Origin of the sequence: Arsenicitalea aurantiaca, from assembly GCF_003994485.1 — a bacterium.
Lineage (GTDB): Bacteria > Pseudomonadota > Alphaproteobacteria > Rhizobiales > Devosiaceae > Arsenicitalea > Arsenicitalea aurantiaca.
Window position 1 is genome coordinate 1 of the sequence record NZ_RZNJ01000005.1, and the last position, 54,678, is coordinate 54,678.

The window sequence follows — 54,678 nt, forward strand, 5'->3', positions numbered from 1 at the left end:
CGGTCGAGCAGGGCTGTAGTCATCTTTGCGTCGCCGAAGACGGCGGGCCATTCTCCGAATGCCAGGTTCGTAGTGACGATGATCGAGGTCCGTTCGTAGAGCCTGCTGATCAGGTGGAAGAGAAGCTGGCCGCCGGCCTGCGCGAAGGGCAGATAGCCGAGTTCATCGAGCACGACGAAGTCGAGCCGGGTCAGGTAGTCGGCGATACGGCCTTGCTTGCCACCGCGATGCTCGGTCTCGAGGCGGTTGACGAGATCTACGACGTTGAAGAAGCGGCCGCGCGTTCCGTTGCGGATCAGGGCCCGGGCAAGAGCGATTGCCAGATGCGACTTGCCGGTTCCGGTGCCGCCGATGAGCACGGCGTTGCGCTGGTCGGCGACGAAGGTGCCGTTGGCACCTGTACTCAGCAGCGACTGCAGAACGCAGGCTCCTCTTGGGATGATGGGAGCACAGAGCGGTCGGAACTCCGGCTACCGCCGGCATGGCTCAAGCCGTCGTGGTCTTGAGCCGATTTTCGGCCTGGAAGAATTTCCCAGAGCTGGAGCGTGAGGGCGGGAATGAACGGGCCGAGCCCCTGGGGCGGGAAGCCGCTTACGACTGGGCGTTCCCTGGTGGACATTGACCCGATCGGTGGGTCCGTGGCACTCAGACCGCGCTCTGCCAGCAGGGCGTCTCAGATCACTTGGAAAATTAGAATGACTGAAACACTGCTCGATCGCGCGCTTCTTCGGCTCGAAGAGGCCGCGCGTCACCTCACCATCGATCAGGATGTTATCGAGAAACTGAAATATCCCCGCGAGACGACGAAAGTGAGGTTGATGATCCGCATGGATGATGGAGCGCGCAAGTCATTCCTCGCCTGGCGCTGCCGCTACGACGACACACGAGGGCCGACCAAGGGCGGCATACGCTTCCATCCCGATTCCAATGAAGCTGAAGTGGAAACGCTGGCTTTCTGGATGACGTTCAAATGCGCCGTGATGAACCTGCCTTATGGCGGCGGCAAGGGCGCAGTTCAAGTTGATCCGCGCAAGCTGTCGCGCACGGAACTGGAGCGGTTGAGCCGGGCCTATGTCCAGGCCTTTGCGCGGGTGATTGGTCCGGACCGCGACATCCCGGCGCCCGATGTCTACACCAATTCCATGATCATGGGCTGGATGGCCGACGAGTACAACCAGATCGTGGGCGAGGTCGTACCGGCCGTCATCACGGGCAAGCCTATCGCTCTTGGTGGATCGCTGGGACGCAATGATGCGACAGCGCGCGGCGGCTATTATCTTGTGCGACACTTGGCGGGTGAACTGGCGCTACCGGTCTCTATGGACATCGTCATCCAGGGTTTCGGCAATGCCGGCCAGTTCTTCGCCAGCCTCGCCGCCGCCGATGGCCACAGGATCGTTGCGGCATCCGACTCGAGTGGAGCCATTCGGTCAAGCGATGGGCTCGACGCTGATGTCATGATTGCCGCCAAGAAGAAGGGCAGGACGCTGGTGTCGCTTGCCGCCGAGCTCGGGGCCGAGGTGATTGCGCCGGATGAACTCGTTGCCACCAGTTGCGACCTGCTTGTGCCGGCAGCGCTCGAGGACATGATCCATGAAGAAAACGCAGCCGGGGTGAGGGCCCGCGTTGTGCTGGAACTGGCCAACGGTCCGGTGAAACCGGCCGCGGACGTCGTACTCGAGGGCAAGGGCGTGGTCGTTCTTCCTGACATTCTCGCCAACGCCGGCGGTGTCACGGTATCCTATCTGGAATGGGTTCAGAACCGACAGGGATATTACTGGGAGGTCGAGGAGATCCACGCTCGTCTTCTGAAAATCATTGAACGCGAGGGGCGGGCTGTCTGGGACTTGTCTAAACACCGCCAGATCAGCATGCGAAGCGCTGCCTATGTGCACGCGCTTGAACGTCTTGCGACTGCAATCGAAGCGCACGGCACCCAGCCATTTTTCACCAGTTGAGGACAACAAGAGACCTGCTGTCCTTTCCTGGTCCAGACTGCGGCATGCCGTTGACCAGCGTCGTCGCGATTGCCGCCGACCCTGCACCCTCAAGAACAGTCCTCTAGGGGCAGCCTTGATCGTTGCGGCTGATGGTCGCCGCAGGTCGGTTTAGGCCGCCCCTCTCGCCTTCGAAGGTTGCAAACAGATGCTCGGGCCGTGAACCAGGGCTTTGATAGTTTCTGAGGCACCACGGGCATCGGATAGCCGAGCGTGGGCGAGGTCCTGAACAGGAGCGGCAATATCTCAGGGCAGTCATGGCGAACTCCAGCGCTCCCAGGTCAAATTGCCTGAGAGACATATTGATCTGATGGCATGTGGAACTGGCTGCGGGCTCGAAGCCTATGCGGCGGGCGAACCGGGGTCGGACGCTGTTGGGAAGACCCGTTGAACCGTCAGCAGCCGTTTGCGGCCCGTATGGTCGAGCCAGGTAATGGATTGGCCCTGCCGCAACCCGATCAGCGCTGCGCCCAAGGCGCTAAGCACCGACACCCGATTGAGCGCATCATTGGCATCGGCTGGCAGCACCACCTTCACGATGCGCTCTATGCCACCAGTATTGCGATATTGAACCATCGAGCCGATGCGGACGACGTCAGCCGGGATCTTGTCATCGGGGACGAGCTCGGCTCGGTCGAGCTCATGGTGCAGGAAGTCGGCCTCTTCGGCGCGATGATCAAGGTCGGTCAGCGCGAGCACCAGCAGTGTTCGGCGCTCCTCGATTCCTAGGATGATGGAGGGCGACAGGTTGAAATCTTCGAGCGAAAGTGTGGTCATGATAGCCTCAACCCCCAACTCTGGAGAGTGGGGGACAACAGCATTGCGGGGCGGAAGTGAAGCGCCTTGGCTCAATCAGCCGTCATACCCTAAGTCCGGGGTGGCGCCCGCCAGACTTAGGGCAGCGTTCTGGCTGCAGTGCGTGTCCGCAAAACTGTCGCGATCATGTCGAGGATCGTGTTCATACTCCCGAAGATAGGCCTTGCGGCGCAGAAGTCAATCGTCAGCCCCGATACAGTATTCCGCAGGGTTTTGACTTAATTGGGCGGGATAAAAATTGCAGGCGTCAAGTTCAGGGAGAATCTGCTTCTGCATTCATCGGGCCTAAAGCTCGATCTTTGCCGCACGAGAAACCAGACATGACCTTGAGCATCAAGTAGCTCGCCTTTGAGGAGAAGATGTGCGCATGGGGAACTCCGCTGTCGGAGTTAGGGCTTCGAACGCAGAGAACAGAAATTGCCATTGTGGAGGGTGCGTCTGCTGATTTGACAAAGCAGAAAATATGGCCATGATCGCGCTCATGAGCCCGAACATCTTCACCAATCGCCCTAAAAATACCGGTCATCGTCCGGCAGGCTGATTGCCTGGTGCTGCTACCTGCCAAAGGTAAGAGCGGCACCAGGGTGCTCTAACTCATCCCCAAGTTCTCGACGTTCAAGTCACCTGTTCAGCATGTGTCGACGGCGTCTGTCTCGATGAGGCAAACGATGACCTTCAAGTATTCCGTTACCCTTCCCGTCAACGGCGGCAACAAGCTGCGTCGGTTCCGCGCCTGGGCAGAAGCCCACCTTCCTGCCTTGAACTACAGCCTGCCGCAGCAGACTCCCATCAAGACCGAAACGATGACGATCAGATTCTTGTCTGTCGACGACCGTCAGCAGCTTCTGGAAGCCTTCGCCAAGTCGTCTCGCTTGTAGGAGAGTGCAGTGAAGGTATTTCATTTCTGCCGGTCCTGCTCAGGGCCGCGCCCTATTTCTGCTCGTCGATGCCCATGGTGCCACAGGGACTACAACGGCCCTAAGGCAGCACCAGATCATCTGTTCAGTGTTTTCGACCGAGCCAGTAGAACCAGATCAAACTCTGAGACCTTAAGGGTGGTGCGATGACGACCATAGCCTTGGCCGATTGGCTGCAGTCTCCCGAAATCCTCATAGGAGCAGGCGAGCAAAGACTCCTAACCACCGCAGCGCTGACGGACGTTACACATCAAGCAGATGAAGTCGACTTCCTGCTTTATGAGCTGGATCGGGCCACCTTGGTCGAAGACGCCGCATTGCCTGCGGATGTCGTGCGTCTGAACAGCATCGTTCGATACAAGGCAAAAAACGGAATTGCACGCACGGTGAAAATTGTTTTGGCGGAAGGCCCTCGGCGCGAAGCCAGCTTGAGGCTGGCCGCAACATCGATGCACGGGGCCGCGCTTCTTGGGCTGCGGCCCGGGCAGGTCCTTTCATGGATAGGGCCGGACAGTGCAGCAGATCAAGTTGAGGTAGTCCAGGTGGCGAACGCGCTAAGCTCAAGCCTGAGATGACGCCCTGTCACTTGCCGATCTCGGTCAAAGAGAAATTCCCGCCTTCATCTTAAGAGGTATTGCATGCTCCAAGTTCAAAGCATGATTACCACCCTTTCGACCTGCGATTACGTCCGGCTTGAAGTGCTGATGAGCACGCTGACGGGTTCGCGGCACGCGACTGCCAATCTTGCCCGCCGAAAACTGGCCTCGGCTATCGTCATACTGCCCAGTGAGCTGCCGTGCAGCACCGTTTCGGTGGGCAAGCGCGTTCGCTATCGTCTAGATGCTGAAGCTGCGAGAGAGCAGCAGCTGATTTGGCAGGCGGGCGAGAGCAGCGAAACCGTTTCCTGCCTCGAGCCGATTGGGCTCGCCCTCCTGGGCCTTAAACCGTCGCAGACGGTCGTTTACCCTGACGAAAGCGGCCAGATGCGCAAGATTACGGTCGAACGTGTGACGTGCGATGGACGAGATACAGCCAAGGATACGCCTGGAGTTGCGCTAAGCAGGACCGTTATCGCAGTTTTTCCAGAACGCATGTGGCGAGAGCTACAGCGCCGCTTATTGAGGTGGCTCCAAAGCCGCGCACGCACGACACTGGAAACTCTTAACGATAACCAGTTGGCTGATATTGGAGTGAAGAGGCACGAGCTCGATACGGTGGCTGCCCTAATCGTGGCATCAGACCCGACAGCCGACTTGCAGAAACTGGCCCAAAGTTGAAGAAGGCGTCATTACAGCCGCCTTCCCCCCGTCGCAATCAGCAAGAGGGGATACAGGCTGTGCGCCTCGATCGTCGTGCAGCGGCGGTAAAGGGTATTGCGTAGGCCGCAGGGCGGATCGACACGTTAGGATTGTTCTTGACCCAAATCGCGGTCTTCTCCCGCGCTCCAGGTTCTTGACGCCATGAGACAGGATCGCCTTCAGCCTCAAATCGGACCTACCATAGAGAGGAAGGGCGACGATGGTGCAAATGCAGGTATGCTCTCATGCAAGCCAGGTCCATTGCTGCGATCGTCGCAGACGAGCCCTGTTCTGGCGATCCGTAGACGATATGACCGCTGACCTTCCATGCTTGACTTTAGTTTTTTGCGATCTACCTTGTTGACATGAACCCAATCCTCTCCATTTTCGCCGCAGTTGCGCGCCGGATCATTCCGATCGAGGGATAGTTGCCCTAAACCGTTGCCTTTGGCTCGGTTTAGGGATGGGTACTTCTTCATACTTCCATCTAGCTCATCGGTCCCTAGGCCGAACGCTGCTTTCGCGCGGAGGAAAAATGCGCAATCACCACCTGCGACCGCAAATCGTCGTCGCACAGTCCGAGCACCGCCAGCTTCTGGCGATGGCTGCTGCTGGAACTTCCACCGCAGCTGACACCCTGCTGGATGAGATGGAGCGTGCCCGGGTCGTCGCCGATGCCAGCCTGAACCCGAACGTTGTTCGCATGGGTTCCCGTGTACAGTATCGCACCGACGAGGATGACCTGAAGAACGTTACGCTTGTTTATCCCATCGACGCCGACATTTCCGAAAGCAAGGTTTCCGTCCTTACGCCAGTGGGAGCAGCCCTTATCGGTCTTCGTCCAGGACAATCCATCACATGGCAGGCCCGCGATGGGCGAAAGAACGTTCTGACGGTGCTGTCGGTTATCCAATCAACGGACGCAACAACAGAAGCCTGAATCTTCAGCAGGTCGATGCAGCTATTCGGACGCAGATGTCTCGAGTTGCACCCACTTGAATGGCAGCATAAGAAACGTTTCGCCAATATTTCATGTACTGCGTCTAAGTTAGTTCTACTTGTACAAGATAGGCGACGTATTGCAGAAAGGGATTAATTCCGTGAACAATCTTCCTATTCCTCCGCCGGGAGCTACTCCTGCGGCACCAAGAACGCGCCAGATCATCCTGAACTACATCAGCACAAACCATCCTAAGGCGCAGCCAGGTCATTTGGTAGGACAGTCTAAGCATATGCAAATCCAAATTGAAAGGATGGGCGTATCGGCTACGGAGTTCGAGGACGCCGTTACTTACATGATTGACGCCGGTGAACTCAGTTTAACGCAAAATGCCACATATTTCGTACTCACTCATACCGGCTTTAGTGTCCTTTAGTGCATCTGACGCACTCCTGCTGCCAATCAGGCCTCGTAAGACCGCTTTGCCGTTTCCACTCGGGTTGAGCGGGTTGCCGCTAAAGCACATTCTGAAGAACTTTGCCCGGACCACATTTAGCCATGACCACATTTAGCCATGACACCCATGGCGCCAAGGTGGTACACAGGATGATCATGGAGCGGTTTTAAGTCACTGAAATCGTTGAGATTGACGTCGGATTTGGTCAGTCCGCTTCTTCTCCACCGTGGAACAATCAATGCGCTCGCTCGTAGAGAAAGCATTGCGGTTGCGGTCGTCGCCGCAAGCCATTGCGTCAACCATGAGACATTTAACCCTCAGCCAAGTCATGAACGACCGTATCATCGCCCTGTCGAAGCTGGCGTTGGCATGTCGGCGGCACTGGTGAGGATCTAGGCAGTCGTTGGCTTCCACTGAAGTTGGTATATTCTCAACAAGGTCACAATGGCTTGCCCTAGCAGGCGACCCCTAGGCAGGTGAGCGGGCGGGGACACGCCTGCTAGGGCAGAGCGCCCGGCACATGGGGCCAAAAGCCGGTCTCCATGTTCGGCGGGAAGGAATATAGAGCCCCCGCACCTACCAGACTTTGCGTAGGCCAACCCCGACGCTGGAGGTCGTCACGTCCCTCGAGAACGCGACGCCGCCATTCAAAGAGCCCGACCAGCCAGAGTTGCTGCTGACGAGATCCAGTGAGCCGGCCACCTCGCCAAGGGCGCCACTGGCATCATAGTCAAGCAAGACTGTCGGTCCCGAGTTGGCGACGCTCACGTGGTTAGCGCCCCCGAATTCGTTCCCGATGTGGCCGGCAACAGAAGCTTCCAATGTGTAATCGTCCGACTTCATGATCTCGGTGCTCTTGCGGTAGCCTCGGGCATGGCAGCGATCACTTATGCAATCCAGACGATTGCGGGGGCGGGCGATAACATCGTGTCGGTGAGCCAGCTTTATGGCGGCACCTACAATCTGTTCATGCACGCCCTGCCGCGCCAGGGCATCGAAGTGCGTATGGCTCCAGGTGATGATCTTGATGCATTCGAAGCGTTGATCGATGAAAACACCAAGGCGGTCTTTTGCGAATCGATCGGCAACCCGGCTGGCAATGTCGTGGACATCGAAAAGCTCGCCGAAATCGCCCATCGCCACGGCGTGCCCCTGATCGTGGACAATACGGTCGCAACGCCGTTTTTTTGCCGTCCGTTCGAGTTCGGCGCCGATATCGTCGTGCACTCGCTGACCGAATATATCGGCGGCCATGGCAATGCCATTGGCGGTGTGATTGTGGATTCGGGCAAGTTCGATTGGGCGGCGCACAAGGAGCGCTTCAAGATCCTCAACGAACCCGATCCGTCATACCATGGCGTTGTCTATACAGAGGCGCTGGGTGCCGCAGCTTACATCGGTCGCTGCCGGGTCGCGCCATTGCGCAACACCGGCGCTGCGCTGTCCCCGCACAACGCATTCCTGATCATGCTGGGGCTCGAGACCCTGGGTCTGCGCATGGAGCGCCATTGCGAGAATGCGCTCAAGCTCGCTCAATATTTGCAGTCCCACCCAAAGTGAATTGGGTGAACTATGCAGCGCTCGAGACCAGCCGGTACAAACCGGTTTAAGACAAGATTGCGGGCGGCAAGGCTTCGGGGATCGTCAGCTTCGGGGTCGTCGGCGGACGCGACGCCGGTGGGAAATTCATCGACGCACTCCAGATGATCTACCGGCTGGTCAATATCGGGGATGCCAAATCCCTGGCGTGCCATCCAGCCACAACCACGCATCGCCAACTCGATGCCGATGAACTGAGATTGGCAGGCGTGTCGGAGGATCTTGTGCGCATTTCGGTCGGCATTGAGAATATCGAGGACATCATCGCGGACGTCGCTCAGGCGCTTGCGGGTCTTTAGGAGGGTGCCTGAGCGTGTGGGCCGCGATGTATCGGTCGACGAAAACGAGAGTGGCATGCTGGGCAACGGGCTGCGGCCCGCTCTGGCGTGCCACGTCGCTTTTTTGATCGCCTTGTACCGATGTACGTTAGGCTAGGGGAGTGCAAACGACCGAATTGTTGTCCATACTGTCGGCCCAGCATACGCAAACTCTCCAGCAAAACTGACTTGAAATTGAATGGCTGATGGCGTCGGCGCCTTCTCTCTACAAAGGCAATCGAACGATTGGCTGACCAAGCATACGCTGAGATGACGACATGTTCCGGGGTTGTACTGCCCTACGTGTTTGTAGGAATTTGTCCTCGATCGTAGGTAGCTGCGATGGGTCGCCGACACGTCCCCGATCTCGGGCCGGAGGTAATCGATAATGGGTCGATTTAACTCGTCAATTGTCTGACCTCCGGTTTCCAAAAGCAGAGAAGCCGAGGTGTCTCCCAGATCGTCGGTTTCCGGAATATGCGTACCTGCCAGGTAGTGGACTTCCGCATCCAGTGCGGCACCCAGATGGCCACAGCTTCGGCGCAACCGATGAGCCCCTTGCGTGGTGCAGGACGGGCCCGCCAGAGCAGTTTCTGTGGGGTGTGGATCTTTTCAACTATTGCTACTATTGGGAGGCGCATGAGGCTTGGGAGCCATTCTGGCAATACGTTGGCCGCACTTCTGAAGATTGGGCTTTCTTGAAGTCCTTCATCTTGCTGGCAGCGGCCGGCGTGAAAGTGCGGGAGGGCAAACATGGGCCGATGCGGCGCCATCTTGAACGCGCAGCATCGCTCCTGGATGAACTGAACGCAGACATATTCACGTCGGCCATTGGGATGTCTCCCCAGGTGCTGGCGAGCTTGGCGCGAGCCGAATGCGCAGACTTGCTGGGCCCTTCCGCCACCGAAGTGGCCTCGCCATTTTCTCCAGCCGACACTGTCCAACCTGAGTACTATGGCGCAATAGTCGTCTATTGACAGAATGCCATTTATTCCTGGAGACTCAGAACGAGCAGCGTTGTCGCATCTTGGGTTTCTTGGCAATGCTAAACGGCAGGCAGTTGATTGTAGAACTCAACCAGCATGCGCATTCGTCCGATAGGCTCTACACGATGAGGCTGCTCAGGCAGGATCAGCCCAATGATGCCGGGTTCAAGCGCGGTATCTGAAGCAGGTGCGAGGACCTGATAGCGCAACTGACCCTCTAGCACCCTGATCACGCCCCAGACGCCGGCTTTCGTCTTGTGCTCCTTGCGAAAACCCGCCGGAAGCGTGTTCTCATCGAAGACTATTGTGGTTTTGTAGGGAACGGGAGATGGGGTCATCGACTTGAAACGCTCTGCCGATCCATAAGGTCGGACGTATGCTCTGCGGCTTTGATGGCAAACAATTGTCTCGTTCCGGTATTGTCTTCGCCCATACGTTCTCTCCTAAGCATGCTTGGTGGTCGAGTCAGCGATATCCGACGCCCCGATGCCTGCTATCTCTCTGTTGCGGCCCTCCGTGTTCTGATCGTGTTGACCAGGAAACATGAAGTCGAACAAGCCCGAGCCATGATCCAGATCGGCAAGTGAGCAGCTATCGAGGACGGCCAAAAACGCGCCTGTCGCTTTACCCAAAAGTCCCCGGAGACCGCAGCCGCGTGCCACTACGCAGACGCTGCAGTCGACCAAGTCGAAGCCATCTTCCATTTGACGAACGACGACACCCACAGAGATGTCCTGGGCTGGACGCGCAAGACGCAGTCCGCCGTTTCGGCCGCGCACGCTCGCCACGAACTCAGCCTTGACCAGAGCATGGGCCACTTTCATGAGGTGGTTTTGCGAGATGCTATAGGCCCGCGCAATCTCCGATATTGAACAGAGCCGATCGGGGTGCTGAGTCAGAAAGATCATAACCCTGAGGGCATAGTCGGTGTGCAGGGTCAGCCGCATAACGCTCTCCAAAATGTCGCAGGCTATACATGCATTTATCTTGCATGTTTTGCAATCCTGATACATGTATCATAATAGCATGTTTAAGTCTGGAGTGTGTCCGATGCCGCTGAGTGAACTGACATTGCGCAGGCAAGTGGAGCAGTTCTACGACCGCATACGGGCTGACGAGCTTCTGGCACCGATTTTCGCTGAGCATGTCAAGGATTGGGACACCCATCTGGATCGGCTGGGCGATTTCTGGTCCTCGATCGTGTTGACCTCTGGCCGATACAAGGGGAATCCCTATCGCGCGCATTCCCCGTTCGCTCATCAGCTTACGCCCGATCACTTTGCGCGCTGGTTGGACCTTTGGAGCCAGACGGCCAGAGACAATTTTTCCGACGACATTGCCGCTCAACTGGAATTCAAGGCTCAACGGATTGCCCGGAGCCTGATGGCGGGACTGCTATCTCAGCCCGACCCTGGCGCGCCGCTCGGCGCGTCTCTGCCTGATCACCCTGGACAACACTAGAGGCGATTATGACTGCCCAATCTGCCCACGCCGATCAAAACTTCCGTCACCGTCACGATACCTACTGGCGATTGCCTATGGCTGTGGGCGGCGCACTTACCCTGGGAGCGTGGTCCACGACTGCCCAGGCGCATGTAAAATGGTTCGCGCCCTATATCGTCGAAGCATCTCCGGCGCCTCTAATGGACACCATCACCAATGGATGGTTTTGGCTCGCGATTGGACTGGTGCTTGTATTTTTTGTCGCCACCAGGGTCTTTGAAACCCGCCCGGCCGGCGAAGCCACGCTATCGGCGATTGACCGTGTCTCTGATCCGCTATGGTTTCGACTTGATGACTTTATTCGCGCCGTCATTGGGGCTTTTTTTGTTGCGATTTTTGCCGTGGGCGGCGTTTACCTCACGCCCGATCTTCAAACCCCAGCGGAATGGGTCTCCTGGTTGCAATTGCTGATTGCTTTCGGGGTCTTCTCGAAGCGCACAATGCCGTTCTCGGCAGCGGGCATCATCATTCTCTGGGTGTTGGCGCTACGCGATTACGATCTGTTCCATTTGCTGGACTATCTTGCGCTTGGCGTTGCGATTGCGGCCTATCTTGTCCTGGCAGCATCGCGCAATGAAGAGTGGCGCAAGCACCGCTTCGAGGTCTTGCGTTGGGGTGTAGCCATCGCATTGATGTGGTCGAGCCTTGAAAAGTTCGCCTATCCTGAATGGTTCTATCCGCTTGTGGCCGAAAAACCGTTCCTCACGTTCGGCATGCCGCGAGACGTGTTTATCCCGATGGCGGGCGTGGCTGAGTTTACCATGGGCTTTGGTCTGCTGTGGACGCCTCTGGTGCGCCGTCTCTCGGCGGTTGCGTTGTTCATTATTTTCAATGCCGCCGTCTATCCCTTCGGGCGGATCGATCTTGTCGGACACGCCCTGATCATGGCGATCATCGTTGCAATTGCCGCAGATCACACACGCGAGCTTCATTTTCTCCCTGCCGTACGACGCGCCGTCGCCGGTGTTCCTGTGGCGCTCGGTGCCGTCATCGTCATTTTCGTAACGGGCTATTGGGGTCTGCACTTGACACTGTACGGCGCAGACAGTGGGCCGAGGAGCCAAATTACAGACATGGCCACGCACACCCCAAATGCAGAACATCCCCATGGGCAGACAGGAGAGCCGTTCGTTGAAAACCCCGAGGCTATGGCGGCATTCATGGCAACGATGGACACCATGCATGGGCCCATGATGGAGGGAATGCAGCATCCCGATCCCGATGTTGCGTTCATGCAGGGCATGATCCCCCACCATCAGGGTGCCATCGACATGGCCGAGGTGGTACTTGAATACGGCAGTGATCGCGAGGTGCGCGCGCTGGCCCAGCATGTGATTGATGAGCAGCAGATCGAAATCGAACAGATGCGCCGATGGTTGGCGATCCGCGCGGGCGGGCAATTGTGATGGCAAAAACACCCGATCGAATTAACGAACCGCCCTCACGCACGGCGCTTGGCATCTCGCCAGACAGTTATCGCTCAACAGCTTCGGTTGCCCAAAGCCAGATCAGCATAGAGAAGTGAACGCCATGAACAATGACATGCCGAGTTGGAAAACTGGCCTTTTGGGGAAGTGTCCCCATTTTGGAGAGGGCCATCTGTTTAATGGCTTCCTCACTTTGCGCAAACAATGCGAGGTCTGCGGGCTTGTTTACGGCTTTGCCGATCCCGCTGACGGGCCTGCGTTTTTTGTCATGATGATCGGATGCGTGCCGGTCGTCGTCTTCGGTCTCTGGCTCGAAGTTGCCTTCCGGGCGCCCGTTTGAGTGCATTTGGTGACGACACTGCCTCTGTTGTCGCTCACGTGTATTCCTCCGCTCCGTCCGATCAAAGGCTGGCTCGTCGCGCTGCAGTATCGCAGCAATGCCGAAGAAATCTGGGCGGACCAGCGGATCGGCTAGTTTGTCTTGCAGGGCGTTTGGATAAAATCGCCGCGATCTCGCGGCATCACTTCCAGGTTGACCGCCTCACTGTGACAGACTTTCTGAGCATTCTATCCTGGCTTATTTCATGCATTTGATGAGCGAAATACGCGCCTGCCGACTATGCGCGAACGAGCTGCCGCTTGGGCCGCGTCCGGTGGTCCAGGCGGATCGCGCGGCCAGACTGCTGATCATCGGGCAGGCGCCGGGCCGAAAGGTGCATGAGAGCGGCATACCCTGGAATGACGCGAGTGGCGATCGCTTGCGTTCATGGCTCGATATCAGTCCCGCGGTGTTTTACGATCCGTCCCGGATCGCCATCGTGCCTATGGGGTTCTGTTATCCCGGCGTGAGCAAAAGCGGCAGTGGTGATGCCCCGCCAATGAAGCAATGTGCACCGACTTGGCATCACCGTCTGCTTGCCAGCTTGCCTGAAATACGTCTGATACTGCTGGTGGGTAGCCATGCGCAAAGGGGCTATCTGCACGGAGGCAAACAATCGATGACCGACACTGTGAAAGCGTTCGACCGGGCCAGCGCCGTTTGGGCGCTCCCGCATCCGAGCTGGCGGGTTGTGACATGGATGCGCAAAAATCCCTGGTTTGTATCCGATGTGCTGCCAACCCTGCGTAGGGCTGTGGCCAGCACGCTCGACGACTAGGATTTTGTTTGAGGATAAGTGACACAGTTATCGCTGCCCAAATTGGCGCCCGGCGTCAATTTCGCTTCCGAGATCTTGCCCTCGCCCATGATGTGGAGCACCTCGATATCGCGGGCGATGAGGTGGTCGGTAATGATGCGGCGATGGCAGCGCCACCATACAGCTTCCGAGCACATGAGAGCGGGGCGCTGGTGGGATGCGAACGCGATCAGACGGTCAAGATCGGCCTGGAACTGAGGTGTGAGCGCATAATCGGCGTAGTTTTGAAAGCTGCGATTGTTCCAAAAGGCATTGGTGTCGGCGGGTACGTCGTCTTGCTTGTTGCGCCGGCCGCCGAGATCGGGCCAATGGCTGTAGCCAATCTGGTATTGGGAAAGAGCGTGCGGCAGCGTGTCGATATTGAACTGGGGATTGGTTCGGGACCGAGGAAACGTGCGAACGTCCACGATGGCATCAATCCTTGTCGCACCGAGCATGGCGATAAATGTCTCAAGACTCTGGTTGGAGTGGCCGACAGTGAAGATAGTGGGACGCGATTTGCTCATGCCTTTGTGAGCGCATCTTCCTTGTGCGCAGCCACGTGATCGGTTCGGTCGCTGCCGATCTCATATTGAGGCTCGTCCGGTGAGGCGCGCCGTGTGTGGCCCTTATAACTGAAGTCCTTCATATGAACCTTTGTGATGGTGCCACTGACCCATCCCGCCTCCGAGTTCCATTTCACATGATCGCCAACTTTGAATTTGCTCATGGCACACCTCCGTGTCGAACGAACTCTTGAGCGTGCGAGCCGTTCCAAGAAACGGCGCGGCAGAGGTGCAATTTTTCAATTTCCGGAAGGAGTCTGGGTTTCGCTTCGTTGTGGAGGATGGCGCTGGCGTCTAGGTCCGCCCCCTATTCGTCAGGACCCTTTACAGTGTCATTTCCCCTTGTTGAATCCCTTCGCCCGCGCTGATGGGAGAAGAGAGAGCCTTGCGCCCATGCTGATCGCCCCCATGGGTGCCTCTGTAGTGCTCTTGTTTGCTGCGCCCTCGAGCCCCCTGGCTCAGCTCTTGTCGATATTGGCAGGAAATTGCATTGCAGCAGCGATCGGTGTGACCATTGCCGGACTTGTCGGCGACCCAATTCTCGCCGCGGCATTGGCGCTGAGCCTTGCAATCGGTGCGATGCTGGCCACCCAGAGCCTCCATCCTCCGAGTGGGGCGGTGGCGGAGTCCCCGAAGCAGCCGCAATCAATAGGTGATGCCAGCTTGTGTCCCGGTCTGTAGAGTCGCTCCCTGACGGATGAATGCTAACGAAGGGATTGGCCTTGGATTCCGAAAGTCGGCTTTCTCCGATTCCATTCCAGAACCGGTCGGTCCGGTAACGGCCCCATAGCCGACTTATGGCCCAATGGCTCAAGTCGCTCTCGACGGGTGTCACATCAGCCTTTAGGGCACTGGCAAAGCTGTACATCGCGCACCTTTAATTCCGATGTTTCAGGCCCTCGAGCTACAGCTGTTACCTCACCACGCGGTATATCTGCTGCGCCGAATTGCTCGCCACGAACACAATGCGTCGTCCGACATGGTGTTCGCCGACATTTAAGGTCTGCCACATCAACGTGACGCACGCTGCATACGGTGCGGCGGTGCAGGGCCATCCCGGTTGTCGCTCGTCACTGATCGAGGGCGCGTTCGGGCCGCGCGACAGCCGGCTCGTCGTGGTGCCGTGTGGAAAGAAGGGAGCATGTGTGCGAGGCGGCCGAGCCGATCGCCTCGCTCTCGAGGCAATCAGAACCTCACGGCCAGTCTGGCCTTGACCGTGTGGGACTGGCTGCTGTCCCCGAACTGACCTGCGTAGCTGAGGTTGAGATCGGTCGTGGCGCTGACATCCACTGACTGACCTGTTTCGAGAAGGAACACATCCTGGGCGATCGGCGTGCCGGCAGCAGTAAAAGCGTCCCCGCCGGAAAGGGCATGGGTGATTTCGGGGACGATGTCTCCGAATGCATGGCGCCAGCCGATCATACCGCTGAGATCTGCCCACATGGCTTCACCCAAGGCAAAGCCAGTGGAAACACGCAAGCCCAGAGTGGCGAAAGTCGAATGAAGCGTGCCCCCCGAGCCGGAAAGGGCCGCGTCTCCGCCCGTCTCGGCATATGAATCCGGCGCGTTTTGCCAATTTGGCGATGCCAAATGGATGGGCAGACCCACCAGGTGTCTCCTGATCCCGCATCTCGTAAGTAGAGGAAGGGCTGGGACGGAGCGGAGATCGCGCAAATTATTGCTCGATGTCAGCCACAATAGTTGGCTTTGGCGATACTGCCGGTCTGACAGCGTAGTGCAAGGCGATGCCGAGCATCATCGCCGCCAAGCGGGATCATTGAATGTCCCTTCTGCCGTGAAGCGACCATCAAAAAGTGGCTGGATTCAGAGACACCCCGGTGGTACACAACGTCAGCAAGTGATCGCCATAAGCCTCTGAAAACGTTGTGAGTATTGGCTGATTAGGGCAGTCCCTCCCTCTCCGCCATTCTCATCAACTAACTTGTTGATAGGTATGTGTTTGAGCGCTCGCCTTTGCTTCCGACCGTAAAATGCACTCCAAGTGCGTGCGGTGGACGGGGTGTGCTCTATCTTTGTGATGGAGGGGCGTGCCCCTTGGCCTGGCCTCGGGTTGCCCACAGGGAGCGTCTACGTGTTTGGCGTCATTGAATTGGACAAGCTGGTGTCGCCAGGTGTCCAAACCGGTTCGCGCGCCTGGGTGTCGGCAGAAACTAGATCGACTTCGGCAATTGGGAGAGCGTCGTGATCTCGAGGTCGGGCGTAACGCCGGCTTCGGGGGGAAGTGGGGCGCGCAGGCGGTTGCACCAGATGCCTTTCATGCCGAGGCGTTTAGGTGCGAGGACGTCCCATACCAGATCGTCCCCGATCATCATGGCATCCTCCGGCGCGATCTGCAGCGCGGCGAGGGTATCCACATAGGCCCGCCCATCGGGCTTGCCGAAGCCGGCCTCCTCCTCGACCTGGATGTGATCGAACCGGTGCCGAAGCCCGAACCGGTCGATCTTGGCGTACTGCACTTCCGCCGCGCCGTTGGTTACGAGGCACAGTTTTATGCCGCGCCCGCGGAAATGATCGATGACATCAATCGCGTCGGGATAAAGATACATGTTCGCCTCCCGATAGGCGGCGTAGTGGTCGGCGATGTCGTCGGCGACGTGTTCGAGGCCATGGAAGTCAGCGGCGGTCAGGGCGTCGCGTACCGCCGCGCGGCGTGTGCTGGCAGCCTGCAGACGCCATCGGCGGATTGCGGGCAAGTGGTGGAACCTGCTCGCGCATGACGGATTGGCCTCCTGTCGAACTCTTGGAGGATGCATGTCCAGAAGCGGGAACAATCGCAGGATACTGATCGCGGTAATCGGCGCGTTTGTTGCTGCGCTGATCGTCGGATATCTGACGCTCTTTGCAGAAACGAGCGGCATCATGCCCGGTGATGATGGTGTTCCCGATGACGGCGCGGCGATGGAAGCCGGGCCCGGAGGTTCGGAGCAGGGAGCGCCGTGACCTGATGAACTGGACAGACATGCTGTTTCAAGGCTGGGAGGGCATTTTCAGAACCCTCCTGGTCGGGGTTCTCGCCTATGTGTCGCTCATCGCGTTCCTGCGCATCTCGGGCAAGCGCACTCTCGCCAAGCTGAACGCCTTCGATCTGGTCGTAACGGTGGCGCTGGGCTCCACACTCTCGGCCATTCTCGTGCAGGAAAGCATTGCGCTGGCCGAGGGGACGACGGCGCGGGTTCTGCTCATTTCCCTGCAATACGCGGTTACGGCCTTCTCGGTGCGCTCGGCGCGTTTCGCCAAGGCCGTCCGTTCGGAGCCGGCACTGCTGGCGCGCCATGGCGCGTTCATCCCCGGCGCCATGCGTCGGCAGCGGGTGACCGAGGACGAGGCGCTGAGCGCAGTCCGGGCGGGCGGCGGGGAGAGTATCGATGCGGTGGAAAGCCTTGTGCTCGAAAGCGATGGCTCGATCAGCGTGCAGCTTCGATAGGCTCTCGGTCCGCTAGAAACGCTTCGCATACGGCCCGCGAGGGCATTCCGTCCCAGCCGCGGGGGTCGGCGCACTTCAGAGCCGCGACCGCCGAGGCGAAGCGCGCTGCCGAAAGGTGCGATCCCCCTTCGGCAATGGCCAGCGCGTATGCGCCATGGAAAACGTCTCCGACGCCATTGGTGTTAATGGCGGCGACCGAAAAGGCGGGCATTTCTGCCATTGTGCCCTTGTGGAGCCAGAGCGAGCCGCTTTCCCCGCAAGTGACCCCGAGGACAGCATCTTCGGGGGCGATCTCTGCGGCAGCCCGGAGGCCCCGGGCAGCGGAGTGCTCCTTGGTGAGTTCCCTCAAACCCTGCTGGGAAAAAATCGTGTGCGCAGCGCGGGCAACTAGCTGCGGCAGGGCCTCGACGCTGCCGGCATCAGCGTCAAGGATCGTGGGTATCCCGACGCTTCGGGCACGCTCGAACGCCCAGAGGCTGCCTTCGGGCCACCGGACGTCTCCAAGGATCGCGTCGGCTCTTCCCAGACGATCGGGGTCGAGATGCTGGGTGTCGGCAGGCATGTGGCCGCGGAAGTTCGTGAGTGCGCGGTCTCCGGCAGCGTCGATGTGTACCGTGGAGGTTGCCGTGCGGCCCCTGGTGCAGATGCGCAGTCCCGACACATCGATCCCGGCTCGCTCGAGCTCGGCAAGCGTCGTCCGACCTGTAGGGTCATCTCCGATGCGCGCCCAGAGTGTGGCTCTGGCTCCAAGCGCTGCAATTGCAGCGGCGGCCGTCGCGGCCATGCCGCCGCCCCGTTCGCGATAGTCGGAAGCGACGCTTTTGCCCGCGCCGTGCGGCAGTGCGTCGACGTAGAAGATGCGGTCGAGAACGACGCCGCCCACGCAGATGATCGAAAGTGTTCTGGTCATCCTTGCCGGATCCTGCCGTTCGGTGGAGCGGGACCGCCAGCGGCGGCCCCTTCAGCCTATTGGATGGCCGCGATTTCCTCGGCGGTCGTCACCGACCAATCCTCGGCAAAGAGCCGATCGATCGCGGGCCGCACCTTTTCCATGAAGCCCGCATAGTCGGGCTCAGTAATCTGCATGCCGGCCTCGACAAGCACGCCGCGCAGCCGTTCCTCGCTCGCCAAAGCCAGTTCGTCGCCATAGGCAAGAGCCTCGCTCGCTGCCGTGTCGATAATTTCGCGATGGGCGTCCGACAGTCCAGCGTAAAAATCTTCGTTCATCATCCAGAGCGAAGTCGCATAGAGGTGGCCGGTCAGTGCCAGGTGCGACTGCGCCTCATGCAGGTTGAACGTGTAGATCTGATCGAAGGGGCCATCGGAAGCCGAGACGGTGCCGAGCCGCAGCGAGGTGAAAAGCTCCGGCAACGCGATCGGAACGACGACGGCCCCGGTCTCGGTGAAGGCCTCGATGAAGGGCTTGGACTGGCCCATGCGGATGCGCATGCCTTCCATATCCTCGACCGAATTGATCGGATCGTTGGACGTGAGATGCCGATAGCCGCGTCCCATCATGCCCAGGGCGCGCACGCCGTGCTCGGCCTCGAAGATCTCGCGCACCTCATCACCCAGCTCGCTCTGCCAGGTGGCATAGACGTGGTCGCGATCGCGGAAGACGAAGGGCGCATCGAAGAAGGAATAGGCCGGGGCCAGGGACACGATCGGATAGGTGCCGAAGACGGCCATCTCGATCTCGCCGATCTTGAGGGCCTCTAGATTGTCGCGCTCGCCGCCCATCTGGCCACCCGGGAAGTAACGCACCGCGATCTCCCCGCCGGAGCGCTCGCTGACGAGTTCGCCGAAACGTTCGGCGGCCTGCATCATGTCGGTGTCCGCATTGAAGGCGCTGGCCAGCTGTATCGTCACCGATTGCGCCAGAGCAGGGCCGGCCAGCGTGCCGCCGACGCAGGCGGCGACGACGAGTTTCGTCCAGAATTTCATCTTCTCTCTCCCTTTTCGGCCCACATCCCGGACAGGGACGCGTCGCCAGATACACCCAGCCAACATAAATCCGCATGATCTGTCAACTCTCCACTTATTTGCGTGGAGATATGTGGTCTTATGTGAAATTCTGCATTTACTCAGGGTGCGCCGGGCGCTAGAAGCGAAAGGCATGAGGGAGAGGAGGCTCAGATGCACAGATGGGGTCACGACGTGACAGGACGAGCGCGATGAAGGCGATCGATGCCATTGCCCGTTTCTATGTCCGGGTGGTCGATGGGTTGGCGCGGCTCATAAGCCCGGTGCTCGGTGCACTCTTTATCCTGCTCGCAGGTCTCGTCGTCCTGCAGATCCTTGGCCGAATGGCACGGGTTTCCCTGCCCTGGACCGAGGAATTGGGGCGGATGGTCTTCATCTACATCATCTATCTGGGCGCCTCCTCGGCCTATTACGACAAGCTGATGATCACCATCGACACGGTGCCCGAGATATTTCCGCGGCTCGGTCGCATTCTGCAGCCGCTGGTGGCGGTCACTTCCTTCCTCATCGTCTCCTTCCTGTTCGTCGCCAGCTTTTCCATCATGCGCTCGAGCTGGAACACATCGCTTGCGACACTTGGCTGGGTCTCCAATGGCTGGTTCTACGTCGCCTTCGCGCTCGGGTTCGGGCTCATGATCGTCTATTCGGTCGCCCACCTCGCCAAATGGCACCTTAAGCTCGATCGCGAGCCGGGAGCGCCGGCATGACCTACGCTTATGTCGGAGTGCTCTTTCTTCTCTTCGCCCTCGCGGTCCCGGTAGCGTTCGCGCTCGCGGGCACCTCGATCATCCTCACGATCATGGAGCGGGGGTTCGACTTCAACGCCGGGTTCCTCGTGCAGCGGGCCGTGTCGGGGCTCGACAATTTCCTGCTGCTCTCGGTGCCGTTCTTTCTCTACACCGGCCGGGTGATGAACGCGGGCGGGATCACCGAGCGCATCTTCCGCTTCGCGCGCGCGCTGGTGGGCTCGATGCGGGGCGGCCTCGCCCAGGTCAACATCATGGCGAGCATCATTTTCGCCGGCATGAGCGGCACTGCAGTTTCGGACGCCGCAGGGCTCGGCACCATCGTCATCAAGGCGATGCGCGAGGCCGGCTACAAGGATGACTTCTCGGTCGCGGTCACTGCGGCGTCTTCCACCATTGGCCCGCTCATCCCGCCGTCCGTACCCCTCGTCATATACGCGCTGATGACCGGCGTCTCAGTCGGGGGCATCCTGCTCGCAGGCCTGATCCCCGGGCTGATCATGGGCGTCGCCCTCATGATCTACGTTGCCATCTATGCGCGGGTCAAAGGCCTCCCCGCCGGCGAAGCCTTCAGCGGCCGCGAACTGGTGACCAGCTTCAGGTCGGGCCTGCCCGCGCTGCTTACGCCCGTCATCATCGTCGGCGGCATCGTCACCGGCATCGCGACCCCCACCGAAGCCTCGGCCGTCGCGGCGGTCTATGCGACGATCCTTGCGCTCTTTGTCTACCGGGCGACCAGCTTGCGGGAGATCTTCTCGATCGCCAAGGCGACCGTCATCGATACCGGCACGATCATGCTCATCGTCTCGATGGCGATGATCTATGGCTATCTCGTCACGCGCGCCGGCATCACCTCGGCCATGGCTTCGGGCATCGCCTCGATCTCCACCGATCCGATTGTCGTCATGCTGTTGCTCGTCGGCTTCCTCATGATCGTGGGCTGTTTCCTCGAGGGCACTGCGGCAATCATCATCCTCTCCCCCGTGCTGCTGCCGGTCATGATCGCGACTGGGATCGACCCCATGCATTTCGGCGTGGTGATGGTGCTGACGCTGATGCTGGGCCTGCTGACGCCGCCCTTCGGCATGGTGCTCTTCGTGCTGGCGCGCATATCCGGAGTGCCGTTGCACGTGATCGTCCGGGCGGTGCTGCCTTTCCTGCTGCCCCTGCTGCTGGTCGTGCTGCTGCTCATCCTCTTTCCACCCATCGTCACCTTCCTCCCCAGTATCGCTTTCTAGCCAGAGAGACCCAGATGTCCGAAACGAACACGATTTCCGCGCAGGCCCGCCCGCTGGCCGACGTCCTTGCAGTCGCGACGCGCCACCGGTTCGCGGTCGGATCGTTCTCTCCGCGCTACACGGCGATGATCGATCCGATCCTGCGGGCGGCCGAACAGCTGCGGTCCCCGCTGATCGTGCAGATCTCCCAGCGCGAGATGCAGCGCTACGGCATAGCGCCGGACGAATTCGGGGCCGCCTTCCGCGCGGCTCTCGACCGGGTCGGCACGACTGTGCCAGTGGTGCTCCATCTCGACCATTCCTTCGAGCTCGAGGTTCTTCAGGCAGCGATCGCGGCGGGCTTCACCTCCGTGATGATGGATGGATCGGCCAAGCCGTTCGAAGAGAATGTCGAGATTTCGGCCCAGGCGGCCGAACTTGCCCACAGCCATGGCGTCTCGGTCGAATGCGAGCTCGGCAAGATCGGTACCACCGATTTCGTCGAGACCGACAAGGACGAGGAACACTATACCGTGCCCGAGGAGGCCGCCGAATTCGTCCGACGCACGGGCGTCGATGCGCTTGCCGTTTCGGTCGGCACGGCGCACGGGCTCTACATCGTCAAGGCGCCCAAGATCGATTTCGACAGGCTTCGCGCCATACGGGCGTTGAGCGATGTGCATCTGGTCTTGCATGGCGGTTCGGGCGTGCCTGCCGAGATGATCCAGGAAGCGGTGCAGCTCGAGGGCGGCGGCATCTCGAAGGTCAACATCGCCACCGACCTCGAGGAAGCGCTGCTCGCCTCCCTCGGCCGCACGGTGCGCATGACCAACGCCGAGTGTTCGGCTCTCCCGCCCGAAGAGCTTCGCCGGGCTGAAGCTGCAGTTGAGGAAACCGTCGCGGCAAAGATCACCTCTTTTCTCTGCAGCGCAGACAAGGCGTCGCTCTTCAACTAGACCTCCGTCCAGCATTGCATTGATACTGCTGCCCGATCCTTGGATGGATGCCCGATGAGCAAGACCCGACCCGAGCCCGATCCCCGCAGCTTCCTGCCTGCCGAACGGCTGACCGCCATCGCCGATCGGCTGGCGGCGCGGGGCGTCGTGCGGGTCGACGACATCGCAACCGAACTGGCCGTGTCGACCGAAACGGTGCGGCGGGACCTGAAGGCGCTCGCACAGCGGGGGCAGGCAGAAATCGTTCGCGGTGGCGCAAGGCTGCTGGGCGGAAAGCCGGATGCAGCGCGGGCGCCGCTCCCTCCGGTCGATCAGCGCAGCTTCGTGCACCGCACCGAAAAGGAGGCGATCGGGCGAGAGGCCGCGGGACTGGTCGCCGATGGGCAGGTGGTGTTGCTCGATGGCGGATCGACCACGGCGGCAGTGGCACGAAGCCTCGCGGTCAGGCGCGAATTGACGGTGATCACGAACAACCTCGTCATCGCCCAGGAGATGGCCGGGCATAACCATTGGCGGATTCATGTCGTCGGCGGGGAGCTTTCACCCTCCTCGATGAGCCTTGTGGGCCTGCACGCCATAAGGGAGCTGCGCGATGCCGCCGTCGACATCGCCTTTCTGGGGGCCGCCGGCGTGACGCCACGCCAGGAGTTCACGAGCGCCGATCCGGTCGAATCCGAACTCAAGCGCGCCATGATGGCTATCGCGCGCAAGGTCGTGATCGTTGCGGACGCCACCAAGCTGCATACAAGCGGATTTTCGACCTTCGCCAGCGCGCAGGACGTAGATCTGTTCATCACCACCCGGCCCGAAGAGGGGCGCCCGGATGCCGAAGCCCTTTCGGGCATCGAAATCATCTATGCGGAGTAGATCATGAACACGCATCGCCTCGCCGTGCTGCACACTGTCGGAGGGCTGGTCGAGCGCTTCAAGCCGATGATCGCAGGGCGCTACCCCGAGCTCGACACCTTCCACATGCTCGATGAAAGTCTGCTGCAGGACCTCATGCGGCATGGTCCTTCGGAGGGGATTACCGAAAGGGTGAAGCTTCATGTCGAGGCGGCGGAGCGTGCCGGAGCGACGCTTCTTCTTTTTACATGCTCTTCGACCTCGCCGGCGGTCGACGCCATCCGGCCGAAGACGACGCTCCCCATCGTCAAGATCGACGATGCAATGGCTGCACGGGCGGTCACAAGCGGCAGCCGCATCGGCATCATGTGCACCACCAACAGCACGGTCAGCGCCAGCCGAGCCCTGATCGAACAACATGCCCAATGGGCAGGCCGGTCGGTGGCTGTCGAGACCGATCTGGCAGGCGATGCCTTCAAGGCGCTCAGCGCAGGCGACCGGGGGACCCATGACGCCATTGTTTCGGAGCGCGCTCAGGCACTGGCCGCGCGCTCCGATGTTCTGGTCCTTGCTCAGGCCTCGATGGCTCATTTGAGGGACGCACTCGCCGAGCAGTGCGAGGTTCCGGTTCTCGCGAGCCCAGAACTCTGCGTCGATGATCTCGGCAATCATCTCCGCTAGGGCGCTGGATCATTTTGGCGGATCTTCTAAGTCCGGCCCAGACCGATCATGAAAAGGGCTGCCAGCATGACAAGCGCCGCCATGCCGAAGTAGAGCAGGGTCGGATCGATATGGGCCGACCGTCGCACCTGCGGCGCTGCGATCTCCGCTCCGGCCGCCATGCGCCGTTCTTCGCGGCTCGGCGATTTCCCAGCTGCTTCGTCATCGGTGCCGAGTGGCGCAGCGGCGGGATCGGGATAAGCGACCTTGTCGGATGAACCGCCTTTGTCGATGTGGTCGCGAAGCTGGTCGCTGGTGGGGACGGTATCGGGCATCCGGCACTCCTTGTGTCGCCACAGGAACGGCCAGCGGTCCCCGCTGTTCCCGCAGGGGACCTCCTGCCAACTTGGAGCGGGGCGGATTATCCGATCGCTGCGCGAGACGGCCCTCGCCGTGCGCAAGGGCGGTCGGCTCTCGAGTCCCGGCGCAAAGTGCGGCTAGCGGTCCAATGAGATCGCCACCGCCCATCTTCAGGTTTCCTGCCGGCCTGCGGGAAGCAATAAGCCTTTGGTCAGAACACCATCCGCGCCTGCCGACGACGCAAGATCGACAGCAGTGAGGCCGCCGTGTGGTCGGGGCGGTCGGGCTCTGTGCCGTAAGGGCCGATGGCAAGGCGGATCGGGGCGCCGCCGCTCTCGATCTCGATCTCGTAGCGCCGATTGGCGATGGCGGGATCGCCGATGAGCTCGATTTCGGTGCGGTCGAGGCCAAGGCCGGCCAGCGCGACACCGATCGCGGCATTGAGGTTGCGCGGAAAGCGGCGGGCCGCCTCCCGGGCGGAGGCTGAGAGGAAGGTGCCGACATAGGCACGCGCGTCGGACAGACCTTCGAGCCGGGCCCAGAGTGCCGGCGGATAAGTCTGGCGAAAGACGACTCGATCGAGCCCGGCGCACCGAGCGACGTCGAGAAGCGGCAGGGCGCAGGCGGCGCCGGACGGGATGAAGAGGCGTCCGGGTCCCTTTTCGAGGGCCGCAACAAGAGCCGGACCGCCGGTTCCGGCGAAGGCCGACAGCGAGATCGGCACGAGGTCGCGACCTTCGGCAAGAATCCTTGGGCCATGGCCGGCAAGAACGTCTGGCGAAGCGCACTCGATGACGATCTCGGCGTCGCCGAGGGCCCTGTCGAGATCCTGATAACAGCTGACGTCGGGAAAGAGTGCTTTCGCCCGGTCCGGCGTTCTCGTGACGATGGCAGAAAGGGCGGGGCCGTCGGACGATGCGGTCAGGGCGCGGGCAACCGCCTCCCCGATGCGCCCGAGGCCGATGAGGACGCAGGCGGGCCGCGCCGCACCGCTAGCGGGCATCGCGGGCCAGCACCTTTTCCTTGATGGCCTGGGCGGCGTAGGGCTTGCCGAAATAGCGCTCGATGCGTTTCTGCACGAGGTCCCAGGCGCTCGTCATCGTGAGATAGAGGATGGCGATGACGATGAAGACTTCGAGGACCTCGAAGCGCTGCTGCATGAGGATCTGCCCGCGCCGCAGCAGTTCCTCCATCGAGATGACCGATGCGATCGACGTCGTCTTGAGGAGCCCGTTCACCGAATTGCCGAGCGCCGGCAGGCACACGCGCAAGGCCTGCGGCATGACGATGAGCAGGAAGGTCTTGGTGCGATTGAGCCCGAGCGCATGGGAGGCGTCGCGCTGGCCCTGACCGATCGAGAGAATGCCACCGCGCAGGATTTCGGAGAGATACGCGGCCTCGTTGAGCGCAAGACCGAGAAGGGCGGACTCGACCACCGACAGGCGAACGAAGCCGAGCTGGGGAAGCCCGGTGTAGATGATGATGAGCTGCACCAGCAGCGGCGTGCCGCGAAAAAGCCAGACATAGCCCGCCGCGAAGCCCGAAAGAATGCGGATGCCCGAGAGACGGCAGAGCACGAGCCCCATCGCGAGCGCAAAGCCGATGACGAGCGTTGCTGCAGTCAGCCCCAGCGTGACGACCACGCCGCCGAGGAGGTAGCCATTGGTGAAGTAGCTGAAAAAGCCTTCCCAGTTCCAGATGCTCATCGTGTACCGGATTTCTCAAAAGGGCGGCTCCCGGCCCGGGCCGGGAGCGCTGAAGATGGATCGGAGCGGCGCGCGGCCTATTGCGGGCCGGGGCCCACGATGGCGAAGCTCTCTTCCTCGATCTTGAGCACGCCGTAGCGGTCGAAGAGTTCGTCGTAGAAGCCTTCGGCCTTGAGCTCGTCGAGCGCCACGACCACCGCATCGGCCAAGGCCTTATCGGCGAAGGCAAAGGTCGCTGTCTGCGGGAAGAGGCCGGAAACGGCGCGCGTGAAGTCGCCCCGCTCCTGCCAGTACATGGCGGTCGCATCGATCGCGGTTGCCGCTTCGACCTGGCCGGCGCGCAGGGCCTGGAAAGCTTCGGCAAAATTGTTGAAGGTGCGCACGGTGATGCCGTCGAGCCCCTCGGCGATCAGCATGTCGTTGACCTCGCGGGTGCGGTTCTCCTCGATGCCGCCGAGCTCGACGCCGACGGAATACCCCGCAAGCTGCTGCCACTCGGTGATGCCGAGCGGGTTGTCGCGCGCCGTCAGAAAGCTGATCGCGGCGCGCTCATAGGGCACCATATACATCAGCTGCGAGCGTTCCTCGGTCCAGAAGATGCCGGTGTTGATCATGTCCCATCGGCCGGCAGCGAGGCCGGGCACCATGGCCGCGAACTCAATGCGCACATATTCGGGCTCGAGCCCGAGCTTTTCGGCGATCGCATTGCCGAGTTCTACCCGCATGCCCTGCAGCTGGCCCTGATCGTCGACATATTGCAGCGGCGGCAGGGTCGGGTTGATCGACATGGTCAACTTGCCCGGATTGATCGTCGTGGGCTGGGCAAGGCTGGGCTGGGCGCCCATCAGCAGCGCCGCGCCAATAAGAGCTGCGCCGGCGAGAAGCCTGCGGCGATTGGAAAAAAGCGTCATCCCGGTTCACTCCTGCATAGGAAACTGGTGACCGGAGCCGCCTCGGCATCCGGCATACGCTTTGTATACCATCGGTACGCAGAAGAGTGAAGCCTGTTTCTGGTGCAGCGCTCTCACGTGCAGATATTTTATGCACTTGCTCCTTCTCGTCCACCAACAAAATAAGCGGCCGCGCATGTCCAATGCGCGACCGCGACAGGTCTGGAGAAAATGGGCTTATTCAGAAAGCGAGAACTGTAGCCGGTATAGGCCGCTGTCGACCGGACCGATCGCATCGGCATGATCGGCCATGGCGGTGGCGAACGTTTCCCCGGCCGCATCCACGGGATCTGTGGAACCGCCCTCGATCAGGACGATCCAGTTGGGCACCCCCACCGCGCGGCCCTTGCGTTCTGCGGTCTCGATCCCGCTTGCGCCCTGATCGGCGATGCAGAGGTGAACCCCGCTAATGCCCGGCATGGCTTCGATTTCGCGCAGCGCGGCGCGGATCGCGTTGCGCAGCGTGCCCTGCTGGTCCGGCCCGGCGTCGAAACGCAGGGTGAGGAGAAGTCCGCCATCCCCGCATCCGGACGAATGTACCGTCTCGCAGACGCCTCTCGAGGTATCGGTAAAGTCCTTCGTCGATCTGCGGGTCCACTCGGTGGGTGCGTTCAGCCGGTCGAGATAGGGCTGGCCCTGAAGGACGGCCGTGTCCGTCGCCTCGTAGAGCGTGAAATAGGCCGGGCTGCCATGGATCGCCTCATAGCGCCGGCCGCGGAGGAAGCCGGGGATCGCGACGCGTTCGGGGATATGCTCGCGATTGTGCCACTCGATGAAATTGTCCACCCCGCCCGGCGCGATGCCGTTCCAGATGGCGACGATGGCAGTACCCAGAAGCGTCATGACCCGACCTTCAATAGCTGGCGCGCCCGCCCGAAAGATCGAAGACGGCGCCGGTTGAAAAACTGCAATCCTCCGAGGCGAGCCAGAGCGTCATCGCAGCCACCTCGTCGGGTTCGAGAAAGCGCCCCATGGGAATGCGCGAAAGAATGTCGTCGAGCCGGGCCTTGGGGGCGCCGCTGCTCATGGGTGTGAGGGACGCGGCCGGAGTGATCGCATTGCAGAGCACGCCAGTGCCGGCAAGTTCCTTGCCCATGCTTTTGGTCAACGCGAGGAGGCCGGCCTTGGCGGCGCTATAGCCTGCGGCAAGCGCCATGCCTTCCTTGGCCTGGATCGAGGCGATGTTGACGATCCGGCCGGCATTGCCGCGGGCCGCCGTATCGATCATGAGCGGCATCAGGGCCCGGCAGACGAGGACGGCGCCGACGAGATTGACCTCGAGGAGCCTGCGAAACTCGGCTACCGGCGTCTCCCAGGCGGTGGCGAGGGTGCCGACGATGCCGGCATTGTTGACCAGAATGTCGAGCCGGCCGTGGGCCGAAATCAGCGCGGCGGCGGCCGCATCCACGCTCTCTTCTGAGGTGACGTCGACCGGAGGCGCCTCGGGCGTGCCGGCGAGATCCCATCCGATCACAGTTGCGCCCGCTTCCCGAAGCCGCGCCGTGATGGCGCCGCCAAAGCCCCCGGCGGCGCCCGTGACGAGGGCGACCCGCCCGGTAAAGTCGTAGCTTGCGCGCTGGCTCATGTCGGGATCCGTTGGGAGAGGGGGCGGGCGAGGTGCCCGCCCCGTCGCTTCATCACTGTGCGATGAACTGGTTGGTGTAGAAGCTGTCGGCCGGCAGATCGGTCTGCACGTCCTGATAGGCGGTGACGAGTTCGAGCGTGCGCTCCCAATCCGCCGCCGACATCTGCCCGAGTGGCAGGTCCGGCTCGACCGGCGAGGGCATCAGCGTGATGGAGACCTCGAGCTGCTCGGCCAGCAATGCGCGCTCGGCCTCGGGCTTGGCCGCCATGGCCGCGTCGATCGCGGCTTCAGGATCGGCGATGGTCGCCTCCATGGCGCGGCGCGTTGCCCGCACGAAGCGCTCGACGAGATCCGGATTGTCCGAAATCATGTTGTCATTGGCGACGATGGTCAGTCCCTCGGTGTTGACGCCCAGCTCCGCAAAGGAAAAGACCGTCTGGTCGAGACCGCGCTGGTTGAGGATCACCACCTGGCCCTCCAGACCCGCGAGCAGCCCCTGGGTGCGTCCCTCGAGCACGGCGACGAGCTTGCCGGGCCCATCCACATTGAGGATCGAGACCTGGCTTTCGTCGATGTCATTGGCCTGCCAGATCGCCGGCAAGAGCGCCATCGAGGCTTCGCCCGCGGTGGCGGCAATGGTCTTGCCCTCGATGTCCTTGATCGTCTCGACGCCCGCATCGGCGCGGAAGGAGATGCCGAAGGGCGAGGTGTTGAGCACGCCCAGCACGGCCTTGAGCGGTGCGCCGCGGCTCACCCCGGCAATCACCGAACCGCCATCGGCCAGCCCGAACGTATCGCCACCCGTCGCCACCACCTGCACGGTGCGCGCCGAACCCTGCCCCTCGCCGATGGTCAGGTTGATGCCTTCCTCTTCATAAAAGCCCTGCTCGACGCCGAGATAGAAGATCGAGTGCACCCCGCTCATCAGCCAGTTGAGGCGCAGGGACACATCGTCCTGCGCGCTGGCCGGGGCGAGCGCTGCGCCCGACATGAGGAGCGCCGCAAAAGCGCCCGCCAGTCCCTTGCCGATCATAGTCATAACCAGAACCTCCCTTGTGATGCCGGCATTGTCGGGCCCGGCATGCCCGGTTGCGTCATGCCGGCGATTTGCCGACGACCAGATCGTCGCGCCTTTGCGAGACGTGCCACGGAATGGCCCAGCGCTCGACGAGCTCCACCACTCCGTAGAGCAGGAGCCCCAGAACGCTGAGCACGAGGATGACCGCGAAAGTCATCGAGGTGTTCATGTTGCCGTTATAGTTGAGCAGCAGATAGCCGAGCCCGCTGTCGGACGCGACGAACTCGGCGACGACGGCCGCCGTCGCGGATAGCGCGGCAGCAACCTTGAACCCGGCAAACAGCGAGGGCAGGGCGCTCGGTAGCTCCACGCGCCAGAAGATCTTGAACCGCGAAGCACGATAGCTCCGCGCCAGATCGTAGACGTCCGACTCGATCGATTTGAACGCGACGATCGAGTTGACGACGATGGGGAAGAACGAGAGCAGGAAGACGAGCAGGACCTTCGAGGTCAGGCCGTACCCGACCCAGATGATGAAAAGCGGCGCCACGGCGATTTTGGGGATGATCTGGAGGACGACGAGCAGCGGATAGAAGATCGCCTCGAAGGCCCGCGAATAGACGACGAGCAGCGCCAGCAGCACCCCGAGCGCCGCGGCCAGAAGAAAGCCGAGCACCATGGGCTGCAGCGTCGCGTAGGACGCGGGGATCAGCACGTGGATGTTGCGCCAGAGGTCGGCAAGCACCTTGGAGGGCGCGGGAAGGATGTATTCGGGTGTGCCGATGGTCCTGACGGCAATCTCCCAGACGAGCAACGCCCCCAGAAGGCTGATGACCGTGTTGAGGCGCTTCATCAGCGCCTCCGCGACCTTGCCCATCCCGATCTCCAACTCGCTTGACGACAATCTGGAACGATGTTCTATCTGGAACAGTGTTCCGTCAAGTGCCAATCGACAGGTTTGTTCAGGGAGGCGTCAGCCGCCATGTCAGTTGAAAGCGGGAAGTCTCCCGGGGTCGCCATCAGCGGGGTGACCAAGACGTTCGGGACGGCCGAAGCGCCGATCGTGGCGCTCGAGCGCGTCGATCTCGACATCAAGGACGGCGAGTTCGTCGCCGTGGTGGGCCCGTCCGGCTGCGGAAAATCGACGCTTCTGCGGCTCATCTCGCGCCTGACGCCGCCATCGAGCGGCACGATCTCGGTGTTCGGCGACGTTTCGAACAAGCCGCCCGAAGGCATGAGCATCGTCTTCCAGAACCATGTGCTGCTTGCCTGGCGGTCGATCCTCGAGAACGTGCTCTTTCCGGCCGACATGACCGGAGCCAACCGTCGGGCGCTCAAGGGGAAGGCGCTCGAGTTGCTCGAGAATGTCGGGCTCAAGGATTTTGCGGACAATTATCCGCACGAACTTTCGGGCGGCATGCGCCAGCGCGCCTCGATCGCGCGGGCATTGCTGCTCGAGCCGAGGCTTTTGCTGATGGACGAGCCTTTCGGCGCCCTCGATGCGTTGACGCGCGAGCAGATGCGGGTCGACCTCGAAGCGCTCTGGCTGCGCAACCGCATGACCATCCTTTTCATCACCCATTCCATCGACGAGGCCGTCCTCCTGGCCGACCGGGTGATCGTGATGACGCCGCGTCCGGGACGGATCGAGCGCGTGCTCGAGATCGACATGCCCCGGCCGCGCGGGCTCGCCGCACGGCGCGATCCGGAATTTCTCGCGAAATCGGAGGAAATCACGGAGATCTTCCTTTCGCGCGGCGTGTTGCACCGCCAACAGTGAGGGACAAAGGAGCCGGCATGACGAGGGCAGTGATCGAACCTAGCGAGGCGCGCCCACAAAGCGCAATCGAACGCACGCTGGCGGCGATCGAGGTTCTTGCGCTCGCCGACGAGCCGATCAAGCTCAGCGACCTCGCCGCACGGCTCGGCATGCCCAAGAGCGCCGCGCATCGGATCCTCACCGGTCTCGTGGAGGCGGGCTGGGCCGAGCAGAGCGTCCAGAGCGACTGCTATGGCCTCACGCTCCACATGGCGCTGATCGGCCAGCGTCAACTCGCGCGTCTCGATATCGCCGATCTGCGCCAGCCGATCCTCGATGATCTGGCGCGCCGGACGCGGGAACTGGTGCGGTTGACGGCGGTGCAGGGGGAGACGCTCAACTGGGTCGGATCGGCCCGTGGGCGTCGTTCGGGTCTCGTCTACGAGCCGGACATGAGCGAAAGAATCATCCCCTTCGCGACCGCCAACGGCAAGGTGTGGCTTGCGAGCCTGCCGCTCGAGGAGGCGGTGCGGATCGCGCTCGCCGCCGGGCTCGGCACGGGCGGGGCCGGTGGTCCGCGACAGCTGACGAGCCTCGAAGCCTTTACCGCCGAACTCGAGACGACCCGCGAGCGCGGCTATGGCCTTGCCCGCGAAGAGGCAGAGGCGGGGGTCGGCGCGGTCGCCGTGGCGATCAGCCTCAAGGGTCGCGTCGTGGGCACGATGAGCGTCGCAGCGCCGATCGCACGGCTTGGGGCGGATCGGATCGAGGACCTCGTGCCTCAGCTCAAAGCTGCAGCAGTGGACATGGCTCTGGCCTGGACCGCCCGCTAGCGTCTCCGCATTGAGGGGCTTTCACCCCCGAATGCATCACGCGGCAAAAGTGCGGTGGGTGGAGGCGCGGAAATGCGCTTCGAGATTTCCCACCGCTGCTTCGATGTCACCCGCTTCGAGGCTCGCAATGATGCGCATGTGCTCGGCGACCGTTTCGAGAAGCTGGTTCTTGAAGGGGCCGCGCGCGTGAGTCAGGCGTGCCATGCCGATATTGGCCTGAAGCCTCTGGTGGGTGCGCGAAATCCAGCTGTTGTTGAGAACGGCGACGATGTCGGCGTGAAATGCACGGTCGGTCGCAACGAACCGATCGATGGCGAGATCGAGATTGCCCAATTGGGCGAGCTCCACCTGGCTCTGCTCGTGCCGTTCGCGCATGTCGGCCAGCCATCCCAGATTATCGGTCTGAGCAAAGAGCCGGAGCGCATGGGTCTCGATCATGATCCGGAACTGAAAGTTCTCCCGGATGAACGCAACCTCGGGATAGACGATCTGAATTCCGGTGCGTGGGCGCACCTCGACGAGGCCGTATTCCTCGAGCAGGACGAGCGTCTCGCGCAGCGGAGTCAGTGAGAGCCCGAGGATCTTGCAGAGCGCGTTCTGGGTCAGCACCATGCCGGGGCGCAGCCGTCCCTTGTCCATCGCTTCGCGAAACCGGCGATATCCCTCATTGTCGCTGCGCAGTTCCATTCGACCTCCCCTCTGATATATCAGCCTTGCTACGTGTTGAACCGCCGAGGGTCCAGAAAATCTTGGCTCTAGGCCGCGTGATTGTGCCGTCGTAGTCGAACGTCCGGCATCAGCCACGATATATCACTTGCAAAGGGCCTTTTGATATCGAAAAATCCAAATAGGAAATATCAAAGGGGCCGATGATGAAGATCACGGGCTTCACCGCTTGGCTGCTCGAAGCCGACGCAGGGCCGAACTTCCTGTGGCGCGCCGGCCTTCCTGGCTCGCATGGCGATATCCCGCCCGGTCAGAGGCAGCGCAAGGCGGTGGTGCGGATGGAGACCGATTCCGGGCTCGTGGGCGGCATCGAACTCGTGCGCGGGGACATGACGCTCGACCTCGTGCGGCGCCGTTTCCATCACTTCATCGGCGAAAACCCGCTGCTCACCGAGCGCATGTGGCACCTGATCTGGGAGGTCGACCGGGTCGAGGAGATCAACATGCGCCATATGGGCGTGCTCGACATGCTCTGCTGGGATATCAAATCCCAGCGCGCCGGCATGCCGATCTACCAGATGCTGGGCGGCAATGAGCGGGTGGTGCCCGCCTATGCCTCGACCGTCACCTGGGACACGCTCGAGGAATACGAGCGCCACATCAAGCTCTGCCGCGACATCGGTTTTACCGCCTTCAAGCTCCACGCCTGGGGCGACGTGAAGCGCGACATCGATCTGTCGCGCGCACTGCGGCGCTGGGTCGGGCCCGATGCCGATCTGATGTTCGATGGTTCGGCGGGCTGGGACTATGTCGATAGTCTTGAGGTTGGCCTCGCTCTCCAGGACGAGGGCTTCCTCTGGTACGAGGAGCCGATGCGCGAATTCTACATCGGCGCCTACACCAAGCTCTGCGACAAGCTCACCATTCCGGTACTGGCCGCCGAAACCTCGGATGGCATCCACTTCAACATGGCCAGCTGGATCGAGGCCCGGGCGCTCGACATGACGCGCGTCTCGACCTTCTATAAGGGCGGGTTCACCGGCTCGATGAAGGTCGCCCATCTGTCGGACAGCTTCGGCATGCGCGCGCAGGTCCATGGCATGGGCGTCGAGAACGCCCAGCTCTGCGCCGCGATTTCCAACAATGACTACTACGAGCAGATCGTGATGAACGAGGAGCAGATCCGTGGGCTCAAGGATCTGGGCAAGGTCGCCATCATCGATGGCAATTTGACCGTCAGCGACGAGCCCGGGCTTGGCTACACCTTCGACTGGGCGGCTCTGGATGCAGAGGCGATCGGCAAGGTCGAGGTGACCGAGCGACATTTCTGAACCAGCACCATTCGCGCGGCAAGAGAGCGGAACCGCCCGGCCGTGCCCTTCCAGGGAGAGAGAAACTATGATCAGTCCAATCGACAGACGCACAGTGCTCAAATGGGGTGGCGGCATGCTGGGGGCATCTGCGCTCATGCCCCGGCTCGCCTTCGGGCAGCAGACCTCCATCAATTACTGGCACACCTTCACCAGCCAGAGCGAGTTCGCCGGCCTCGAGGCGGTGATGGCGCAGTTCGCCTCGGCGCATCCGGATATCAATGTCATCCAGGAGAACATCCCCAATCCCGAATTCATGGCCAAGATCACCGCGGCCGTGGTCGGGGGCGGCAGGCCCGACGTCACCATGGTGGCCTCGGAGCGCTTCGCCGATCTGCGGGCCATGGGCGCACTTGTCGATCTGACCGATCGTATCGCCTCATGGGAGCGGCGCGGCGATTTCGAGGATGCGCGCTTTGCCTCGATCACGAGCGAGGACGGGGCCGTCTACGGCGTTCCCGCCTTCGCCTTTGTGGACTGGATGTATTACCGCAAGGACTGGTTCGACGAGGCTGGGCTCTCCGCCCCGACGACGCTCGACGAGATGCTCGTTGCCGCCCAGACCCTGACGGATCCGGCCAAGGGACGCTACGGCTTCGGCATGCGCGGGGGCGCCGGCGGACAGGCTTTCGTCGTCAACCTCATGGAGGCCTTCGGCTCGCCTGTGCTGAGCAATGGCGAGATCGGGCTCGATCGCGACCGCGCCATCGAGGCGGTGCGCTGGTATGCCGGGCTTCTGACCGAGCATGGCGTGGTGCCGCCGAGTGCGCCCAATGACGGCTTCCGCCAGATCATGGAGGCGTTCCAGACCGGCCAGACGGCGATGGTGTGGCACCATACCGGCTCCTTCCGCGACATCTCGGGTTTCCTCGAACCCGGCGTCGAATTCGCCACTGCGCCGATCCCGGCAGGCCCAGCGGCACGCGTGGCGCGCCTTGGCTACGCGTACAACGCAATGAGCAGCGATGCCAATGCCGACGCCGCCTGGGAGTGGATCAAGTTCTGGGGCGAGCCCGACGCTGCTGTCGCCCTCCTCGAGGCGACGGGGTATTTCCCGGCCTCCACGGTTGCCGCTCAGGACGAGCGGATCTCGGGCAATCCGCTTTATGCCCCGGCGGCCGAAACACTTGGTTTCGGCCTGCCGCAGCCGAGCTTCCCCGGCTTTGCCGGCTGGAGCGAGAGCGTTGTGCTTCCGGCGTTCCAGCGGGTGCTGATCGGGGATGCGACGCCAGAACAGGCGGTCGACGAGATGATCGACGGGCTGGCTGCCGCCGTCGGCTGAGCCGTGCGGGCGGCCGGACGACCCCGGCCGCCTCATTCCCCAGCAAGAAAGACGTGCAATGAGCCGCACCTTCCTGCCGGCGCCCTATGGGCCGCCCAGAACAGTCTGGGATCGGATCAATCCCGTGCGACTGATCGGAGAACTCTCCGAGACCCGTTACTGGATGTATCTGCTGTTGCTGCCAAGCGCGCTGCTGATCACGGCGGTGGTGCTCTATCCGACGCTCTACGGCATGCAGATGAGCTTTCGCGAAATGCGGCTCAACCGGCCCGATCTCGGGACGGGGTTCGTGGGGCTGCGCCACTACGAGCGCATGCTGTCCGATCCGGTCTTCTGGGTGTCGCTGCGCAACACGGCGGTCTGGGTCACATTCTCGATCGTCATCGAATTCGTCGTCGGGCTGATCGCGGCGCTGGCGCTCAACCGTAATCTCCCCGGCACCAAGGTGCTCGCGGTGCTGATCCTCCTCCCCTATTTCCTGCCCAATGTGGTGGCCGGGCACATGTGGGCGCTGATGCTCGACCCTCGGCTCGGGGTGATCAACGATCTCCTCGTCCGGATCGGCCTGCTCGAGGGCTACAAGGCCTGGTTCGCCGACCCCGGCACAGCCATGGCCGCTGCCATCGTCGTCGAAGCCTGGCACAGCTTCCCATTCTTCACGCTCCTCCTGCTCGCCGGCCTCAAGGGGATCCCGACCGATCTCTACAAGGCCGCTGACATCGACGGGGCGGGGCCGTTCGCGCAATTGCGTCTGATCACGCTTCCCATGCTGCGCACGATCATTGCGGCAGCCGTCATCCTGCGGGTGATCGGTCTCGTCAATTCGCCGGACCTGCTGCTGATCCTCACCAGCGGGGGGCCGGGGCGATCGACCCAGGTGCTCTCGCTCTATGCCTTCCAGACCGCCTATCGCGACTTCAACTTCGGCTATGCCGGGGCGCTTTCGGTCGTGATGTTCGTCTTTCTCATGGTGTTTGCCTGGGCCTACATCCGGATCACCAAGGTCAATCAGGAGTAATCATGATGGCCCAAGCCACCCGCTCGCGCTCAAAGCTGTTCTGGGATGTGGCGAGCTACGCCCTGCTCCTGCTCCTCGCCTTCATCTGCATCGCCCCGATCGTGTGGACCTTCCTCACTTCCATCAAGTTCGAGGCCGACATCGTGACGCGCGAGATGCACTACATTCCGCCGCGCGTGACCTTCGAGAACTATGTGCGGCTCTGGAACCAGTCGAGTTATCCGGTTCTGGTGCTCAACAGCCTCGTCGTCACTTCGGTGACGGTGCTGATCTGCCTCTTCACCGGAACGATCGCGAGCTATGCGTTCTCGCGCTTCCAGTTTCGCGGGCGCACGGAACTGATGCTCGGCTATCTCGTCGTGCGCATGTTCCCCGCGGTGCTGATGATCATTCCGCTCTTCATCGTGATGCGCCAGGTCGGGTTGCTCGACAGCACGATCGGGCTTGCCATCGCCTATACGAGTTTCCTCCTGCCGCTCTTTGTGTGGATGCTGAAGGGGTTCTTCGATGCTGCGCCCAAGGAACTCGAAAGCGCCGCGCGGATCGACGGCACGACCCGGCTCGGGGCTATGTTCCGCATCGTCATCCCCATCGCGCGCAACGGGCTTCTGGCCACCTGCGTGTTCGTCGCCATCGCGGCGTGGAATGAGTTCCTGTTCGCGCTGATGCTGACCACGAGCCAGGGCAGCCGCACCTGGCCGGTCGGGCTGCAATTGATGGTCGGCGAATTCCAGCTGCCCTGGGGCATGCTGGCGGCGGGCGGGATGATCTCGATCCTGCCGGTGGTGGTCCTCTTCGCCATCGTCCAGCGCGCCATGGTTGCCGGCATCACTGCTGGCGCGGTCAAGGGCTAGGAGGCCAAGATGTCCACTCTTACCCTGCGCGGAGTGCGCAAGAGCTTCGGGCTCCTCGAAGTGCTCCACAATGTCGATCTCGAGCTCGAAGATGGCGGCTTTCTTGTCCTGCTCGGGCCCTCGGGATGCGGAAAGTCGACCCTGCTTTCGATCATCGCCGGGCTCGAGCCGGCGAGCGGAGGGGATGTCTTGATCGGGGAGCGCGTGGTCAACGACGTGCACCCCAAGGACCGCAACATCGCAATGGTCTTCCAGTCCTACGCGCTTTATCCCACGATGACGGTCGAGCGGAACATGGGCTTCGGGCTCGAGATGCGCGGCGTGCCGACCGCCGAGCGCGATGGCAAGGTCCTGGACGCAGCCCGGCTGCTTCAGGTCGAGCATCTCCTCGCGCGCAAGCCCGGCCAGCTGTCCGGCGGCCAGCGTCAGCGCGTCGCCATGGGCCGCGCCATCGTGCGCGATCCGGAGCTCTTCCTGTTCGACGAGCCGCTTTCCAACCTCGATGCCAAGCTGCGTGTCGAGATGCGCACCGAGATCAAGCGCCTGCATGACCGGCTCGGCACCACGGTCGTCTATGTGACGCATGACCAGGTGGAGGCCATGACGCTCGGCACCCGGGTGGCAGTCATGAGGGAAGGGGTGATCCAGCAGCTGGCCGATCCCCAGACCATCTACGACCGCCCCGCCAACATGTTTGTTGCAGGCTTCATCGGTTCGCCGGCGATGAATTTCATCTCCGGGGTGCTGGAGGCCGGGCCGGGCGGGCCTGCCTTCGTCTACGAGGCGGGACGGTTGCGGCTTTCGCTGCCCGAGCCCGCGATGCCGAGAGGCGTCGCCATGGGCCGGCCGGTCATCCTTGGCACGCGGCCCGAGCATCTGACGCTGGGATCGGGAAGCGCCGCCCGGCTCTCGGGCACGATCGACGTCGTCGAGCCGACCGGCCCCGACACCATGGTCGTCGCCATGATTGGAGGGCAGCCCGTGACAGCCCGCCTGCCGCCGAGGGTCGCATTGAGGCCCGGCGAACCGGTCGAACTCGCGGTCGACACCAGCGCGCTGAATTTCTTTGATCCAGAGAGCGGCGAACGCCTCTAAACCGAGCCCCTCAAAATGCCTCACCCGACGGACGACCTGCCGATCCTCCATGCCGATACGCGCGGTGCGCCGCCCCATTGGGCGCTCTTGCAGCGGCGCCTGTTCGACCTGCTCGACAGTGCCGCGCTCGAATTCGCCGACCGCTATGCGCGGCCGGACGGCACGCTCTACTGGCGCGAGAGCTGGCCGGGAATGGATGGTTCGGACGACCCCTATGAGGGTTTCATGAACATGCCGCTGCTCTATGCGCTCGGAGGCAGCGAGCAGGTGCTTGCACGGGCCCGCACCATCTGGGACGGCATCACCTGGCAGTGGACGCAATATGGTCAGGTCCATGACGAGTTCGACGCTTATTACGACTGGATGCATCACGGGGAGGGCTATCTCTTCCAGTATTTCATGGGGTTCACCGACCCTTCGGGTCTCAAGGACCGGCAGCGGGCCGAAAAGTTCGCCGCGCTCTATACCGAGCCCGAGGCCGGGAACTGGGACCCCGAAAAGCTTTTGATCCGCTCGCCGATCTCGGGCAGCCGGGGGGCACGCTTCGTTCAGACCGCGGAGGACTGGGAAACCCATCGCGAAATCCTCGACAACTATTTGCCGCCGTTCGAAGATCTGCCGGGGATCGATGCGAGCGCCAAGAGCTGCCCCTGGTCCGACGATTCGGTCTACGCGCAGATCCTTGAGCGCATTAACCAGCGCCAGGCACGCGGCGACGTGCCGCTCAACCTCGCTGCGACCTCGATGGCGACGCACGCGTTTCTCCATTCGGGCCGGCCCGAATTGCGCGACTGGGTGCTCGCCTATCACGCGGCCTGGGCCGAGCGTGCAAAACGCAATGGCGGCATCATCCCCGACAATGTCGGGCTTTCGGGCGAGATCGGGGAATACAATGACGGCAAATGGTGGGGCGGCTATTATGGCTGGCGCTGGCCGCACGGGGCCTTCTCCATCCTCGAGCCGCTTTCCATTGCGGCCACCAATGGCGTGCTCCTGACCGGCGACATGCGCCAGCTGGACCTTGCCCGCTCCCAGCTCGACATGCTCTGGGACTTGAGGCGCGAGGAGGACGGCAAGATCCTCGTCCCCAACCGGCACTATGATGCGGGCTGGCGCGACTGGCGGGTGCAGCACCCCATGTACGGCATCTATCTCTGGCTGATGTCGTTCGATGAAGCCGATGCCGCGCGCGCAGAGCGCGGCTGGGCGGCCCAGTTCGACACCATCGACACCGGTTTTTCGAGCTACGGCCGCCAGTCGACGGGCGGGCATATGGGGTTCAACGGCAATACCGCGCAATGGTTTGCTTATATCCGCGGGCGCGATCCGGGCTATCCGGTGCGCCGGCTCGAGACGACGCTGGCAAGCGTTGCCGAGCAGATCGCCAATTTCCGCTCCGACGCCAATGATCCGCTGACGATGGACCATTACCGGGAATCGATGAGCATCCATATGTGGCAGGATCTGACACCGGTCTTGATCGAGGCGCTGGTGCAGACGACGATGGGCGCGCCCATGCACGTCTATCATGGCGGGCTGCAGCACGGCACGCTCCGCCATTTCGATGCCGAGGCCCGCCGGCCCGGCCTGCCCCCCGGGGTTGGCGCGCTGGTCGAGGCGATCGGGGTGGATTTCGCGCGCGTAACGTTCTGCAACACCGATCCGCAGCGGGCGCGCGAAGTGATCGTCCAGGCCGGCAGTTTCGGCGAGCACCGGTTTACCAGCGCGCGGATCGAAGGTGAGGCGGACGCCGTGCCGGTGGGGGGCAAATGGTTCAGGCTGGCGCTGGCGCCCGGGGCGCTGGTGAAGCTCGAGCTGGGGCTCGAGCGGTTCGTCGCGACCCCGAGCTACGAGACGCCCTGGCACGCGATCGCCGACGGCCCGGTGCCGCTGCGCGGCCGGGTGACCTGAGCCGCTACTCGGCTATCCGGTAAGTGCCGCGCCCGGCGTCCTTGGCGGCATAGAGGGCGAGGTCGGCCCGCTTGAAAAGGTCGTCCGGGGCCAGCCCGTCGGCCATCGCAATGCCGATCGAGGCGCCCAGCGTCAGTGTCGCATTCTCGTGCAGCACCGGTTCGCTCAGCGCGGTGACGATGCGGTCGGCGAGACGGCTGGATCTGTCCGCGATTGCCGGTTCCGACGCTAGAAGCACGGCGAATTCATCGCCGCCGACACGCGCGACAAGCTCTGCCCCAGCGCACACATCGGTCAATCGCTCGGCGACGACGCGCAGGCAGTGATCGCCCAGCGCGTGGCCGAAGCGGTCGTTGATCGGCTTGAAGCCGTCGAGGTCGATGAGCAGCAGCGCGCCGATGGCCGTATCGCTGTCGTTTGCGCAGAGCGCCTCAAGCCGGTCATGAAACTGGCTGCGATTGGCAAGGCCTGTCATCGCATCAAAGAGCGCGAGGTAGCGGGTGCGATCGGCGAGGATCTTCTCCTCGGTGATGTCCTGCTTCATGCCGAAAATTCGCACCGGCACGCCGTTTTCGTGCTCGATGGTGGCGGTGATGCGCATCCAGCGGTGTCGGCCCTTGGCGGTGACGATCTCGACGTCGAGCGAAAATCCGATGCCCTGTTCGATGAGGCGGTTGCGCACCGGCTGCAGCTTTGCACGCGAGGTGGGCGTGTAGAGGGCGAGCGTCGTCTCGCGCGTGATCGCGGACCCGCGTGGCAGCTCGAAGATGTCGTAGACCATGTCGGTCCAGCGCAGATGCTCGCCGTCGAGGTCGCATTCCCAGACCCCGATGCGGGCAGTGGCGGAGGCGCGCTCGAAGATCTTGCGGCTGTGGGCGAGTTGTGCGGCCTGTTCTGCGATCACCCTTTCCTGGGCGGCGAGGCGCGCCTCGAGCAGAGCGATGGTGGCGGTCTCGCCGGTGAGACGGCGCATCAGCCCGGCACCCGGCGCGTCCTCGGCAATACGCTGAGCGTCGTGCATCGAAATCCTGTCACCGTCCCGTTCGTTCGCGATAATACGCTGAAGACGTTAAGACAATCTCAGCGAGTCTGAAACGCCTCGGGGTGTTGACGGTATCGGCGGATGAAGCCGCGGTCGAGCCTGTCCTTGAGATGCCAGAAGACTTTTCCGGACAGGGCGAGCCCGTTACGCGTGGCGATCGCGTGCCGTTCGCCGGTCGCGATCAGCCCGAGCCACTGGCTTTGGGGAGCATAGCGGCGTAGCGGTCGGCTCGCGGCAAGCGCGAGAATATTGTGGTGGAGGATCGGGCCCTGTCGCACCGAATAGACGCCGGCCCTGGGACGCGGCGCAAAAGCCATGCTCGCGATGTCTCCGGTTGCGAAGATCCTGTCCTGCCCTTCAACGCGCAGATCGGGACCGATCTGGAGAAAGCCGTCGCGACCGCGGCGAAGGTCGGTCTTGCCGAGCCATGCGGGGGGCGTGGCGCCCGTGGCGAGGACGGCGAAATCGGGAACCGTATCGGTGGCCTCGCGCAGGGCGATGCGATGCCGCCGCAGCGCCTCGAAAAGCGCAGGACGAGCCGCCTTCGGCACGGCCTCGAGCGTGCTGCCCCGCCTATCGACGAGGGTGATCCTGGCATCGTCTCCGAACCGATGGGCCAGAGCGAGCGCCATTTCGCACCCGGCAAGCCCCGCTCCGAAGACGGCGATGGCCATCGGGCGGCCGGCAAGCTGAGGCGCGATGGCTTCGAGCCGGGCAAGAAAGGCAAGGGCAGGCTTCAGCGCCAGCCATCCGAACGGAGGGTCCGGCGCATCCGGATTGGGTCGTGCGCTCGCGCCCGCATTGATGGCGCAGATCGAAAACCCGATGCGGCGGCCTGAGGCGAGTTCGGCCTCGCCTCTTTCCCCGTCGATGAAGACCACGCGATCAAGAATGAGCTCGGCGCCGGCATTGGCGGCAAGCGGCGCGACAGGAACGAGCATGTCATTCTTTAGGTAGTGCCCCGCAACGACGCCGGGCAGCATGCCTGCATAGGCGGTCGCGGGCTCGGCGGTAACGAGGGTGATGTCGAGCCCGGCAAGCCTCTGCCGGCCGAGCCGGCGGAGCACCTCGAGATGCGCAAAGCCTGCCCCCACCAGCAGCAGCCTCGTCATCAGACGCCCAGCCAGTCTCGCAATGCATACCACCAGGAGCCGAGCGTGGAGTATTGAGCGCGGAGCGCCCGCCCACCGGGAAACGGGATGTAGCGGATGTCGGCGAAGACGTCGAACCGGCCACGATCGCCATCAATGGCCTCGGCGAGGATCCTGCCGAACAGGTGAGAGCCCGTTACGCCATGGCCCGAATAGCCATGGGCAAAATAGATGTTGTCCCCGAGCCTGCCCATTTGCGGCACGCGCGAAAAGGAGAGCGCGAAATTGCCGCTCCAAGCGTAGTCGATCCGCACGCCCGTCAGTTCAGGAAAGACCTTTTCGAGATTGGGCCGCAGTTTCTTTTCGACATCGGCGGGGTCGGTGCCGCCATAGACGACGCCGCCGCCGAAGACGAGCCGATGGTCTGCCGAGAGCCGGAAATAATCGAGGATGTAACGCACGTCCTCCACGCATTTGTCGGTGGGCAGGAGGCGACGGGCCCGCTCCTCGCCCAGGGGCTCGGTCGCGACCATCTGGGTCGAGACGGGCATGACGCGATTGGCGAGTTCGGGGATGACGTCGCCGAGATAGGCGTTCCCGCAGAGCACTGCTGCCTTGGCGCGAACGCTGCCGGTAGCGGTTTCGACGCGAGCGCCGCCGGCGTCCTGGGTGACACGGGTGACGGGGGAGAGCTCGAAGATCCTCCCCCCGAGGCTTTCAAAGCCAGCGGCTTCCCCGAGGACAAGGTTGAGCGGGTGCATATGTCCGCCTGATCTGTCGAGCATGCCGCCGCAATAGGCGTCGCTGCCCACATGGGCCCGGATGCCGTCGCGGTCGAGCAGTTCGTGATCGTCCATACCATGGCGTGCCCAGAGCGCCTTCTTGGCTTCGAGCTCAGCCATGTGCTTTTCGGTATAGGCGGCATAGATATTGCCGCGCTTCAGATCACACGCGATCCCGAACCTGTCGACGAGGTCATAGATGATCGAGGCGCCTTCCTGCAGCAGCCCGCCGACGAAATCGGCCGCGGAGGCGCCATAGCGCTTCTCGATCGTTCCGAGCGAGGCGTTGAGCCCATTGACGATCTGCCCGCCATTGCGGCCCGACGCGCCCCAGCCCACCTGGGCGCCTTCAACCACGATGACGCTGTAACCGCGTTCGGCCAGATGGATGGCAGTCGAGAGCCCGGTGTAGCCCGCTCCCACGACGCAGATATCGGCGCTTTCCTCACCGTTGAGGACCTTGGGGGTGCGAATGATATTGGCCGAGGCGGCATAGAAGCTGGGAGGATAGCTGCCGTCGCCGGCATAGGAGGACGTCATCACACCACCTCAAGATAGGCGCTGAATTCGAGATCGGTCACCTGCGAGGCAAAGCCGGCGATCTCCTGGCGCTTGCAGGCCAGAAACATCGATTGCAGCACCGGATCGAAGATGCGCGGCACCATCGTGCCATCCTCGAACGCATTGACGGCCGATGCCCAATCCGCCGGCAATTTGGGAAGGCGCTCCGAATAGGCCCGGCCCGAAAAGGGTTTTGGCGGCATGAGCTCATCCTCGATGCCGACGAGCGCCGCGCCCAGTATGCCGGCGATGACGAGATAGGGATTGGCGTCGGCGCCCGCGACGCGGTGTTCGATACGGCGGGCCTTGGGGCTGCCGCCCGGGATGCGCACCGCGCTCGTCCTGTTCTCATAGCCCCATGAGATCGCATTGGGCGCGTGGGTATCGGGGCGCAGCCGCCTGTAGGAATTGAAATGCGGAGCAAAGAGCAATGTCGTCTCGGCCATGCCGGTGAGAAGGCCCGCAACGGCATTGTGCATGATGGGCGAGCCATATTCGCTGCCATCGTCAAAGACGTTGTTGCCCGCCGCGTCGTTGACGCTGAAATGGACGTGAAAGCCATTTCCCGAGCGCGTGCCATAGGGCTTTGCCATGAAGGTCGCCACGAGCCTGTGCTTGCGCGCCACGCCCTTGACGATCCTCTTGAAAAGAACCGCATCGTCCGCCGCCTTCAGCGCGTCGGCGGTATGGAGCAGGTTGATCTCGAACTGGCCGATGCCGTTCTCGGCAATCGCGGTATCGGCGGGCACGTTCTGCTGTTCGCACTGGGCGTAGACGTCGCGGAAGAATTCGCCGAAATCCTCGAGCTCGTCGAGCGAGAGGATGGCGTCGGAATCCAGCCTCTTGCCGGTATAGGGCGAGATCGGAGGCACCGCAGAATCGGCTTCCGGATCCACGAGGTAGAATTCGAGCTCCGTCGCGACGACCGGCGTCAGTCCGTGTTCGGCGTAGCGCCTCAGGATATGGGCGAGTGCCTGGCGCGGATCGCCGAGGAACGGCGCCCGCGTTTCCTGGAACATCCAGAGCGGGATCATGGCGCTGGGGCGCGTGGTCCAGTTGATCGGCAGCGCGCCGCGGCCGGTCGGATTGCATATTCCGTCAGTATCGCCGCCCGCAAAGACCAGCGCATTGCCCACGATGTCTTCGCCCCAGACGTCGACGCCCACGATCGAGAGCGGCATGCGGATCCCGCCATCGATCACGCGCTGGGCCTGGCCGATGGGAATGCGCTTGCCGCGCATGATGCCGTTGAGGTCGCAAACGGCGGTATGCAGCACCTCGATCTCGGGGTGGTCGGCGAGCCAGCCAACCACGTCTTCGATGCGCTTGCGATCCTGCTGCATTGGTTGCGGCTCCTCCAGTCGCCGTGCACGGGGCATGCCGGCGTTCTAACCCAGGTTATCCCTACCTTTCTGAACGGCTCGGCCCTCCGCGTCAAATCGCCCGGCAGCCATCGGGGTCGCCTCCGGGGCTTTCGGTCTGGCGCCGAGCGATGATTTCGTGTTGGAATGGCTTGGGCGCGTTACACACCCTTGAAGGGACGGTCATGGCAACCGACGCGGACAATCTGCGCGAGCAATTGGCGCTTACCGGCCTATCCTATGCCGATTGGGAAGGGGAGGCGCTCGACCTCGAGCGTGCCGCCGATGCCGCAGAAGGCGGGCGGTATGTCGATCGGCGCCATCTGCAGCGCGCCGGCGAACTCGTCTCGCAGATCGATTCCGAGCTCGGCATGCTCGAAGAGATCGCTCAGGATGCACGCGGCGAGATGGTCGCGCAGATCCTTGGCGTGCGGGACCGGCTCGAAGCCCTGTCGCGGCGCATCCGCGAAGCGGCGCGCCGCATGCACGGGTTGATCTGAGCTATTCGGCGGCTTCCTGGTAGGTGACGGCCTTCGGCGCAGGTGGGCGCGTGGTCGCGAGCCGGCGGAGCATCGCCTTCATCGTTTCGTCCGGCTCATAGGCGGAAGGCTTGGCATTGTCTGCGCGGGAGAGAACCGAACGCAGATCGTCCGGGCTCCAGCCTGTGCTGCGCAGATAAGGGCGCGCCGGCAGAGGTGCCGGATGGTAGTCGGCCTCGCGCGGCCGGACCGGTCCGATGAAGCCGCTCGCGATCTGCGTGTCCGCGGCCTGTTCGTTCCCTTGAGCCTCAGGGCGTCGGCCGAGCGACTGGCGGATGCGATCAAAGAGCGAAGGTCTTTCGGACGCGGACGGGACGAGGGACATGAGGCACACTCCGTTTCAGGTTCACCGGCCCCCACGGCGGATGAGGTGAAGCTACCGGTTCAATGCCTGCCAAAATAAGGCGTGAGCATCGAACGACGTATGTCCGTCATAAGTTCCTGCGCGCGTTCTGAAATTTTCGGCGGGTCGCCGTAAGTCGAAAGTCTTGCCTGCCCCGCCCGATTGGAATCGGGCGAAATCTGGTCCGGATCAGCGGTCCTGCGTCAGCTCGTTTCGATAGCGCTGGGCGTTCTCGACATAGTGCCGGGCGGACTGGCGGAGCGCCTCGGCCCGGGCTGCGTCGATCTCGCCGACAACCCGGCCTGGCACACCCATGACAAGACTGTTGTCGGGAATGTCCTTGCCCTCGGGGATCAGGGCCTTGGCGCCAATGAGGCAGCCCTTGCCGATGCGCGCGCCGTTCAAAACGACCGCACCGATGCCGATGAGCGAGCCGGCGCCGATCGTGCAGCCATGGAGCATGGCGAGGTGTCCCACCGTGACGTCTTCTTCGATCGTGAGGGGATGGCCCATGTCGGTATGAAGCACGCAGCCATCCTGGATGTTGCTGCCTTCCCCGATCGTGATGGGCTCGTTATCCCCCCGCAAGACCGCGTTCCACCAGATGCTGGCCCGTGCCTTGAGGATCACGCGTCCGATCACCACGGCGTTGGGCGCGACCCAGGCGTCCGCCGCACTTTCGATCCTGTGTCCGCCAAGGCTGTAGCGCATGTCCATCCTCCCGCTGTGGGTCCCACCCCTAGCGGCAGCGGGACCCAAGGGCAAGGCCGGCGGACCGGGGCTGCTACCAGTTGGTGTAGGAGCCGTCGCGCCGCCTGAGGTGCGGAGCCTCCCAGAACTTGAAGCTCTGCTTGGCAATCAGCTCCTCATTGACCTCGATGCCGAGGCCCGGGGCGTCCGACACGAGATAGTGGGCGTTTTCGAGCACGGGCTGGACGGGGAAAAATTCCGAATTGTCGAACCCCAGATGTTTTTCAGCTGGGCTCGCCCGGCATTCGAGCCAGGAGAAATTGGCGACCGCCGCACAGAAATGGACGCTCGCTGCGGTGCAGATGGGCCCCAGCGGGTTGTGCGGCATCATGTCCACATAATGGGCCTCGCTCCAGCCGGCGACCTTCATCGCTTCGGTCAGCCCGCCGACATTGCAGATGTCGATGCGATTGAACTGGTGGATGTCGCGCTCGATATAGGGGATGAACTGCCATTTCGACGCGAATTCCTCGCCGATGGCGAAGGGAATGTCGGTCATCCGCCGCAGCGCCTCATAGGCCTCCGGGGTTTCGTCGCGGATCGGCTCCTCGAGGAAATCGAGCGTGCCGCGATCCATCTTGTTGCAGAAGCTCGCCGCTTCCGCGACCGACAGGCGGTGGTGATAGTCGATGCCCAGCACCACTTCCTCGCCCAGGGCCTCGCGCGCTTTCATCAGCCATTTGGCGGTTTTCGCGATATGCTCGCGCGGCTCGTAGATCTCGGAGTTTTCATGGCCGGAGGGCGAAAGCCGCATGGCGGTCCAGCCATGCTCGATCAGCATCCGGGCCTGCTCGATCATCTCCTCGCCCGGCTCGCCATAGGTGGTGGCAAAAGTCGGGATGCGGTGGCGCTGCCGGCCTCCCAGAAGCTCGTAAACCGGGACGCCGAGCGCCTTGCCCTTGATGTCGTAGAGCGCGATGTCGATTGCCGAGATGGCGGCGGCGAGCACGCGCCCCCCTTCGAAATACTGGCTGCGATACATCTCCTGCCAGAGTGCGCCGATCTGGAAGGGGTCCTTGCCGAGAAGGAACTCGGTATAGTGCTCGATGGCGCCGACCACGGCCTTCTCGCGGCCCGACAGCCCGCTCTCGCCCCAGCCGAAGACGCCCTCGTCGGTCTCGACCTTGACGACGAGCTGGTTGCGGATGCCCACCCAGACCGCATAGGGGCGAATGGCGGTGATCTTCATCTTGCTGTTCCTTTGGGAATTACCAGTGCCAGAGCGTGCCGTCCTCGAGCCGGGCGACCGGCAGATAGGCGCGCTCATAGGGATATTTGGCGGCGAGCGTCTCATCGATGTCGACGCCGTGCCCGGGCGTGTCGCCCGGGTGCAGATGCCCGTCGGCAAAGCGCCAGGCATGGGGGAAGACTTCGTGCATGGGCTCGGTGTAGCCCGAATATTCCTGGATGCCAAAATTGGGCGCCCAGAGATCGAGATGGAGGTTCGCGCCGAGGCAGATGGGCGACATGTCCATGGCCCCATGGCAGGCGGTGCGGACATTGTAGACCGAGGCGAAGTCCATGATGCGCCGGAGCGCCGTGACCCCGCCGGCATGGACGGCGGTGGTGCGGATATAGTCGATCAGCTGTTCCTCGATCAGCAGCCGGCAATCCCAGATGGAGTTGAACACTTCGCCCACCGCGAGCGGGGTCGTCGTGTGCTGGCGGACCAGCCGGAACCCCTCCTGGTGCTCGGCGGCAACGGTGTCCTCGAGCCAGAACAGGCGATAGGGCTCGAGATCCTTGCCGAGCCGTGCCGCCTCGATGGGCGTCAGGCGGTGATGGGTGTCGTGCAGCAGGTGGAGCTCGGTGCCATAGGCCTTGCGCAGTTCCTCAAAGAGCGCGGGCACGTAATTCATGTATTTGGCCGTCGACCAGACCTCCTCGCGCGGCAGGGCGTCGGCGGCGGCGCTGTTGGTATTGGACTTGTCGGTGCCATAGATCGGGGGCAGGCCCGGAATGCCGGTCTGGGCGCGGATGGCGAGATAGCCCTCCTCCTGGCGCCTGCCGACGGCCTCGACCGTTTCGGCGATGTCGGCGCCCGAGGCGTGGGTATAGCAGAGGACGCGCTCGCGGCTCGCGCCCCCCAGCAGCTGGTAGAGCGGCATGTTCGCCGCTTTCGCCTTGATGTCCCAGAGCGCCATGTCGATGCCGGCGATGGCGCACATGGTCACCGGGCCGCGACGCCAGTAGGCGCCCTTGTAGAGATACTGCCAGATGTCCTCGATCCGCGCCGGATCGTGCCCGATGAGGCACGGGACGACATGCTCGGTGAGATAGGCGGCGACAGCCAGTTCGCGCCCGTTGAGCGTGGCGTCGCCAACCCCGTAAAGCCCCTCGTCGGTGATGATCTTGACGGTCACGAAATTGCGGCCGGGGGCAGTGACGATGATCTTGATGTCGGTGATTTTCACGTCGGGGCACTCGAAGGGGGAACGGGAGGGGGCGCAGACCGGGTCAGGACTCGCTGGCGCCCGCATAGCGGAAGCGGTGCTGGAGCCGCCGGTCGTCGGGATCGGGATGGGGAATGGCTGAGAGGAGCGCGCGCGTATAGTCGTGGCGCGGATTGCGCGTGACCTCTTCGGTCGGACCCGTCTCGACGATCCTGCCGCGGTACATCACCGCCACGCGGTCGCAGATGTAGCGGATGACCGAGATGTCGTGAGAAATGAAGATGTAGGCGAGGTCCAGCTCGTCCTGGAGTTGCAGCAGCAGGTCGAGCATCTGGCTGCGGAGCGAAACGTCGAGCGCCGAGGTCGCCTCGTCCGCGACGATCAGCCGGGGTTTGACCGCAATGGCACGGGCGATGCCGATGCGCTGGCGCTGGCCGCCCGAAAAGGCGTGCGGGTAGCGTTCGCGCCAGGCCGGTTCGAGCCCGACCTGGGCCATGAGGTCGGCAACGCGCGCGTCGCGCTCCTTGCGCCCCATCCCCGAAAGCGCCAGCGGCTCGCCGATGATCTGGGCGACGGTCTTTCGCGGATTGAGGGAATTGACCGGATCCTGGAAGATCATGCGGATATCGCGGCGGAGCGACTTCAGTGTCTTTTTGTCTGCCGCGGCGATGTCGACGACAGAGCCGTCCGCTCGGCGATAGTCGATGCGGCCGCCGCTCGGCTCATAGACGCGCAGGAGACACCGGCCCATCGTGGTCTTGCCCGAGCCGCTTTCTCCCACGATGCCGAGAGTCTCGCCGGGGCGGATGACAAGTCCGACATCGTCGACGGCCTTCAGGCCGCCATCGAAGGTCATGGTGAGGTTGCGCACGTCGAGAAGCGGTGGGGCGTCCTCGGCGACGGGCGCGCGACGCTCGCGGATCTCGGCCTTCTTTTCGAGCTTCAGGACCGAGCCGATCAGCATGCGGGTGTACTCGTCCTGCGGCGCATGGAAGATCTGCCGGACGGGCCCGCGTTCCTTGACCTTGCCGTGATACATCACCAGCACCTGGTCGGCGATTTCGGCCACGACACCCATGTCGTGGGTGATGAACATCACCGCCATGCCGTGCTCGGCCTGAAGCTTCTTGATGAGCGCGAGGATTTCGGCCTGGGTGGTGACGTCGAGCGCGGTGGTCGGCTCGTCGGCGATCAGCATGTTGGGGTTGCAGGCGAGCGCCATGGCGATCATCACGCGCTGGCGCATGCCGCCGGAAAACTCGAAGGTGTAGCGGTCAATCGCGGTTTCGGCGCGCGGGATCTCGACATGGTTCAGAAGTTCGATGACGCGGCGCCGGCGTTCGGGCTTCGGGGTGCCGAAATGGATGCGCAGCATCTCCCCCATCTGCTCGCCGACCCGGTGGATGGGCGAGAGCGAGCTCATCGGCTCCTGGAAGATCATGGCGATCTCGCGCCCGCGAATGGCGCGGATCTGGCGCCCGCGCGGATCGAGGCTCGCAATATCGGTCACCGTTCCGTCGGGCCGGGTGAGGTTCATCGATCCGCCGACGATCCTGCCGGGACGGTCGACGATCTGGAGGATCGATCGTGCGGTGACCGATTTGCCCGATCCGCTCTCGCCCACGACGCAAAGGGTCTCTCCGCGATGGAGGTCGAACGAAACGCCATCCACCGCCTTCACGACGCCGGTACGGGTCGGGAAATGGGTCCTGAGGTCCTTGACCTGCAACAGGAGCTCTTTGTCGGCGGGGCCGGTCATGAATGGGACTCGTAGGGGTCTGCTGCATCGCGCAGGCCATCGCCGAGGAAGTTGAGCGAGAGCACGGCGATGACGATGGCGGCGGCGGGCGTGAAGAGCAGCCACGGAGCCTGGCTGACCGCGCGGATGTTCTGGGCTTCCTGCAGCAGCACGCCCCAGGAGATGATCGGCGGCTGCAGCCCGATGCCGAGGAAAGAGAGGGCGGTTTCGGCCAGGATCATGGTGGGGATCGCGAGCGTCAGCGTCGCAATGATGTGGCTCATGAACGACGGCACGAGGTGCTTCAGGATGATGCCGATCTCGCTCATTCCGTCGAGACGGGCGGCGACGACGAAATCTTCGTTCCTCAGCGACAGGAACTTGCCGCGCACCTCGCGGGCGAGACTTGTCCAGCCGATCAGCGAAACGATGAGGGTGATGACGAAATAGGTCTGGATCGGCGGCCAGCCGACGGGGATCGCGGCGGCAAGGCCCATCCAGAGGGGGATTGTGGGGATCGAGCGCAGGAACTCGATGAAGCGCTGGATGACGAGATCGACGGTCCCGCCGAAAAAACCCGAAATGCCGCCGATCACGACCCCCAGCACGAGGCTGAGGAAGACGCCGACGAGCCCGATCGAGAGCGAAATCTTGGCGCCGTGGACGACGCGGCTGAAGATGTCGCGCCCGAGCCGGTCGGCGCCGAAGAGATAGACCGCGCTGCGAGGCCCGGGCTCAAGCGCGCCGAAGAGCTTGGTCTGCATCGGGATGAAGCCGAGCAGCCGATAGGGCTGGCTGGGCACGAAGAGCCCGATCCGGACGGGGTTTTCCGGATCGACCGCGAACTCCCGGCGCATGGAGTCCTGGTTCAGCGTCATCGAGAGCCCTTCGACATGGGGTGCGAAGGAGCCGTCGATGAAGAGCCCGATTGGGGTCGGTGGCGCGTAGGTGAAGGTGGCGTTCGTCGCGTTGGGGTCGAGCGGGGCGATGAAGTCCGCGAAGGCCGCGACGAGGTAGAGAAAGAGGACGACAAAGAGGCTGACGAGCGCAAGCCTGTGCTTTTTGAACTTGAGCCAGAAGAGCGTCCACTGGCCGGCTACGGCGATGTCGCCCTTGCGGGGGGACGTCGTCGGCGCGGGTACGCCCGCGGCGGGCGGCAGGTGCTGGATATCGGTCATTGGTAGCGGATCCGCGGGTCGGCGATGGCCAGCAGGATGTCGGAAATCAGCGTGCCGATGACTGTGAGAACGGAGATCAGGAGGATCAGCGTGCCGGCGAGATACATGTCCTGCGCGAGCAGCGCGCGCAGCAGCAGCGGACCTGTGGTGGGCAGGCTCATCACCACCGAAACGATGATCTCGCCTGAAATGACGGCGGGAAGGATCCAGCCCAGTGTCGAGATCAGCGGGTTGAGCGCTAGGCGGACGGGATAGCGGATGAGGAGCTCGAATTCGGACATGCCCTTGGCCCGGGCGGTGGTGACATAGGGCTTCGAGAGCTCATCGAGCAGGTTGGCGCGCATGATGCGCACGAGCGCCGCGAGCGAGCCGATGCCGATGACGAAGACCGGCAGCCAGACATGGTTGACGAAATCGAGGAACTTGCCCCAGCTCCATGGCGCATCGATGTACTGGGCCGAAAAGAGCCCACCCACCGACTGGCCAAAATAGGTGGACCAGACATACATGGCGACCAGCGCGAGCACGAAATCGGGGACGGCGAGGAAGAAAAACGCCATGAACGTCGCCGAATAGTCGGTGATCGAATACTGCCGGACCGCCGAGAGGATGCCGATCGGGATCGCCAGCGCCCAGACGAAGCAGAGCGTGAGGAAGGCGAGGAGGAAGGAGAAGCCGAGCCGGTTCCAGATGAGGTTTGTTACGGGCTGGCCGAGTTCGAACGAGATGCCGAAATCCCCGCGGGTCAGTATGCCCGCCATCCATTTGTAATACTGGACATAAATGGGCTGATCGAGCCCGTAGCGCTCGCGCATGGCCGCGACAGTACCGGCTTCCACTGCTCCGCCCTGGCTCGCCCAGTCCGCCATCAGCGTCGTCAGGTAATCGCCCGGCGGCAGCTGGATGATCGCGAAAGCGACGATGGAGACGGCGAACAGCGTCGGGATGACGAAGAGGAGCCGTTTGAGGATGAACAGGATCATGCGACCTCTGCGCGTCGGGACGTCATGGGAAATGAGGCAGGGCGGCGCCGGGCGCCGCCCCTCTCCGGGAGGAGCTTAGTCGCGGTCGAACCACCACTGGCTGAGGGTCGGCGCGGGATGCCAGAGATTGCCCGTGATCGGGATGCCGTCGACGACGTTTCGCAGGTCGTTCGAGGTCATCATGTATTTGGGCATGGGGCGCGAGATGCCGATGTGGAAGAAGTTCTCGGCGGAAAGCTCGAGAAACTCCTGCATCTGGGCGAGGCGATCCTCGTCGGTGACGGCGGCATTGACGTCGTCATAGGCTTCCATCAGCGCCTGGACTTCAGCGGGCGGTTCTTCTCCAGTCGCTGGGTCGGCGTACCATTCGGCCCATTTCATCGCAAAGAAGATGTCGGCCTTCTGGAAGGGCATGTAGCAGCGCACATCGGTATAGGCTTCCGAGAGCCCGCCTACGCAGTTCCAGATATAGGCTTCCTGCTCGTTGGCGTACCACATGGTGTTGAGGCGCGCCCGGTCGGTAGTACGCAGCTGGATGTCGATGCCGACCTCTCGGGCGTAGCCCTGCACCAGCTGCATGACGTCGGGGTAGGAGAGCCCGAAGACGTCCGAGACCATGAAGTTGATGGTGAAGCGGTTCCCCTCGGGATCGAGCCGGTAACCGTCACCATCGCGCTCGGGCATGATCTCGTCGAGCATCTGGTTGGCAAGCTCGGGATCGAACTCGGTATATTGGGTGGCCAGCCGCTCATTGTAGAGCTCGTGCTCGGGCTGGATGGCGACCTGGGCCGGAGCGCCCTGTCCGACATAGACGAGGTCGATAATCTCCTGGCGATTGATCGCGTGGCTGAGCGCGATGCGGAAATCCTTGTTGTTGAAGATCGCGTTCTTGACCGGATCCTCGATGTTGAGGTTGAGCAGGATCACAGCGTCGTTGGCGGGCAGGTCGCGCACGTCGACGAACCGGTAATTGCCGCTCTCCTGGCCATCGAACAGCACCGAGCGGAAGGTGGCGTTGTTGATGTGGCGGAAGGCGAAGTCGAAGTCCCCGGAGGTCATGCGCAGCGCCATCAGCTGGGGGTCGTCGAGCTTGGCCCAGGTGACCTGGTCGATATAGGGCAGCTGGTTCCCCTCGGGATCGACCTTCCAATAGTAGGGATTGCGTTCGGCCACCACGCGCTCGCCGTCGGCGTACGGGACGGTCAGCACCCATGGGTTGATGGTGGGCAGCTCGAGGTTCTGCCAGAAGGGCGGCTGGAAGGTCAGCGACACTTTGGAGTTGAAGAGCGCGACCCAGTCGCCTGCGGCCGGATCGGCCGCGATCAGCTCGGGCAGGCCCTCGGCATTGTAGTCCTCGTGGAACTGGCTGAGATAATGCTTGGGGTAGATGACGGGCAAATGGCCCTGGCCATAGGCCAGCTGCTGGAGAAAGAGCCCGTAGGGCGAGGCGAATTTGAACTCAACGGTGTTCTCGTCGATCTTGGTGACGACGACCGGCTCGCCATTGACCACGAAGGTCGGGTTGCGCGAAGGCGACAGCGCCTCGTTCATGAACACGTCTTCATACCAGAACATGATGTCGTCGACGGTAAAGGGCTCGCCATCGCTCCATCTGAGGCCTTCGCGCAGCTTGAAGGTGTAGGTGGTGGCGTCGTCGGA

Annotated in this window: 58 protein-coding genes and 3 pseudogenes (1 of these 61 only partly in view); 29 read left to right on the forward strand and 32 right to left on the reverse strand. The window is 62.5% G+C overall.

The window, feature by feature from the left end:
• A pseudogene (locus EMQ25_RS13935) lies at positions 1-395 on the reverse strand (ATP-binding protein); the annotation flags it as partial.
• 300 nt (positions 396-695) lie between these two features.
• Between EMQ25_RS13935 and EMQ25_RS13940 the strand changes: the two are divergent.
• Entirely contained in the window at positions 696-1,958 is a 1,263-nt protein-coding gene (locus EMQ25_RS13940) for a Glu/Leu/Phe/Val family dehydrogenase (protein WP_127189219.1), read from the forward strand.
• Positions 1,959-2,339: 381 nt separating this feature from the next.
• On the opposite strand, the gene EMQ25_RS13945 is transcribed toward EMQ25_RS13940, so the two are convergent.
• Positions 2,340-2,774, reverse strand: a complete 435-nt coding sequence (locus tag EMQ25_RS13945; protein WP_127189220.1) for a GreA/GreB family elongation factor — start codon at positions 2,772-2,774, stop codon at positions 2,340-2,342.
• A 707-nt stretch (positions 2,775-3,481) separates the two neighbouring features.
• Between EMQ25_RS13945 and EMQ25_RS13950 the strand changes: the two genes are divergently transcribed.
• The 4 genes from EMQ25_RS13950 (at position 3,482) to rnk (ending at position 5,968) form a co-directional block, all read left to right on the forward strand.
• Entirely contained in the window at positions 3,482-3,691 is a 210-nt protein-coding gene (locus tag EMQ25_RS13950; RefSeq protein ID WP_127189221.1) for a hypothetical protein, read from the forward strand.
• A gap of 185 nt (positions 3,692-3,876) precedes the next feature.
• A complete protein-coding gene (locus EMQ25_RS13955) occupies positions 3,877-4,305 on the forward strand; it encodes a GreA/GreB family elongation factor (protein ID WP_127189222.1) in 429 nt (142 codons plus the stop codon).
• 63 nt (positions 4,306-4,368) lie between these two features.
• Positions 4,369-5,007: a GreA/GreB family elongation factor gene (locus EMQ25_RS13960; protein WP_127189223.1), complete on the forward strand. Its 639-nt coding sequence runs from the start codon at positions 4,369-4,371 to the stop codon at positions 5,005-5,007.
• Between the two features lie 556 nt (positions 5,008-5,563).
• Entirely contained in the window at positions 5,564-5,968 is a 405-nt protein-coding gene (gene rnk, locus EMQ25_RS13965; RefSeq protein WP_127189224.1) for a nucleoside diphosphate kinase regulator, read from the forward strand.
• Positions 5,969-7,001: 1,033 nt separating this feature from the next.
• On the opposite strand, the gene EMQ25_RS13970 is transcribed toward rnk, so the two are convergent.
• Positions 7,002-7,268: a hypothetical protein gene (locus EMQ25_RS13970; protein WP_127189225.1), complete on the reverse strand. Its 267-nt coding sequence runs from the start codon at positions 7,266-7,268 to the stop codon at positions 7,002-7,004.
• Between EMQ25_RS13970 and EMQ25_RS18410 the strand changes: the two genes are divergently transcribed.
• The 3 genes from EMQ25_RS18410 to EMQ25_RS13980 all read left to right on the forward strand — a co-directional run bounded on the left by EMQ25_RS18410 (position 7,224) and on the right by EMQ25_RS13980 (position 9,318).
• The gene (locus tag EMQ25_RS18410; RefSeq protein WP_280177644.1) at positions 7,224-7,985 is read left to right on the forward strand and encodes an aminotransferase class I/II-fold pyridoxal phosphate-dependent enzyme; all 762 of its coding nucleotides are present in this window, start codon (positions 7,224-7,226) and stop codon (positions 7,983-7,985) included. The genes EMQ25_RS13970 and EMQ25_RS18410 overlap by 45 nt on opposite strands.
• Before the next feature lie 128 nt (positions 7,986-8,113).
• A complete protein-coding gene (locus EMQ25_RS18510; RefSeq protein ID WP_280177645.1) occupies positions 8,114-8,323 on the forward strand; it encodes a PLP-dependent transferase in 210 nt (69 codons plus the stop codon).
• 620 nt (positions 8,324-8,943) lie between these two features.
• A complete protein-coding gene (locus EMQ25_RS13980; protein WP_158626084.1) occupies positions 8,944-9,318 on the forward strand; it encodes a DUF309 domain-containing protein in 375 nt (124 codons plus the stop codon).
• Between the two features lie 68 nt (positions 9,319-9,386).
• Here the strand turns inward: EMQ25_RS13980 and EMQ25_RS13985 are convergent, their stop codons facing one another.
• On the reverse strand, positions 9,387-9,665 hold the full coding sequence (locus tag EMQ25_RS13985; protein WP_127189227.1) for a TehB family protein: 279 nt from the start codon (positions 9,663-9,665) through the stop codon (positions 9,387-9,389).
• Positions 9,666-9,770: 105 nt separating this feature from the next.
• Positions 9,771-10,274 carry an RrF2 family transcriptional regulator gene (locus EMQ25_RS13990; protein WP_127189228.1) on the reverse strand — a complete coding sequence of 168 codons (504 nt, stop codon included), beginning with the start codon at positions 10,272-10,274 and terminating at the stop codon, positions 9,771-9,773.
• 103 nt (positions 10,275-10,377) lie between these two features.
• On the opposite strand from EMQ25_RS13990, the gene EMQ25_RS13995 reads away from it, so the two are divergent.
• From EMQ25_RS13995 to EMQ25_RS14010, 4 genes and pseudogenes are all read left to right on the forward strand, one after another.
• Positions 10,378-10,788: a group III truncated hemoglobin gene (locus tag EMQ25_RS13995; protein WP_192895675.1), complete on the forward strand. Its 411-nt coding sequence runs from the start codon at positions 10,378-10,380 to the stop codon at positions 10,786-10,788.
• Positions 10,789-10,796: 8 nt separating this feature from the next.
• On the forward strand, positions 10,797-12,236 hold the full coding sequence (copM, locus tag EMQ25_RS14000; protein ID WP_244606596.1) for a CopM family metallochaperone: 1,440 nt from the start codon (positions 10,797-10,799) through the stop codon (positions 12,234-12,236).
• A gap of 124 nt (positions 12,237-12,360) precedes the next feature.
• Positions 12,361-12,732 (forward strand): annotated as a pseudogene (locus EMQ25_RS14005) (DUF983 domain-containing protein).
• A 118-nt stretch (positions 12,733-12,850) separates the two neighbouring features.
• Positions 12,851-13,414, forward strand: coding sequence for a uracil-DNA glycosylase family protein (locus tag EMQ25_RS14010; RefSeq protein WP_244606597.1), 564 nt, complete (start codon positions 12,851-12,853; stop codon positions 13,412-13,414).
• Here the strand turns inward: EMQ25_RS14010 and EMQ25_RS14015 are convergent.
• Positions 13,411-13,959 (reverse strand): DUF488 domain-containing protein, encoded by a 549-nt coding sequence (locus EMQ25_RS14015; RefSeq protein ID WP_127189230.1) that lies wholly within the window; start codon positions 13,957-13,959, stop codon positions 13,411-13,413. The two genes, EMQ25_RS14010 and EMQ25_RS14015, sit on opposite strands and share 4 nt — an antisense overlap.
• Entirely contained in the window at positions 13,956-14,162 is a 207-nt protein-coding gene (locus EMQ25_RS14020; protein ID WP_127189231.1) for a hypervirulence associated TUDOR domain-containing protein, read from the reverse strand. Before EMQ25_RS14020 ends, EMQ25_RS14015 begins: the two co-directional genes overlap by 4 nt.
• 226 nt (positions 14,163-14,388) lie before the next feature.
• Here EMQ25_RS14020 and EMQ25_RS18415 point away from each other — a divergent pair.
• Positions 14,389-14,622, forward strand: a pseudogene (locus tag EMQ25_RS18415) (HPP family protein); the annotation flags it as partial.
• 561 nt (positions 14,623-15,183) lie between these two features.
• Here the strand turns inward: EMQ25_RS18415 and EMQ25_RS14030 are convergent.
• The gene (locus EMQ25_RS14030) at positions 15,184-15,606 is read right to left on the reverse strand and encodes an autotransporter outer membrane beta-barrel domain-containing protein (RefSeq protein ID WP_158626085.1); all 423 of its coding nucleotides are present in this window, start codon (positions 15,604-15,606) and stop codon (positions 15,184-15,186) included.
• 563 nt (positions 15,607-16,169) lie between these two features.
• A complete protein-coding gene (locus EMQ25_RS14035; RefSeq protein ID WP_158626086.1) occupies positions 16,170-16,712 on the reverse strand; it encodes an HAD family hydrolase in 543 nt (180 codons plus the stop codon).
• 58 nt (positions 16,713-16,770) lie between these two features.
• Between EMQ25_RS14035 and EMQ25_RS18105 the strand changes: the two genes are divergently transcribed.
• The gene (locus EMQ25_RS18105; RefSeq protein WP_158626087.1) at positions 16,771-16,959 is read left to right on the forward strand and encodes a hypothetical protein; all 189 of its coding nucleotides are present in this window, start codon (positions 16,771-16,773) and stop codon (positions 16,957-16,959) included.
• Between the two features lie 4 nt (positions 16,960-16,963).
• Positions 16,964-17,443 carry a DUF421 domain-containing protein gene (locus EMQ25_RS14040; protein ID WP_127189235.1) on the forward strand — a complete coding sequence of 160 codons (480 nt, stop codon included), beginning with the start codon at positions 16,964-16,966 and terminating at the stop codon, positions 17,441-17,443.
• On the opposite strand, the gene EMQ25_RS14045 is transcribed toward EMQ25_RS14040, so the two are convergent.
• Both EMQ25_RS14045 and EMQ25_RS14050 read right to left on the reverse strand, forming a co-directional pair.
• Positions 17,424-18,353, reverse strand: a complete 930-nt coding sequence (locus EMQ25_RS14045) for a PfkB family carbohydrate kinase (RefSeq protein ID WP_127189236.1) — start codon at positions 18,351-18,353, stop codon at positions 17,424-17,426. The two genes, EMQ25_RS14040 and EMQ25_RS14045, sit on opposite strands and share 20 nt — an antisense overlap.
• 56 nt (positions 18,354-18,409) lie before the next feature.
• Entirely contained in the window at positions 18,410-19,387 is a 978-nt protein-coding gene (locus EMQ25_RS14050; RefSeq protein WP_158626088.1) for a TRAP transporter substrate-binding protein, read from the reverse strand.
• Positions 19,388-19,617: 230 nt separating this feature from the next.
• On the opposite strand from EMQ25_RS14050, the gene EMQ25_RS14055 reads away from it, so the two are divergent.
• The 5 genes from EMQ25_RS14055 to EMQ25_RS14075 are packed head-to-tail and all read left to right on the forward strand — an operon-like array spanning position 19,618 to position 23,872.
• Positions 19,618-20,133, forward strand: a complete 516-nt coding sequence (locus EMQ25_RS14055) for a TRAP transporter small permease (protein WP_158626089.1) — start codon at positions 19,618-19,620, stop codon at positions 20,131-20,133.
• Positions 20,130-21,410, forward strand: a complete 1,281-nt coding sequence (locus EMQ25_RS14060) for a TRAP transporter large permease (protein ID WP_127189239.1) — start codon at positions 20,130-20,132, stop codon at positions 21,408-21,410. Before EMQ25_RS14055 ends, EMQ25_RS14060 begins: the two co-directional genes overlap by 4 nt.
• A gap of 14 nt (positions 21,411-21,424) precedes the next feature.
• Complete coding sequence (locus EMQ25_RS14065; protein ID WP_127189240.1) at positions 21,425-22,345, forward strand: class II fructose-bisphosphate aldolase; 921 nt, start codon at positions 21,425-21,427, stop codon at positions 22,343-22,345.
• Between the two features lie 54 nt (positions 22,346-22,399).
• A complete protein-coding gene (locus EMQ25_RS14070; RefSeq protein ID WP_127189241.1) occupies positions 22,400-23,212 on the forward strand; it encodes a DeoR/GlpR family DNA-binding transcription regulator in 813 nt (270 codons plus the stop codon).
• A gap of 3 nt (positions 23,213-23,215) precedes the next feature.
• Positions 23,216-23,872 (forward strand): aspartate/glutamate racemase family protein, encoded by a 657-nt coding sequence (locus tag EMQ25_RS14075; protein ID WP_127189242.1) that lies wholly within the window; start codon positions 23,216-23,218, stop codon positions 23,870-23,872.
• Positions 23,873-23,898: 26 nt separating this feature from the next.
• On the opposite strand, the gene EMQ25_RS14080 is transcribed toward EMQ25_RS14075, so the two are convergent.
• The 8 genes from EMQ25_RS14080 to EMQ25_RS14115 form a co-directional block, all read right to left on the reverse strand.
• Positions 23,899-24,186 (reverse strand): hypothetical protein, encoded by a 288-nt coding sequence (locus EMQ25_RS14080; RefSeq protein WP_127189243.1) that lies wholly within the window; start codon positions 24,184-24,186, stop codon positions 23,899-23,901.
• 236 nt (positions 24,187-24,422) lie between these two features.
• Positions 24,423-25,214 carry an aspartate dehydrogenase domain-containing protein gene (locus EMQ25_RS14085; protein ID WP_127189244.1) on the reverse strand — a complete coding sequence of 264 codons (792 nt, stop codon included), beginning with the start codon at positions 25,212-25,214 and terminating at the stop codon, positions 24,423-24,425.
• Positions 25,204-25,917, reverse strand: coding sequence for an amino acid ABC transporter permease (locus tag EMQ25_RS14090; protein ID WP_127189245.1), 714 nt, complete (start codon positions 25,915-25,917; stop codon positions 25,204-25,206). Before EMQ25_RS14090 ends, EMQ25_RS14085 begins: the two co-directional genes overlap by 11 nt.
• 77 nt (positions 25,918-25,994) lie before the next feature.
• Complete coding sequence (locus EMQ25_RS14095) at positions 25,995-26,828, reverse strand: ABC transporter substrate-binding protein (protein ID WP_127189246.1); 834 nt, start codon at positions 26,826-26,828, stop codon at positions 25,995-25,997.
• 216 nt (positions 26,829-27,044) lie between these two features.
• Positions 27,045-27,710, reverse strand: coding sequence for a DUF4286 family protein (locus EMQ25_RS14100; RefSeq protein WP_127189247.1), 666 nt, complete (start codon positions 27,708-27,710; stop codon positions 27,045-27,047).
• Between the two features lie 10 nt (positions 27,711-27,720).
• Positions 27,721-28,452 (reverse strand): SDR family NAD(P)-dependent oxidoreductase, encoded by a 732-nt coding sequence (locus tag EMQ25_RS14105; protein ID WP_127189248.1) that lies wholly within the window; start codon positions 28,450-28,452, stop codon positions 27,721-27,723.
• A 52-nt stretch (positions 28,453-28,504) separates the two neighbouring features.
• Positions 28,505-29,491 (reverse strand): ABC transporter substrate-binding protein, encoded by a 987-nt coding sequence (locus tag EMQ25_RS14110; RefSeq protein WP_127189249.1) that lies wholly within the window; start codon positions 29,489-29,491, stop codon positions 28,505-28,507.
• Between the two features lie 55 nt (positions 29,492-29,546).
• Complete coding sequence (locus EMQ25_RS14115) at positions 29,547-30,347, reverse strand: ABC transporter permease (RefSeq protein WP_127189250.1); 801 nt, start codon at positions 30,345-30,347, stop codon at positions 29,547-29,549.
• A 105-nt stretch (positions 30,348-30,452) separates the two neighbouring features.
• On the opposite strand from EMQ25_RS14115, the gene EMQ25_RS14120 reads away from it, so the two are divergent.
• Both EMQ25_RS14120 and EMQ25_RS14125 read left to right on the forward strand, forming a co-directional pair.
• Complete coding sequence (locus EMQ25_RS14120) at positions 30,453-31,250, forward strand: ABC transporter ATP-binding protein (protein ID WP_127189251.1); 798 nt, start codon at positions 30,453-30,455, stop codon at positions 31,248-31,250.
• A gap of 17 nt (positions 31,251-31,267) precedes the next feature.
• The gene (locus EMQ25_RS14125; protein WP_127189252.1) at positions 31,268-32,062 is read left to right on the forward strand and encodes an IclR family transcriptional regulator; all 795 of its coding nucleotides are present in this window, start codon (positions 31,268-31,270) and stop codon (positions 32,060-32,062) included.
• Positions 32,063-32,098: 36 nt separating this feature from the next.
• Here EMQ25_RS14125 and EMQ25_RS14130 read toward each other — a convergent pair whose 3' ends face one another.
• Positions 32,099-32,749: a GntR family transcriptional regulator gene (locus EMQ25_RS14130; protein ID WP_127189253.1), complete on the reverse strand. Its 651-nt coding sequence runs from the start codon at positions 32,747-32,749 to the stop codon at positions 32,099-32,101.
• 182 nt (positions 32,750-32,931) lie between these two features.
• On the opposite strand from EMQ25_RS14130, the gene EMQ25_RS14135 reads away from it, so the two are divergent.
• From EMQ25_RS14135 to EMQ25_RS14160, 6 genes are all read left to right on the forward strand, one after another.
• Positions 32,932-34,059, forward strand: coding sequence for an enolase C-terminal domain-like protein (locus EMQ25_RS14135; protein WP_127189254.1), 1,128 nt, complete (start codon positions 32,932-32,934; stop codon positions 34,057-34,059).
• 67 nt (positions 34,060-34,126) lie between these two features.
• Positions 34,127-35,380, forward strand: a complete 1,254-nt coding sequence (locus EMQ25_RS14140; RefSeq protein ID WP_127189255.1) for an ABC transporter substrate-binding protein — start codon at positions 34,127-34,129, stop codon at positions 35,378-35,380.
• A gap of 58 nt (positions 35,381-35,438) precedes the next feature.
• Positions 35,439-36,398, forward strand: coding sequence for a carbohydrate ABC transporter permease (locus EMQ25_RS14145; protein WP_244606598.1), 960 nt, complete (start codon positions 35,439-35,441; stop codon positions 36,396-36,398).
• Positions 36,399-36,400: 2 nt separating this feature from the next.
• Complete coding sequence (locus tag EMQ25_RS14150) at positions 36,401-37,252, forward strand: carbohydrate ABC transporter permease (RefSeq protein WP_244606599.1); 852 nt, start codon at positions 36,401-36,403, stop codon at positions 37,250-37,252.
• A 9-nt stretch (positions 37,253-37,261) separates the two neighbouring features.
• Positions 37,262-38,347, forward strand: coding sequence for an ABC transporter ATP-binding protein (locus tag EMQ25_RS14155; protein WP_127189256.1), 1,086 nt, complete (start codon positions 37,262-37,264; stop codon positions 38,345-38,347).
• A 15-nt stretch (positions 38,348-38,362) separates the two neighbouring features.
• The gene (locus EMQ25_RS14160; RefSeq protein WP_127189257.1) at positions 38,363-40,258 is read left to right on the forward strand and encodes a DUF8034 domain-containing protein; all 1,896 of its coding nucleotides are present in this window, start codon (positions 38,363-38,365) and stop codon (positions 40,256-40,258) included.
• Between the two features lie 4 nt (positions 40,259-40,262).
• On the opposite strand, the gene EMQ25_RS14165 is transcribed toward EMQ25_RS14160, so the two are convergent.
• The 4 genes from EMQ25_RS14165 to EMQ25_RS14180 are packed head-to-tail and all read right to left on the reverse strand — an operon-like array spanning position 40,263 to position 45,077.
• Positions 40,263-41,279, reverse strand: a complete 1,017-nt coding sequence (locus EMQ25_RS14165; protein WP_127189258.1) for a diguanylate cyclase domain-containing protein — start codon at positions 41,277-41,279, stop codon at positions 40,263-40,265.
• Between the two features lie 59 nt (positions 41,280-41,338).
• On the reverse strand, positions 41,339-42,412 hold the full coding sequence (locus EMQ25_RS14170; RefSeq protein WP_127189259.1) for an FAD-dependent oxidoreductase: 1,074 nt from the start codon (positions 42,410-42,412) through the stop codon (positions 41,339-41,341).
• Positions 42,412-43,713, reverse strand: a complete 1,302-nt coding sequence (locus EMQ25_RS14175; protein ID WP_127189260.1) for an NAD(P)/FAD-dependent oxidoreductase — start codon at positions 43,711-43,713, stop codon at positions 42,412-42,414. Before EMQ25_RS14175 ends, EMQ25_RS14170 begins: the two co-directional genes overlap by 1 nt.
• Positions 43,713-45,077 (reverse strand): glutamine synthetase family protein, encoded by a 1,365-nt coding sequence (locus tag EMQ25_RS14180; protein WP_127189261.1) that lies wholly within the window; start codon positions 45,075-45,077, stop codon positions 43,713-43,715. The genes EMQ25_RS14175 and EMQ25_RS14180 overlap by 1 nt, the downstream gene beginning before the upstream one ends.
• A 203-nt stretch (positions 45,078-45,280) precedes the next feature.
• On the opposite strand from EMQ25_RS14180, the gene EMQ25_RS14185 reads away from it, so the two are divergent.
• A complete protein-coding gene (locus EMQ25_RS14185) occupies positions 45,281-45,595 on the forward strand; it encodes a hypothetical protein (protein WP_127189262.1) in 315 nt (104 codons plus the stop codon).
• Between the two features lies 1 nt (position 45,596).
• Here EMQ25_RS14185 and EMQ25_RS14190 read toward each other — a convergent pair whose 3' ends face one another.
• From EMQ25_RS14190 to EMQ25_RS14225, 8 genes are all read right to left on the reverse strand, one after another.
• The gene (locus EMQ25_RS14190) at positions 45,597-45,959 is read right to left on the reverse strand and encodes a hypothetical protein (protein ID WP_127189263.1); all 363 of its coding nucleotides are present in this window, start codon (positions 45,957-45,959) and stop codon (positions 45,597-45,599) included.
• Positions 45,960-46,166: 207 nt separating this feature from the next.
• Positions 46,167-46,688: a gamma carbonic anhydrase family protein gene (locus EMQ25_RS14195; protein ID WP_127189264.1), complete on the reverse strand. Its 522-nt coding sequence runs from the start codon at positions 46,686-46,688 to the stop codon at positions 46,167-46,169.
• Positions 46,689-46,761: 73 nt separating this feature from the next.
• Entirely contained in the window at positions 46,762-47,916 is a 1,155-nt protein-coding gene (locus EMQ25_RS14200; RefSeq protein ID WP_127189265.1) for a mandelate racemase/muconate lactonizing enzyme family protein, read from the reverse strand.
• Positions 47,917-47,935: 19 nt separating this feature from the next.
• Complete coding sequence (gene manD, locus EMQ25_RS14205; RefSeq protein ID WP_127189266.1) at positions 47,936-49,141, reverse strand: D-mannonate dehydratase ManD; 1,206 nt, start codon at positions 49,139-49,141, stop codon at positions 47,936-47,938.
• Positions 49,142-49,184: 43 nt separating this feature from the next.
• The gene (locus EMQ25_RS14210) at positions 49,185-50,879 is read right to left on the reverse strand and encodes an ABC transporter ATP-binding protein (RefSeq protein WP_127189267.1); all 1,695 of its coding nucleotides are present in this window, start codon (positions 50,877-50,879) and stop codon (positions 49,185-49,187) included.
• Complete coding sequence (locus EMQ25_RS14215; RefSeq protein WP_127189268.1) at positions 50,876-52,036, reverse strand: ABC transporter permease; 1,161 nt, start codon at positions 52,034-52,036, stop codon at positions 50,876-50,878. The genes EMQ25_RS14210 and EMQ25_RS14215 overlap by 4 nt, the downstream gene beginning before the upstream one ends.
• Positions 52,033-53,019 carry an ABC transporter permease gene (locus tag EMQ25_RS14220; protein ID WP_127189269.1) on the reverse strand — a complete coding sequence of 329 codons (987 nt, stop codon included), beginning with the start codon at positions 53,017-53,019 and terminating at the stop codon, positions 52,033-52,035. The genes EMQ25_RS14215 and EMQ25_RS14220 overlap by 4 nt, the downstream gene beginning before the upstream one ends.
• Before the next feature lie 75 nt (positions 53,020-53,094).
• Positions 53,095-54,678, reverse strand: the 3' portion of a protein-coding gene (locus EMQ25_RS14225; protein WP_127189270.1) for an ABC transporter substrate-binding protein. 342 nt of this gene lie beyond the right edge of the window; only the last 1,584 of its 1,926 coding nucleotides appear in the window; its start codon lies off the right edge, out of view — the gene reads right to left on this strand; its stop codon occupies positions 53,095-53,097.

Bases quoted from the DNA above. Each gene is read 5' to 3' on its own strand.
- EMQ25_RS14145 (WP_244606598.1), top strand. From the start codon at position 35,439: ATGAGCCGCACCTTCCTGCCGGCGCCCTATGGGCCGCCCAGAACAGTC.
- EMQ25_RS14065 (WP_127189240.1), top strand. From the start codon at position 21,425: ATGTCCGAAACGAACACGATTTCCGCGCAGGCCCGCCCGCTGGCCGAC.
- EMQ25_RS14090 (WP_127189245.1), bottom strand. From the start codon at position 25,917: ATGAGCATCTGGAACTGGGAAGGCTTTTTCAGCTACTTCACCAATGGC.
- EMQ25_RS14200 (WP_127189265.1), bottom strand. From the start codon at position 47,916: ATGAAGATCACCGCCATTCGCCCCTATGCGGTCTGGGTGGGCATCCGC.
- EMQ25_RS14015 (WP_127189230.1), bottom strand. From the start codon at position 13,959: ATGAGCAAATCGCGTCCCACTATCTTCACTGTCGGCCACTCCAACCAG.
- EMQ25_RS14060 (WP_127189239.1), top strand. From the start codon at position 20,130: ATGACCTACGCTTATGTCGGAGTGCTCTTTCTTCTCTTCGCCCTCGCG.
- EMQ25_RS14070 (WP_127189241.1), top strand. From the start codon at position 22,400: ATGAGCAAGACCCGACCCGAGCCCGATCCCCGCAGCTTCCTGCCTGCC.
- EMQ25_RS13950 (WP_127189221.1), top strand. From the start codon at position 3,482: ATGACCTTCAAGTATTCCGTTACCCTTCCCGTCAACGGCGGCAACAAG.
- rnk (WP_127189224.1), top strand. From the start codon at position 5,564: ATGCGCAATCACCACCTGCGACCGCAAATCGTCGTCGCACAGTCCGAG.
- EMQ25_RS14155 (WP_127189256.1), top strand. From the start codon at position 37,262: ATGTCCACTCTTACCCTGCGCGGAGTGCGCAAGAGCTTCGGGCTCCTC.
- EMQ25_RS14100 (WP_127189247.1), bottom strand. From the start codon at position 27,710: ATGACGCTTCTGGGTACTGCCATCGTCGCCATCTGGAACGGCATCGCG.
- EMQ25_RS14110 (WP_127189249.1), bottom strand. From the start codon at position 29,491: ATGACTATGATCGGCAAGGGACTGGCGGGCGCTTTTGCGGCGCTCCTC.
- EMQ25_RS14185 (WP_127189262.1), top strand. From the start codon at position 45,281: ATGGCAACCGACGCGGACAATCTGCGCGAGCAATTGGCGCTTACCGGC.
- EMQ25_RS14095 (WP_127189246.1), bottom strand. From the start codon at position 26,828: ATGACGCTTTTTTCCAATCGCCGCAGGCTTCTCGCCGGCGCAGCTCTT.
- EMQ25_RS14160 (WP_127189257.1), top strand. From the start codon at position 38,363: ATGCCTCACCCGACGGACGACCTGCCGATCCTCCATGCCGATACGCGC.
- EMQ25_RS14045 (WP_127189236.1), bottom strand. From the start codon at position 18,353: ATGACCAGAACACTTTCGATCATCTGCGTGGGCGGCGTCGTTCTCGAC.
- EMQ25_RS13940 (WP_127189219.1), top strand. From the start codon at position 696: ATGACTGAAACACTGCTCGATCGCGCGCTTCTTCGGCTCGAAGAGGCC.
- EMQ25_RS13955 (WP_127189222.1), top strand. From the start codon at position 3,877: ATGACGACCATAGCCTTGGCCGATTGGCTGCAGTCTCCCGAAATCCTC.
- EMQ25_RS14135 (WP_127189254.1), top strand. From the start codon at position 32,932: ATGATGAAGATCACGGGCTTCACCGCTTGGCTGCTCGAAGCCGACGCA.
- EMQ25_RS14055 (WP_158626089.1), top strand. From the start codon at position 19,618: ATGAAGGCGATCGATGCCATTGCCCGTTTCTATGTCCGGGTGGTCGAT.
- EMQ25_RS14020 (WP_127189231.1), bottom strand. From the start codon at position 14,162: ATGAGCAAATTCAAAGTTGGCGATCATGTGAAATGGAACTCGGAGGCG.
- EMQ25_RS14050 (WP_158626088.1), bottom strand. From the start codon at position 19,387: ATGAAATTCTGGACGAAACTCGTCGTCGCCGCCTGCGTCGGCGGCACG.
- EMQ25_RS14105 (WP_127189248.1), bottom strand. From the start codon at position 28,452: ATGAGCCAGCGCGCAAGCTACGACTTTACCGGGCGGGTCGCCCTCGTC.
- EMQ25_RS14150 (WP_244606599.1), top strand. From the start codon at position 36,401: ATGATGGCCCAAGCCACCCGCTCGCGCTCAAAGCTGTTCTGGGATGTG.
- EMQ25_RS14170 (WP_127189259.1), bottom strand. From the start codon at position 42,412: ATGACGAGGCTGCTGCTGGTGGGGGCAGGCTTTGCGCATCTCGAGGTG.
- EMQ25_RS14210 (WP_127189267.1), bottom strand. From the start codon at position 50,879: ATGACCGGCCCCGCCGACAAAGAGCTCCTGTTGCAGGTCAAGGACCTC.
- EMQ25_RS13970 (WP_127189225.1), bottom strand. From the start codon at position 7,268: ATGAAGTCGGACGATTACACATTGGAAGCTTCTGTTGCCGGCCACATC.
- EMQ25_RS14040 (WP_127189235.1), top strand. From the start codon at position 16,964: ATGAACTGGACAGACATGCTGTTTCAAGGCTGGGAGGGCATTTTCAGA.
- EMQ25_RS13990 (WP_127189228.1), bottom strand. From the start codon at position 10,274: ATGCGGCTGACCCTGCACACCGACTATGCCCTCAGGGTTATGATCTTT.
- EMQ25_RS14125 (WP_127189252.1), top strand. From the start codon at position 31,268: ATGACGAGGGCAGTGATCGAACCTAGCGAGGCGCGCCCACAAAGCGCA.
- EMQ25_RS13945 (WP_127189220.1), bottom strand. From the start codon at position 2,774: ATGACCACACTTTCGCTCGAAGATTTCAACCTGTCGCCCTCCATCATC.
- EMQ25_RS14220 (WP_127189269.1), bottom strand. From the start codon at position 53,019: ATGATCCTGTTCATCCTCAAACGGCTCCTCTTCGTCATCCCGACGCTG.
- EMQ25_RS14165 (WP_127189258.1), bottom strand. From the start codon at position 41,279: ATGCACGACGCTCAGCGTATTGCCGAGGACGCGCCGGGTGCCGGGCTG.
- EMQ25_RS18105 (WP_158626087.1), top strand. From the start codon at position 16,771: ATGTCCAGAAGCGGGAACAATCGCAGGATACTGATCGCGGTAATCGGC.
- EMQ25_RS14010 (WP_244606597.1), top strand. From the start codon at position 12,851: ATGAGCGAAATACGCGCCTGCCGACTATGCGCGAACGAGCTGCCGCTT.
- EMQ25_RS14190 (WP_127189263.1), bottom strand. From the start codon at position 45,959: ATGTCCCTCGTCCCGTCCGCGTCCGAAAGACCTTCGCTCTTTGATCGC.
- EMQ25_RS14195 (WP_127189264.1), bottom strand. From the start codon at position 46,688: ATGCGCTACAGCCTTGGCGGACACAGGATCGAAAGTGCGGCGGACGCC.
- EMQ25_RS14215 (WP_127189268.1), bottom strand. From the start codon at position 52,036: ATGACCGATATCCAGCACCTGCCGCCCGCCGCGGGCGTACCCGCGCCG.
- EMQ25_RS14080 (WP_127189243.1), bottom strand. From the start codon at position 24,186: ATGCCCGATACCGTCCCCACCAGCGACCAGCTTCGCGACCACATCGAC.
- EMQ25_RS14140 (WP_127189255.1), top strand. From the start codon at position 34,127: ATGATCAGTCCAATCGACAGACGCACAGTGCTCAAATGGGGTGGCGGC.
- EMQ25_RS14085 (WP_127189244.1), bottom strand. From the start codon at position 25,214: ATGCCCGCTAGCGGTGCGGCGCGGCCCGCCTGCGTCCTCATCGGCCTC.
- EMQ25_RS13995 (WP_192895675.1), top strand. From the start codon at position 10,378: ATGCCGCTGAGTGAACTGACATTGCGCAGGCAAGTGGAGCAGTTCTAC.
- EMQ25_RS14180 (WP_127189261.1), bottom strand. From the start codon at position 45,077: ATGCAGCAGGATCGCAAGCGCATCGAAGACGTGGTTGGCTGGCTCGCC.
- EMQ25_RS14075 (WP_127189242.1), top strand. From the start codon at position 23,216: ATGAACACGCATCGCCTCGCCGTGCTGCACACTGTCGGAGGGCTGGTC.
- EMQ25_RS14120 (WP_127189251.1), top strand. From the start codon at position 30,453: ATGTCAGTTGAAAGCGGGAAGTCTCCCGGGGTCGCCATCAGCGGGGTG.
- EMQ25_RS14130 (WP_127189253.1), bottom strand. From the start codon at position 32,749: ATGGAACTGCGCAGCGACAATGAGGGATATCGCCGGTTTCGCGAAGCG.
- EMQ25_RS14115 (WP_127189250.1), bottom strand. From the start codon at position 30,347: ATGGGCAAGGTCGCGGAGGCGCTGATGAAGCGCCTCAACACGGTCATC.
- EMQ25_RS13985 (WP_127189227.1), bottom strand. From the start codon at position 9,665: ATGACCCCATCTCCCGTTCCCTACAAAACCACAATAGTCTTCGATGAG.
- EMQ25_RS14175 (WP_127189260.1), bottom strand. From the start codon at position 43,713: ATGACGTCCTCCTATGCCGGCGACGGCAGCTATCCTCCCAGCTTCTAT.
- copM (WP_244606596.1), top strand. From the start codon at position 10,797: ATGACTGCCCAATCTGCCCACGCCGATCAAAACTTCCGTCACCGTCAC.
- EMQ25_RS13960 (WP_127189223.1), top strand. From the start codon at position 4,369: ATGCTCCAAGTTCAAAGCATGATTACCACCCTTTCGACCTGCGATTAC.